This window comes from Xanthomonas sp. NCPPB 1128, assembly GCF_001043115.1.
Lineage (GTDB): Bacteria > Pseudomonadota > Gammaproteobacteria > Xanthomonadales > Xanthomonadaceae > Xanthomonas_A.
On sequence record NZ_LFME01000005.1, the window covers coordinates 57,672 to 112,216 of the forward strand.

Genomic DNA, 54,545 nt, shown 5'->3' on the forward strand with positions numbered 1-54,545 from the left:
CCCGGTGCCGTGGGTGAGCACGATCTCGTCGCCGATGTGGCGGCCGAGCGCGGCGGCGACGTCGGCGCCGATCACCGCATCGTAGAGGTCGTCGAACGCCCTGCCCTGCGCGAACGCCAGGGGATGCTTGGCGCCGTAGTGGTAGTGCTCAAAGAATCCGCTGCTGGTGCCGACCACCCGGTAGCCGCGGTAGGAATCGCCCAGGGACAGCGGCACCGCCCACTTCACTTCGGGCATCGCGCTCAGGTCCTGGTAGCTCTTCCACGACACGTTGTTGGTGGCATCGCCGATGTGGAACACCGAGTACAGCAACAGATTCACCGGGCCCGAGCGCGCGCCGACGATCAAGTCGGTGCCCGAGACGGTACTGGCGAAGCCTTCGTGCGCCTGGGTGCGGATCCGCTCCACGCCCAGCAGCAGGGTCACGCTCAGGGTGATCACCAAGACCGTCAATGCAACGCCCAGGCGCCGGCTGCGCAGGCTGGCCAGGGCCAGCTTGAACAAGGTCATCATGCACCTCCCACGCTGGCGCGGTTGAGCGTAGCCAGGTCGGTCTGGGCGTCGAACAGCGGTGCGATCGACGGATCGTGGCTGACCACGATCGAACTGGTGCCGCCCTGCCGGCATTCGGCGAACAGCAACTGCAGGAAGGCCTGGGCCGCGACCGGGTCGAGTGCGGAGGTGGGTTCGTCGGCGAGCAGCAACGGTGGCCGCGCAATCAACGCGCGTGCGGCGGCCACGCGTTGCTGCTGGCCGACGCTGAGGCGGCCGGCCGATCGCGACCACAGTGCCGCCACGTCCAGGCCCAGCGCGACCATCAGCCGCTCGATCTCGGTGTCCAGCGCCTGTGTGCCTCGTGCCAGCCGGCCGCGGCGCGCCGAGAACTGCAGGCCCAGGGCAATGTTGTCGCGGGTGCTCAGGAACGGCAGCAGGTTGAATTGCTGGAACACCACGCCGCAGTGGTCGGCACGGAAGCGATCGCGTGCGGCCTTGCGCAACGCAGCCAGATCCTGCCCGGCCACGCGCACGCAGCCGGCAGTGGGTTGCAGCACGCCGGCGATCAACGCCAGCAAGGTGCTCTTGCCCGATCCGCTGGCACCGCGCAACAACAGCTGTTGCCCACGCGGCAGCGCAAACGATGCGATGTCCAGCACCGGTGCGGCGGCGCCGGGATAGCCGAAGCGCACTTCGGTCAGTTCGACGACGTGGTGCTGGTTCATTGCGGCAGCTTCACCCGGGTCTGCCCGGGCACGACCTCGGTGCGGCCCTGGCCGGCCGCGTTGGCGACGTCCACCACCGTCGTGTGCAGCCCTGGGAATCGCTGCGGCAGCAGCACCTGCAGGTGGTCGAGCCGCGTCGGCTGCGCGCAGTTGAACGCGTAATGGGCGTGGAACTCGGCATGGCTATGGCCGGGTTCGTCCGGATCGGCCATCGCCACGTCGTAGCCCTCGGTGGTGACCTGCGCGCTGCGCAGCGAACAGGCCGCCGCGACCGGGAACTGCAGCCAGTCGACACCGCGCAGGATGGCGATCGCCGCCTCCAGGTGCTTGCGCTCGCCGGCATCGCGCGCCGGATGTTCGAAATCGAGGATGCCGATGCCGGGCGCACTGAGCCGCACGTCCACGGCGGTGCCATCGACGGCGATCTCCAGGTTGGCCTGGCCGTGCACGTGCGGGCCGTGGTGACGGATCGCAGCGATGGCTGGCGAACTGGCGGAGAGGAGCAACAGGATCAGGGGAATGCCAGGTCGCATATGCAGCGCATCGGTTGAGTTACACTATAACATTAGTGAACAATCGAGCGTGGGTGCAAGCCTGGCGCTGCCGTCAGTCAGCCCCGGTTCGCCTGCGGCCACGTTTGACGTGCATCGCTCAGCGGGCATAGGCCGGGCCGGGCGCCGAACTTCAAGGACCTTCATGTCTTCTTCCATCATTCCCGACAGCTACACCGCCTGGCGCCACTGCATCGAGGTCGACTGCGGCTTGCGTCTGGATCCCGCCTACATCGCGCAGCGCATTGCCGCGCTCAACGACCCCGCCGACCATCACACCCAGCAGTTCGTGCGCTGCTGGGGCGAGTCGCATCGCCAGCAGGTGCTGCAGTGGTTTGCGCAGGCGCAGGCCGCATTCGCAAACGGTCGCGCGTAAAGCTTCCGGCGCGGCAGGACGCGGCCGCGGTTGCCGTCGGACGGCGATGCATTCCTTCTGCAAACGCGGCACGGCCGGGGCGTGCTGGACGCCGCGCGGCGCGACATGGCGACGCCCTGATCCAATCAGGACCGTGAGTGGTCAAGCGATGAAGGTCGGCCGCGGCCTGCGTGCGCATTGGTGGCGCGCTCTGCCTTGAAGCGCTGACGCCCCTGGACGGGAACGCCAACTTAGCCGGAACCACCTCACTGACACGTGCGCTACAAGGCAGGCTGCCAAGCTACGACAGCTGCCGGTAGCATGCACGCGCATCGCCGCCCGGCATCCACCTCCCACGCTCCCGCAAGGACACCCAACGTGCCTCTCGCTTCCATCGCCAGCGCGCATCCCGCGCGCCGCTTCCTGTCCGCCGCCATGGCCTGCCTGCTGCTGTCGGCAGCCACCGGCGCCGAGGCCCGGCCGCAGCCCTCGCAGTTCCAGATCGTCGAGAGCGTGCCAGAGGCCAGCGTCTACGGCGAACCCGGCGTGCCGCGCACCCAGCAGACCTGGCTGGCGATGATCAACGGGGCCAGGCAGCGCATCGACATCGCCGCGTTCTACATCTCCGAGAAGCCCGGCACCGGCCTGACGCCGGTACTGGACGCACTGGCAGCCCGCGCCCGCGCCGGGGTGGCGGTCCACCTGCTGGTCGACCACACCTTCCTGGCCAAGAACCCGGACAGCGTCGCTTGGCTGGGCAAGGTGCCGGGTATCACCGTGCGGGTGCTGCCGGTCGATACGCTGACCGGCGGCGTGCTGCACGCCAAGTACATGATTGTCGACGACGCCAGCGTGTTCGTCGGCAGCCAGAACTGGGATTGGCGGGCGCTGGAGCAGATCCATGAGATCGGCGCGCGCATCGATGACGCGCGCTTCGCCAAGACCTTCGCCGCGAGCTTCGACTACAGCTGGCGCCTGGCCGACGAAGGCAATCTGGCCAAGGCGCAGGCGCGCGGCGTGCAGCCACCGGACTTCGTTCCGGTCACCGCCACCGATCCGGTGCTGCTGGATGCCGGCAGCGCCGCGCCGCTGGTCGCCTTCCCCGCCTTCAGCCCGCCGGCGCTGCAGCCGGCGTGGGTCAGCGACGAGGAGCCGGCGCTGGTCGAGATGATCCGCGCCAGCCAGCATGCGCTGCGCATCCAGGTGATGACGCTCTCGGCGATCCGCAGCTTCGGGCCCAAGGGCTGGTGGGCGCCGGTCGACAGCGCCATCCGCGACGCCGCCGCCCGCGGCGTGCAGGTGCACATCATCGTCGCCGACTGGGCGCTGCGCGAACCGATGCAGGCCTATCTGAAGAGCCTGGCCGCGCTGCCGAACATCGCGGTGAAGTTCAGTCGCCTGCCGCCGGCGCCGCAGGGCTTCATTCCGTATGCGCGGGTCGAGCACGCCAAGTACGCGGTGACCGACGACCGCAGCAGCGTGATCGGCACCGGCAACTGGGAATGGAGCTACTTCAATACCGCGGTGGACGCCTCGGTATTCGTCAAGGGCAAGGGGCCGGCCGAGACGCTGACGCGCATCTTCGACCGCGACTGGAACGGCCCTTACGTCACCACGCTGCAGCCTGGGCAGAACTACGAGGCGCCGCGGACTGAGTAGCCTTTGCTGTCGCGTTGGCCGCACGCACCTTCAGGGTTGGCAGTTCTTCGCCCACTGCGCGCTTCATCGCGTCTCGGCAGGAGCGCGCAGCCAAGACCGAAATGCACCTTGGGTGCGCGGGTGGCACCGCGGCATCTGCCGCGGCCGTCCCTACGAAGCCTTAACCAGCGCTCCCTATCCTAGCTCCGCGCTGGGGGGCGGCCGCGGCGCCGGGCATTGCCGCACGCGCCGCAACGCACGCCTCCCACCGCGTACGGACATCAAAACAAGGAGACGCCATGAAGACGCTGCACGCACTCGTGTTCGCAGGAAGCTTGTTGGGCCTTGCCTCGCCGGCTTTCGCCGCGGTCGCCAATCTCACCAACAGCGCCGACGGTGCCAACCGCGACGCCGGCATCGCCGCGGTCAAGAAGAAGTTGCAGGACGCCTGCACCGAACGCAAGGGCAAGCCGGACCCCAACTCGTTCGAGGTGGTGTTCGAAAAGACCAGCCAGAATCCGGACGTCCCAAAGCCGTACTACGTGGATGGAAAGATGAAGTGCGATATTCCGTAGCTGTGAGTTGGATGTGAGGTGACTCACGCCCACATGCGTTTGAATGCGAACGAGGCCCCGCTTGCGGGGTCTTGTTTTTTGCGCATGCGCCGAGCACACACGCGGCTTCACCTACCAATAAATCCCGACGGCAGCTCCACCGACGGTCTGCAACGCAAATAATTGCGATCGCGGTCCAGCGCCTGCTCCCAGCCGTTGCCCACTTTGCGGATCACGCGCCCTTCCGAGCAGGAAACGCCGGCGGCCCGCGCTTCGGCAGTGCCCAGTGCAGGAATGTCGAGTTGGATCTGGGACGGCCGCGGACGGCCGAAGTTATGGGCAAAGTTGTCCTGCATGGAGAAGTCCACCTGTTCGCAATAGGCATGCGTCCAGGGACGAGGATCGTTTGCCAGCAGCTTGCGGCAATCCAGGCGTGGAATCGGGGCGACGTTGCGCTGCGGATTCACACGCTCGACGCCCCGTCCGACCGCCGAGCGCGTTTGCGCGAATGCCGTGGTCGAGACGGCGATGAGGAGCAACCCTGCTGCTGCCCGTTGAATGACGTCCATGATCCCCCCTGTGCGGAGAGCTTAGCGATGCCTAGTCCATGTCGCTTAGACAAAATTGCGTGCAGCACCTATGGGCATCCAGCGCAGTTGCAGACAATAGCGCCAGGCCCCGGCAGAGTACCGCCGCGTTCGCTCAGGACGCCCGATCAGCCAACAGCAGCGGCGACACGGTCGCGCGTTGCACCATCACGCACTGGTCGGCGATGGCGGTCAGGCCGAGGCGGTGCGAGACCGCGACCAGGGCCGTCTGCGGCAGCCGCCGCCGCAACGTGCTCAGGACCTGCTGTTCGGCGACGGCGTCGAGGGCGCTGGTGGCTTCGTCGAGCAAGGCGACGCGCGGTTGCCGCAGCAGCACCTGGGCGAGCAGCAGCCGCTGCAGTTCGCCGCCGGACAGGCGCGCGCCGGCGCCGTGCGCGGCGGTGTCCAGGCCGGCGCCGCCCTGCAGGCGCGCGGCCAGGCCGACGTCGCGCAGGGCTTCCCACATCGCGGCCTCTCCCGCGCTCGGTGCTGCCCAGGCCAGGCAGTGCCGCACGCTGTGCTGCCAGGGCCGCACGCCCTGGGCGACATAGGCCAAGGGCTGCAGCGCCGCGCGGTAGCCGGCGAAGTCGAGCGCACGGCCGTCGCAGTGCGCGGCGAACTGCGGTGGCGCGACCATGCCGGCCAGCGCGTCCATCAGGCTGCTCTTGCCGACGCCGGATGGGCCGCTGATCAGGGTCAGCGTGCCTGGCGCGAGGACCAGACCGGTCAAGGCGACCGCGGCCAGCGGCGGTGCCAGGCCGATGCGTGCGATCTGGATCGGCGCCGTCGCTTCTGTCGCTGCACTGGGCTGCGCCGCCACGGTGCCAAGTGGTGTTGGCAGCGTGCCGAGCGCGACGTAGCGCTGCCACAATTCCAGCGCAGGCGCGGCCGAGCGCAGTTGCTGCACGCTCTGCCGGGTCGAGACCAGGTACGGCAGCAGCCGTCCCAGCAGCAGGCCGACGGTAATCAGCGCGCCGCGGTCGATGCCGTGCCACACCCCGGCCAGCAGCATGATCGCGGCGATGGCCGCCACCGCCGCCAGTTCCAGCAACAGGCGGCCGGAGGCGACCAGCGCCTGCTGGCGCGCGTAGCCATAGGCGAGCCGACCGGCGATCGCCTCGTAGGCTTCCTGCTCGCGCGCCTCGCGGGTGAACGAGCGCACGTGGCGCAGGCGCCGCGGGAAATCCTCGCTGAGCCAGAACAGCCGGGTCATGTCGGCGACGTACTGGCGGCTGACCCGGGCCTGTTCGTGGCCGGCGATGCGGAACGCGAGCAGGCCCAGCGCCAGCAGCGGCGGCAGTGCCAGCACCAGCATCGGCGAGACCAGGAACGCCGCGGCCAGGCTCACCGCCGCGGTGATCGCCGCCACCAGCAGCTGCAGCAGCGCGCTGAAGCCCTGCACCACGATCTCGACGTTGTAGGTGAGCAGGTTGGCGATTTCCGCCGAGCTGGCGTCGGCCAGGGCCGGCAGCGGCGCCTGCAGCAGCCGCGCATGCACCTGCCGGCGCAGGTCCAGCGCGTGGCGGCTGGCCAGGTCCGCGGCCAGTCGTGTGCCCCACCAACGCAGCAGGGCGAAGCCGCTGCTGGCGGCGACGAACAGCAGGGTCTGCGCGAGGAAACCGGTCGGCAACGGCAAGGCGTGGCCGGCCAGGGTCAGCACGTGGCCGGGTTGCACCAGCGGCACCAGCGCGACCGCGGCCAGCGCGCCGGCCAGTGCGCCGAGCAGCGACAGCAGCACGTACCCAGCAATGCGCAGGCGCTCGCCGCGGCCGAGCACGGCGACGAAGGCGCGCAGCAAGCGCGATGCCGGCTCCGGGCGTGCGCTCATCGGTGGGTGTCCATGCGGCGGATCATCGACGCGGTGCGCCGTCCCCACTCCCCTGCGTCGGCGATGCGCGTCGTCGGCATCGTCACGTCCAGCAAGGGATCAGGCCAACAGTGTCTGCACCGCATCGACCGAGGCCTCCGGATGCGTGCCGCGCTGCAGTTCGTACACGCCCAGCCGCTGCAACTGGCGCGCGAACAACGGCCAGTGCGGCTGGCCCGCGGCATAGGGCTGGTCTGCGGCCAGGCGTGCCGCCACGTCCGCGTCGGGCAGCGGCTGCAGCAGCCGCTGCGGATCGGCGGCCATGGTGGACGAGACGAACACGGCCGCGGCCAGCCGCAACGGCGCCTGTGCCAGGCGCCCCTCGCCCTGGCGGATGTCCACCTCGTGCTTCAGCGCGCCGCTGCGGCGGCGGATCATCGGCGCCGCGGCGATCCAGGCGCGGGTATGCGCATCAAGCAGGTGCAACAGTTCCGGCCGCAGATGCAGGAAGTTGCCGATGCCGGTGGCGAGCAGGTATTGCGGGGCGACGAACAGCGCGTCCTCGGCAAGGAACTCCAGCCCACGCAGCAGGCTGTGCAGCGCCAGGGTCGACTTGCCGGCGCCGCTGCCGCCAAGCAGCAGCACGCCGCGGCCATCGCGGCCGACGCAGGCGCCGTGCAGCGGCACCAGGCGCATGCCGTGCGCGGCAAGCACGAACACGGCGAACTCGATCAGCTCGTAACGCACGTGGTAGGCGTGCGCGAGCATGTCCTCGGACACCACGATCAATGCCCTGCGCTGCTCGGGCACCAGCACGACGTAGTTGTGCGCATCGATCACCCCGCTCAGCACACCCGCGCCGGAATGGGTCTGTACCGGCGGCGGCTCCATTGCCAGCGCGTAGGGCGCGTCGCCGCGGTCCACCAGGGTCAGCTCGATGCGGAATGCGGCGCTCTCCGGCAGGCGATGCGCCGGCACCGCCCCGAATGCCGCTTCCACCAACGCCAGCAGCGCCGGACTGTTGCTCTCGAAGTGGAAGCGGCCGCCGAGCAGTTGCTTGCTGAGCGTGTGCGGGCGCCGCAGCCGGGTGTGGAACGGATCGCAGGCACCGCCCGCGGTGGCGACAGGCGTGGCGTGGTCGCTTGTTTCCACCTCCAGAACACGCACGGTCGATCGCTGCATCGGAGAAGAGTCGCTTGGGTGAATGCAGCGTGGGTGCGCCTGCCACGGCCAAAGGTTGCGCGGGCGATGCCGGTGTTTCGCGCAACCAAACGCCGCAGCCACGGCACCTACCGCCACGGCCACCTGCGCGCGGCCATCGCTGCATGCGCCCCTCCCCCGCGGCGCCGAATGAGACCTTTCGCCGATGCTCAAGATCCAGGTCAGCCACTCCTACTTCCTGCGCTACGACCCCAAGCAATGGGAACGCGGCAAGCCGTACCCGCCGCTGGCCACGCTGCAGGTGGCTTCGCTGCTGCGCCAGCACGGACACCAGGTGACGCTGTTCGACGCGATGCTCGCCGAGGGCGTGGAGGACTACGACCATGCCGTCCGCACGCAGCGGCCGGACCTGGTGGTGTTCTACGAGGACAACTTCAACTTCCTCACCAAGATGTGCCTGAGCCGGATGCGCGAGGCCGCGTGCCGGATGATCGCCGAGGCGCGCGCCGGCGGCAGCCGGGTGATCGTCGCCGGCTCCGATGCATCGGACCATCCGGAGGCGTTTCTCGCTGCCGGCGCCGACGCGGTATTGATCGGCGAAGGCATCGCGGCCTTGCTGGAACTGGTGGCGCGCCTGCAGGCGGAACCGGACATCGACCCGGCGCGCTGGGTGGCCGGCATCGCCGAGGTGGCCAGCGCGGCGATGCCGCAGCTCAAGCGCGCACAGATCGGCGCGCGGCCGCCGGATCCGCGGCTGTCGGTAACGGCGGCCTGGGACCTGCTGGACATCGCGCGCTACCGCGCGTTCTGGCAGCAGCAACACGGCCATTTCAGCCTGAACATGGCTGCATCGCGCGGTTGCCCGTTCCGCTGCAACTGGTGCGCCAAGCCGATCTGGGGCAATCACTACAAGCGCCGCGAGGCGCAGGACGTGGCCGCGGAGATGACCCAGCTCAAGCGCAACTTCGCGCCCGACCATGTGTGGATGGCCGACGATATCTTCGGCTTCCACATCGACTGGGTGGAGGACTTCGCCGACGCGCTGGCCGCCGCCGACGGCACGGTGCCCTTCACCATCCAGACCCGCGCCGACCTGTGCAGCGAGCGCATGACCGCGGCCCTGGCGCGGGCCGGCTGCCGCGAAGCCTGGATCGGCGCGGAGAGCGGCAGCCAGCGCATCCTCGACAAGATGACCAAGGGCACCGACGTGGATGGCGTGATTGCCGCGCGCCAGCGGCTGGGCGCGCAGGGCATCCGCGTCGGCTTCTTCCTGCAGCTGGGTTACCTGGACGAGCAACTCGACGACATCCTCGCCACGCGCCGGCTGGTGGCGCAGGCGCGCCCGGACGACATCGGCGTCAGCGTGTCCTATCCCCTGCCCGGCACCGTGTTCTATCAACAGGTCAAGGACCAGCTCGGGCGCAAGACGCACTGGCAGGACAGCGACGACCTGGCGATGATGTTCCGCGGTGCCTACGACTCGGCGTTCTATCGCCAGGTGCGCGATCTGCTGCACCGGCAGGTGGACCTGCAATGCCGCGAGGATGCGTGCCCGGCGCTGGCGCACGCGCAGGACTGGGCAGCGCTGGAAGCCGACTGGGCGGCGCTGATCGCGCGCGAGGCGCAGCACCGGACCGAGGCGCCACCAGTGCCGGCAGCCGAGGCCGTCGCCGCCGGTAGCGGCCGCCGCATTCCCCTGGTGCAGCGCGCATGAGCGACCTGACGACGCCGCCGAATCCGGCCATGGCGGCCGACCTGCCGACAGCGGCACCCGCGGCGACGCCGGCGCATCTGCCGCTGCGGCGCATCGGCCGTGGCCTGCGCCTGGTCACCGAAACCCTGGCGCACGAGCTGGCACGCCCTGGTGCGGCGATGCCGGACTGGAGCGGTCTGCATTGGCAACTGGCCGCAGCGGCGGCTGTCGCGCACGGCGTAGCGCCATTGCTGAGCCAGCGCTCGCAGTGGCCGGACCGACCATGGCGCGCGTTCCTGGACGGGCAACGCGAGCACGTGGCGCATCGCTACCAGCGCATCGCCGCGCTGCTGCAGCGGATCGACGCCCTGGCGCAGACCGCCGGCCTGGCGATCGTGCCGCTGAAGGGCGCGGCGCTGCATGCGCTAGGCCTCTATCGGCCCGGCGACCGTCCGATGGCCGACATCGACCTGCTGGTACGCCCCAAGGACGCCGAGCGCGCCGCCACGCTGCTCGCCGCGCTGGGCTACGTGGCCGAGTTCGTGCAGTGGAAGCACCAGACATTCCGCCCGGCGCAGGCGCAGGCCGTGCCGGCACTGGGCGAGCACCGCGACGCCCCGATCAATATCGAACTGCACGTGCGCATCCAGGAGCGCCTGCCGCTGCGCACCGTCGACCTCGGCGTGCAGATCCTGCCGCACGACGGCAAGCCCGGCCTGAATCCCTACCCGAGCAACGGCGCGCTGATGCGCCACCTGCTGCTGCACGCGGCCGGCGGGCTGTGCAGCCGCAGCCTGCGGCTGATGCACCTGCACGACCTGGCCCTGCTCGCGCCGCGCATGCGCGCCAGCGACTGGCACGTGCTGACCGGCGCCGATGCCTGGTGGGCATGGCCGCCGCTGCGGCTGATGCTGCACTACTACCGCGCCGCGATTCCGTCGGCGGTACTGAAGCAACTGCGTGCGCAATGCCCGCCGCTGCTGCGGCTGCGCGCGCGCGGGCTGGACCTGACCGCGGCGTCGTGCTCGCAATTGTGGCTGCCGGCACTGCCGGGCATCGAGTGGGCACGCTCTGGTCGCGAGGTGCTGGACTATCTGCGCCAGCGCCTGCAGCCCTCGGCGGAAAGCCGGCAGGAACGCGCCGAGATGATCCGCACCCAGTTGTGGTTGCAGGGCCAGGACTGGGTGCGCCTGCCGCAGCGTCGCCGTGTGCTGCAGCGGCTGCTGCGGCCGGTGCCGCGGATGGACACGCTGTACGCGGTGCGGACCGCGCTGCAGGGCTATGCGCCATCTTCTGACTGACGCACACCCTGATAGAACCGTTGTAGGAGCGGCTTCAGCCGCGACAGCCATTGCCGGGAACGCGTGTCGCGGCTGAAGCCGCTCCTACGACAAGACACGATTCCGCCTTAAAGGCGAAGCGCCGAAACGCCGCGCCACACCTCAACCATTCTGCGCCGCGCGCCGCCCATCGGCGTTGCGCGGTGCGCAGAGCCGATGGTAGAGCGCGGTGAAGCTGCGCACGCTGTAGTCGGCGTCTTCCCGCACCGCGCGGCATTGCGCCGCCCAGGCCAGGCGCAGGCGCAGTTCGTCGTCGCTGAGCACCTGCCGGAGTGCATCGGCCAGCCCGGCCCAGTCGCCGACCGGCACCGCCAGCGCCGCCGAGGGCGCCCACTCCTGCAGATGCCCGACCGCGGTGCCCACGGTCGGCACCCCGGCCACCGCCGCTTCCAGCAGCACCAGCGGCCCGGCTTCGTGCAGCGACGACAGCACCAGCAGATCCGCCGCCTCCACCAGCGGCCGCAGTTCGCGCTGGGTCTTGAAGCCGAGGAAGCGCACCCGCTCGCCCAGGCCCAGCGTGGCGACCAGGCGCTGCATCGCGCCGTCGAGGGTGTCCACGCCGACCAGGTCGATACGGAAGTCGACGTCGGTGCGGGCCAGCGCGGCGAGTGCGCGCAACAGGGTCGTCTGGTCCTTGACCGGGTTGAGGCTGGCCACGTGCAGCAGCCGCGCCGGTCCGTCGCCGCGCGCACGCGGCGGGCGCGGCGGCCAGGCGCGCAGGTCGACGCCCAGCGGCACGCGTTCGGCGGCGATGCCCAATGCCTGCAGGCTGTCGAGGATCGGCGCGCTGGCGGCGGTCACCGCGCTCGCCAGACGCAACACCAATGCCTCGCGCAGCCGCCCCTGCCATTTGCGCCGGCCGCCGTAACCGATCGCGTGCAGTGCGACCAGCTCGCCGCCGGCGATGTGCACCAGGCTCGGCCGCCGCAGCCAGCGCGCCGCCGCCACCGCGATCAGGCTGCAGTGGCCGGAGAACAGCGACTGCACCAGGTCGAACGGCGTGCGGCGGTGCTCGGCGCGGATCGCCGCGATGGCGCGCCAGCGCGTGCGCGCCGCGCCGATGTTGTGGATGCGCGCGCCAAGCAGGTCCCATTGCGCCGGCTGCGGTTCCTGGTGCAGCACGAACACGTGCAGGTCGTGCACGCGCGCCAGGCGTTCGATCAGGCTCAGGAAGGCCGGAATCACCCGGTACTCGCCGCTGCGGTCGACGCCGCCCGGCACCACCAGGGCCAGCTTCATGCCGTGCTCCGCGACGTGGCGCCAAGCAGTTGCGCATAGGCACGCGCCCAACGCCGCCCGACCGCTGCGAACGACAGTTGCGCATCGAAATGCGCACGTACCAACGCCCGCGACGGTCCGTCGCGCGATGTCTGCAGCAGCGCGGCCGCCAGGCGTTCGGCGTCGCCGCAAGGCCATAGCGCGCCGACCCGGCCGCCATCGCTGAGCGCACGGAACGCCGGGATGTCGGTCAACACCGGCACCGCACCGCAGGCATAGGCCTCCAGCGCGGCGTAGCCGCAGCTCTCGCCCAGGCTGCCCGACACGAACAGGTCGGCCGCGCGCATCAGGGTCTGGATCTGCGCGTGCTCCACCCGGCCCAGCAAGTGCACGCGGCCGGCCAGGCGCGGATCGGCCTGGATGCGCTGCTGCACCATCGGCAGCAGCGGCGCATCGCTGAACGCGCAGAACAGCTGCATGCCGGGCAACTGCACGCTGACGCGGGCCACGCCGTCGAGCACGGTGAGCGGATCCTTGCCCTCGCTCAGATGGCCGACCCACAGCACGCAGGGCGCGCCATGCAATCCGCTGTCGCGCCGCGCCTGGTCGCGCTCGCCGGGAGTGAAGCGGCAACTGGATTCGGGGATGGCGAACAGGCGCGTGGAGCCGGCGAACAGCCCGGCACCGACGAAGCCGCGCGCCAGGTCCAGCGAGGTGAAGGCGATGCCGGCGGCGGCCGCGTACCAGCGCCGCCACTGCGGCCGCCGCCACCAGCGCGGCGGACGGTTGGCGTGGTCCTGCAGCAGGATCGGCCGCGACGGCCGCCAGCGTGCCAGCGTCGCCGCCTCGCGCGCGAACTGCAGGCCGTGCACGTGAACCACGTCGGCCTCGAGCTCGGCCAGCAACGCGGCGATGCGGCGCAGATGGCGCCGGCGCCCCGCATCGGTACGCCGCACGAAATGGTAGTTCACGCCGTTGCGCTGCAGCTGCGCATCGACCGCGGCGGCCTGGATCACCGAGACCCGGGTGCCGGCGCTGGCCACCGCCTCGGCGATGTCGGCCAGCGATGGCCACAGCACGAAGGCCTGCTCCGACGTCACGCCGTCCGGCAGCGGCACGAAGTTGACTTGCACGGCATGCACGGCGCGGGCAGCGTTGCCGGCCATGCTAGATCCCGGACACTTGCGGCCGGTGCAGGCGCACCAGCCGGTTGGCGAGGTTCAGTTCCCATGGCCGGTCGTAGCGCCGGTAGCGGTAGCGCCACGCGGCCAGTGCGCTGAGGCCGCGCTTGGCCCAGCCCGGCGAGCGCTGGTCCTGGGCGGTGGGATAGCGGCAGCCGAGCACGGTGACGAAATCGCGGATGCGCTGGCGCAGCGCATCGTTGAGCCAGGGCGCATCGGCGTGGCAGGCATAGTCCACCCACTGCGGCTGCGCCCACTCCTCCGGCGTGCGCGGGAACTGCACCGGCACGCCGTGGCGGTCGAGCAAAGGTATGCTGGGGCGGCGGCCACGATCCTTCTCGTGGCGGCTGCTCTCCGGCAGCGGCGTGTACACGTAGACGATGATCTCCGACTGTGGGTTGATCCGCTTCAGTTCGCGGATGAACTCGAAGGTCTGCTCGGTCTCGCGCTCGCTGTCCTGCGGCGGCGCAACCATGAACGACAGTTCCGGGATCACCCCGTTGCGCCGGCAAAGCTCGGCCACTTCCAGGGTCTGGTCCGGCCGCGTGCCCTTGCGGATCTCCTTGAGCATCGCCCCGCTCGGCGACTCCGCGCCGATGTAGGCCATGCGCAGGCGGCTCTTGCGCACCAGCTTCCAGGTGCTCTCGGAGAGGTTGAGCAACGCGTCAGCGCGCGCGTAGCACCACCACGGCAGTTCCAGCTTCGCCATCACCTCCAGCAGCGGGATCATGTCGGCTTCGCGGTCGAAGAAGTTGTGGTCGAAGAACTGGATCGAGTCGGCGCCCAGACCGTATTTCAGATAGCCCAGCTCGCGCTCCAGGCGTGCCGCCGTGGGCAAGGCGGTGGCGCCGCCGAACATCGCCGCCACCCCGCAGAAGGTGCAGCGGAAACGGCAGCCCAGCGCAGCCTGGTGCGAGGCGGTGCGATTGCCGAGGAAGGTGCGGCCGAGGTAGCGGCGCGGCTCGCCGAGCTTTTCGTACGGCAGCGACGGCAGCGCGTCGCCGCGCTGGAAGGCGCGGTTGCGGTTGTGCACCACGGTGCCGTCGTTCTTCCAGGACAGTCCATCGACCTGCGCCAGCGTCGGCCCCTCGCCGCGCAAGGCGGCCAGCAGTTCCGGCAAGGTGTCCTCGCCCTGCGCGCGGATCGCGTAGTCCACGTACGGCGCGGCCAACGCGGTGTCCGGGTACAGCGTGGGAAAATAGCCGCCCCAGACGATCGGCAGCGCCGGGAAGCGCGCGCGGATGGCCTGCGACAGCGCGATCGACGGCGCCAGTTGCGGCCCGCCCATCACGCTGATGCCGACCGCATCGTAGTGCTGTTCCTGCAGCGCCTGCAGGCTGCGGTCGATGAAGTCGCGGTCGACGTTGCCGTCGATGATGCGGCTGTCGCCGTGGCGGTCCAGCGCCGCCGCCAGGTTCAGCAGCGACAGCGGAAAGCGGGCGCTGGACGGCTTGGTGATGGTGGGATTGACCAGCAGCGTATTGGGTGTGGAGGACATACGGGGCGAACGCAGGACGGGAGTCACGGCAAACGCCGCAGCCGCAGCACCAGGGCCACCGGCACCTGCAACGCAGCGGGATCGAAATGGGCGCCGGCGGGAATGTCCGCCGGGTCGAGCATCGGTTCGCTGACCGCGTCGATGGCCAACCCGAGCGCGGCGCAGGCGGCGTGCCAGTGGCTGTACAGGTGCTGGGTGTGGCGCACCGCGTAGCGCTGGCCGCCGGCCTTGAAGTCGCGGCGCCAGCCCAGCGCCGGGCCGATCGGGTGCACGTCGCTGCACAGTACCCAGCCGCCGGGCCGGGTGACGCGGCGCAGCTCGGCCAGGGCCGGCGGCAACTGCGGCAGATGCCCCAGCGCCAGCGCGCAGAGGCTCAGGTCGACGCTGGCATCGGCAAGCGGCAAAGCCTCCAGGCTGCCTTCGCGCAGCGTGTAGCGGCCGGCATCGACGTCGCCAAGTTCCTGCGCGGCGCGTGCCAGCATCTGCGGCGACAGGTCCACGCCGGTGACGTACTCGGCGCCACGCTGCAGCGCATGCAGCAGGTAGCGTCCGCTGCCGCAGCCGGCATCAAGCACGTGCTGGCCGCGCAACGAGGGTGGCAGCAAGGCCAGCATGGCGCGCTGCTCGGCCTGCATCACCGGGTTGTGTGCCTGCGCCGGGTAGCTGCCCGCCCACAGCGCGTAGGCGGCGAGCGGATCGAGGGTCGGGACGGCGCTCATGCGTGGCATTCCTGCGACAGGTGCGTCAGGCGTGAACGCGGCGGTGCAACCTGGCATTCCAGGCCGGGCTCCAACGCAAGCAGCGCGGGGTCGGCCAGCTCTGCGGCCAGCAGCTTCGGCACGCCGTCCAGCGTCACCGGCACCGTATCCACGCCGGCGGCGGCGAACCACGGCGCGAAATCGGGATCGGCGATCCGCGGCCGCCCGTCGCGCACCACTGCGCGCAGTGCGCTGCGCGGCAGCCCGACCAGGCTCTGCGCCGGCGCGCCGCCACGGTCGGCGACGATCAGCAGATCGGCGTGTGCGCCCGGCGCCAGATGCCCGCGATCCGGCAAGCGCAGGATGTCGGCTGCGGCAGTCGTGACCAGGGCCAGCGCCTGGGTCGCATCCAGCCCATGGGCGGCGGCCAGGCGCAGGTCCTCGAGCAGGTCGCGGCCGCCGCTGACCCGCGCATCGCTGCCCAGCGCCAGGCGTCCAGCCGCGCTCAGGCGCTGCGGGTCGAGGGTGCGTCCGAGCAGGGTCAGGTTGCTGCTCGGGCACCACACCACCGCCGCGCCGCAGGCGAGCACGCGCGCGACGTCGTCCGCGCCCAGGCCCACCCCGTGGATCAGCACGGTGTTGTCGGCCAGACAGCCGCGCCGGTCCAGCTCGGCGAGTTCGCCGGCGGCCACCGCGTCGGTGCCTTCGGCCAGATGGATCATCCACGGCCAGCCGGCGACGGACGCCGCGGCGAAGCTCTGCGCCAGCGGCGGCCCGTAGTCGGGACCATGCAAGGTGTAGCTCCAGCCGAAGTCGCGCAGCAGCGCCACCGGGAAGTCGGCCGCGTCCAGCGCCGCATGCCAGGGGTCGTGATGGGCCACGCAGGTCACCCCGGCCAGCAGGTTCTTCAACCCGCCATGGCGCAGCCGCAGCGCCTTGGGCAGGGCCAGTGCGGCGGCTACCGCCGGGGTGCGGAAATGCGCGGCGAAGGCGTCGATCCAGGCGTAGCTGTTGGCGAACGGCGCGGCTTGCGGCAGCGGCGGCACCGCATTGACGTGCAGATGCTCGTGGGCGTTGATCAAGCCTGGCAGCACCAATTCCCCATGCAGATCGATGCGCAGCGCGGCCGGCGTGGCCGCCGCGCCGATGCGGCCGGCGCGCAGCGCCAGTGGGGCGTGCACCGCGCCGACGGCATGCGCGACGCGCGCACCCTCCAGGCAGATGTCGATGGGGGCGGCAGATGCGGCCATGCTCAGCGTTTGCGCATCACGATCAGGAAGTGATCGCCCATGTCGCGCAGCAGCGGCCAGCCGCCGACGCGGTCGTCGAGGCGACCCAGCGCCTCGCGCAGGCGCGGGTGGCGCTGGTAGTGGTCGACCAGGTACGGCGGCGGCAGGCACAGGCTGAGCGCGCGGTACGACTCCAACTCGAAATGCGGCGCGAACGCGCGGTAGAACTCGCGTGGGAAGTAGTACCAGGTCCAGATCGTATGCCCGTTCATGCCCACCGCGGTGGCGCCACGCGCGGCGCGGACGGCGGCACGGCGCAGCCGCCCGCGCAACAGGTAGTGACCCAGCTCCCACGGGCACAGGCGACCGATCACCGAGAACACCAGGCGACCATCGCGGCGCAGCAGCCGCGCCCAGTGGCCGGCGACCTCGTCCAGATCCGGCGCGCAGTTGAGCGGGCCGAAGTTGGAGTACATGCCGTCGAACTCGCCGTCGAGCAGATCCAGTTGCTGGATGCCAACATGCGCCACGCTGAGCCGGCCGTGCAGGCTCGGATCCTGCGCGCGGCCGCGGGTGCGCTCGACCATCTGCGGCGACCAGTCGGTGGCCAGCACGCGGTAGCCGCGCTGGGCGAAGGCGTGCGGGTCCAGGCCGGTGCCGCAGCCCAGGTCGACCAGGCGCGAACCGACCGGCAACTGGGTGGCGACCGTGTCCCACAAGGTGGTGCGCATGCGCTGGATCAGCGCGTTGTTGCCGCGCGGGCCATCGTAGTCGGCGGCCACGCTGTCGAAGGCGCGCTGCGTGTCCAGCAATCGCACCGGATCCAGAGTGGTCGTGTGCGCCGCGGCGCCCGTCTTGCCATTCGCTGTCACCTGCACCTCTCCACTGCCCTGCCCTTGTCGGAATCCGCGCATCGAGCGCGCGGGACTGCAGGTAGGTGCGGCTGCGGGGGCGTTTGGTTGAATCGGCGAGACGCCGTTATGCGGCGGCGTGCGCTCGTGCCGGCCGCGCCTGCCGCCGGCGCAGCGCATTGCGCGCCACCGCGGCCAGCACGCCGCCGCCGAGGCCGGCCAGCAGCGCCGCCGCAAGCACCAGCACCGGGTTGGGGAACGCCGCGCGCGGCGGCACATAGGTCTCCCAGGGCGCCGAGGTGTCGTACGTGTAGCGCGCCCCGAGCCGGCCGAGCAGATCCTCGCGCTCGGCCTTGAGGCTGCGGATCGTGTTGTTCTTCTCCGACAGCAGCAGGTTGCCGAGCAACTGCTGCTCCGTACTGCCATGGCCCTCGCGCTGCTGTTGCAGCAGGCGCTCGCGCTCGGCTTGGGTGGCCGCCAGTTCGGCAGCCAGGTCCTCCAGCCGGGCGTGCGCCTGTTGCAGCGGGCCGGCCTGGATGCGCTGGTGCAGCGCCTGCAGCTGCGCGATGGTGGCCGTGGCCAGCTGCCGTGCCTGTTGCGGCGACTGCGCGCGCAGGGTCAGCTGGATCAGGTTGGCGTACGGGTCCGGATCCAGCTTGAGACTGTCGCGGTACAGCGCGGCCTGGCGGCTGTCCAGGGCCACGCCGGCACTGCGCAGCGCCTGTTCCTGGAACTGCCGGGTCTTGATCCGGTCGATCACCCGCTGGAACGGTTCCAGCTTGGGATCGCGCCCGGCCGGGGTCGGGCCGAATTCGCCGACCTGCACCCAGGCGGTGGCCTGCCACTGGCGGGTCGCGCCGTGCAGGAACAGCGCCGCCAACGCCAACGCCAGCAGCAGCGCCAGCAGGCACCAGCGCCATTCGCGCCGCAGGATCCGCCACAGGTCGATCAGGTAGATTTCGTCTTGGTGCATGGCGGTGTCGGTCATGGCAGCGGGGATCTCGGGGAAACGGAAGGCAGGGCCGCAACTGGTGCGGCATCGCGGCGGTTCGGCAGCAAGGCGCTGCAGGCGTGCAGCACCAGGCACAGCGCGACGAAGCCGGCATTGGTCCAGGTGAACGCCTGCGGCGCGAACGGCGACATCACACAGGCATAGGCGATGCGCAGGAACACCAGCAGGTTGAACAGCGCCACGCCGCGGCCGAGCAGGCGCACGCTCCACAGCAGCGCCGCGTACAGCGCCAGCATCGCCGCCAGCGCGGCGCCGGGGCCGCCGGCCAGCAGGAACGGCAGGAACTCGGTGCCGACATTGATGTTCGGTGCATCCAGCGGGATGCCGGTGCCGGCGGTGGCGATGGAACCGCTCAGCGGCACCAGTTGATTGACCAGGAAACTGGCGTTTTCGTAGCCCTTGCTGAGCAGCGCGCCGAAGTTGTACGGACCAGCGCCGATGTACAGCAGCAGCCATTTGATGCCCTGCGGCGCAGCCCGGTACAGGTCGCCGAACGGCAGCGCCACCGACTCCAGCGAACCGGAGCGCAGCGTGCCCAGCAGCGAGAACGCGGCGGCGCCGGCGCACAGCAGCGCCAGTACCCGCTTCCACGGCAGCGGCCGTGCCGGGTCGCGGCGCAGCAAGACCAACAGGCCGACACTGAACACCGCCGCGAATAGGCGGTTGCGGTCGATCACCAGTACCGGGAAGGCGAAGCCTGCGAGCAGCAACGCATTGCGCACGCTGCGCTCGCGCACGCACAGCAGGCCGATCGGCGGCAGGATCCAGCACATGTTCGACACATGCCGCACGTGCGATTGCAGCGGGCTCAGGTCAGCGTAGGCAGAGGGGTTGTGCAGTAACGGGATCGGGAACAGCAGCAGGTCGAGCAGGCAGAACAGCCCCACCGCGGCGGCCAGACCCAGCGCGACGAAGGCCTCGCGGGTGCCGGCGTACTCGCGCGCACGGAATGCCGCCAGCGGCGGCAGGCGGATGCCGAGCAGCGCATCCAGCCCCAGCGTCGCCAGCGCCACGACGGCCAGCAGTGCGATGCCGGCGAGATAGCCCGGCGGCAGGTCGAAGGTGAGCAGGGTCAGCGCGCAGCTCAGTAGCAGCGGCAGGCCCAAATACGCCGACGGCAGGCGCAGCAGGCGGCTCATGTGCGCTCGGCCAGCGCCGGCTGGCCGACCTGGCGCAGTCGCGCCAACAGCGATAGCCACGCATGCGCCAGCAGATGCCCGCCCAGCGCCAGCGGGCTGCGCCGCAGGAACGCGATCTTGGCGGCGATGTAGTGCGCCTGCGCGTGCAGCAGGGTGCGGCAGGCCGGATCGAACAAGCGCGCGCGGCGCAGCGCCACCTGCCGCGACTCGGCCAGGTTGGCCAGGCGGCTGGGCAGATGCCGGGTACGGCTGGCGTTGTGGTCATGCACTCGGTAGGCGCAGACCGTCACGTCCAGGAAACCCAGCGCGTCGCGGGCGACCAGGCGCAGGAAGAAGTCCCAGTCCTCGATGCGCAGACCTTCGTCCCATTCCGCGCCCGGCTGCAGCGCGCTGCGCCGGACCAGCGCCACCGCCCCGCTCACCGCCCAATGGCGGATCACCGCGCGGCGGATGCCGGCCTCGCTCAGGTACAGGCGTTTGTCCACGCCGTGCAGGTCGCGCATGCTGCTCTGGTGCACGGTGCGGCCCTGGGTGTCGACCACGATGGCGTCGCCGATCACCGCGGCCTTGTGCGGATGCGCGCCCAGGTAGGCGACCTGCACGCCCAATCCGCCGGGCAGCAGATAGTCGTCGCTGGCGCCCAGGCGCAGGAACTCGCCGCGCGCCATCGCCACCAGGTGATTGAGTGTGGCAGCGATGCCGAGGTTCTCGCGCGGCCAGAAGCGCACATGCAGCCGCTCGCCGTGCTGCGCGATCCAGGCGGCGATGCACGCGGCGGTGCCGTCGCTGGAGCCGTCGTCGACGATCACCAGTTCCTTGTTCGGGTACGGATCCTCCAGCACGCTGTCCAGGCAGCGCTGCACGAAGCGCGCGTGGTTGTAGGCCGGGATCAGGATCGACACCAATGGCAGCGTCGGCGGTGTGCGTGGTGCGTCCATCAGCCAAGTCCTCGCAGGTAGCGGCGCACCACCAGCACGTTGAACGCCAGGTACAGGGCGTAGTTGCAGGCGAACGCGTAGGCCGCGCCGATCAGCCCCGTGCGCGCGGTGAACAGCACCACCAGGCCCAGGTAGCTGGCGGCGAACAGGCATTCGGAGAACACGAACAGCCGCGTCATCGCCTTGGCCAGCATCAGGTAGGACAGCACGAAGGAGGCGATCTTGAGCACGTCGCCGAACAGCTGCGGCGCGTACAGCGGCAACGCGGCGGCGAAATCGGCCGAGAACAGCAGCTGGGTGATCCAGTCGCGGCACAGGTACACCGCCGCCGCGGCCAGGAGTACCGCCGGCAGCACGTAGCGGTAGGCACCGCGCAGTTCCTGCCACAGCGCCTGGCGCGTGTGCAGCGCCGCCAGCTTCGGCAGGTAGTAGACGTTGATGGCGGTGGTGAAGAACAGCAGGTAGGCATCGGAGACGCGGCTCACCGCCTGCCAGTAGCCGACCTGCTGCCAGCCGAGCTGGACGGCCAGATGGTCGCGCACGCCGATGTTGACCAGCAGCGGCAGTAGCGCCGAGGCCAGGGTCATCGCCGAGAACGCGGCCAGCCGCCGCACCATCGCCGGGTCGAAACGGATGCGCAGCATCTCGCGGCGGAAATACGGACTGCGCCGCAGCGCCGGTACCCCGGCGCACAGCCAGGCCACCTGCCCCAGCACCAGCCCCAGCAGCGCGCCATACAAGCCAAGCCCATGCGCCAGGACGGCCACCATCAGCACGCTCAGTACCGCGCCGGCGACCTGGATGAAGGCCAGCCGGCGCACGTCCATGAAGCCGTTGACCACCGCCAGGATGTAGTTGGCCAGCGCAATGCCGAGCTGCGCCACCGCCAGCACGCAGATCAGCGGCTGGTACTGCGCGTCGCCGAGCAGGCGCTCGGCGATCAGCCGGCTGCACAGCAGCGCGGCCACGCCCATCGCGACCGCGGCGACGCAGGCGTAGCCGAGAGCACTGCCGAGCAGCCGGGTCAGCGACTGCGCATCGTCGCGATACTCGGCCACGTACTTGACCACGCCGGCACCGATGCCGCCGCCGGCCACCACCGCCAGCAACGACATCAGGCTGGTGAACTGGCCGAGCCGGGCAACCCCGGCCGGGCCGGCGTACACCGCCACCAGCTTCAGCACCAGCAACGCGGACAGCAGCTTGGCCGCGGTGGCCACGCCGCTGTACATGCCGCTGCGCAGCACGTTCATGCCGCCGCGTCACCGAAACGCTGGCAGGCGTCGATGACCTGCGCCACCGCCGCAGCGTCCAGGGTCGGGCCGATCGGCAGGCTGAGCACTTCGGCGCCGAGCCGCTCGCACAGCGGCAGCTGCAGCGTGGCCAGTTCCGGATAGGCCGGCTGGCGGTGCGGCAGCGTCGGGTAATGCACCAGGCAGTGCACGCCCTGGGCCTGCAGATGCTGCTGAAGAGCATCGCGCTGCGCACAGCGCACCACGAACAGGTGCCAGGCATGCGCGGCCGGGTCGGCCACCTGCGGCAAGGCGATCCGCGGATGCGCGATGCCATCGAGGTAGCGCTGGGCGATCGCGCGGCGCGCCGCGATGTCGGCGTCCAGGTGGCGCAGCTTGACCCGCAACAGCGCCGCCTGCAGTTCGTCCAGGCGCGAGTTCACGCCCTGCAGCAGGTGCCGATACTTGATGTCCGAACCGTAGTTGCGCAGCGACCGCAATTGCGCCGCCAGCGCATCGTCGTCGGTGGTCACCGCGCCGCCATCGCCGAGCGCGCCCAGGTTCTTGCCAGGAAAGAAGCTGAAGCCGGCGGCATCGCCGAAGCTGCCGGCATGGCGGCCGTCGCGGCGGGCGCCATGCGCCTGCGCCGCGTCCTCGATCAACAGCAGGCCATGCTGCTCGGCGATGCCACGCAGCGCGGCCATGTCGGCGAGCTGCCCATACAGGTGCACCGCCAGGATCGCCTTGGTGCGCGGACCGATCGTGCGTTCCACCTGCGCCGGGTCCAGATTGAAGCTGGCCGCCTCCGGCTCCAGAGGCACCGGCCGCAGCCGGTTCTCGCTGATCGCCAGGAAGCTGGCGATGAAGGTATTGCCCGGAACCAATACCTCGTCGCCTTCGCGCAACCGGCCCAGTGCGCGGTAGCCGCGCAGGATCAGCGTCAGCGCGTCCATGCCATTGCCGACACCGATGGCGTGGGCGGTGCCGCAGTAGGCGGCGAACTCGCGCTCGAACGCCTCCAGTTCCTCGCCGAGCACGTACCAGCCGGAATCGATCACCCGCGCAGCAGCGGCCTTGAGCTCGTCGGCATGGCGCGCGTTGCTGGCGCGCAGGTCGAGGAACGGCACGCTGGCCGGCGGCAGACTCATTGCAACTCCCAATGGTAGAAATCGTGGACCACGGCGCGTGCGCCGAAGCGCTCCTTCTGCTCGACCAGGCCGGCATTGAGCACCTGGCCCTGCTGCTCGGTGGAAATGCCCAGGCTGAGGAACGCGTGTTGCGCGTAGACCTGCTCGATCAGCTCGGCCAGCAGCAGGCTCAGCGCATCGGCGCGGCGGCCCGGCTCCGAGCAGGCCAGGTATTGGGTATGGACGACGTGGCCGAAGTCATAGACCAGCGTGCCGGCCAGCAGGTCGGCGCCATCGCGCACTTCGTAGGGCACGATCTGCGCCGGGAAGCGCGCGCACAGCAGGCGCAGCTCGTCCAGGCTGTGGGTCGGGCGTGCGTCATGGCGTTGCAGCACCTCGCCGAGCAGCGCATGCAGTGGCGCCGGATCCTCCACCCGTTGCACGCGCAGCCCGGCGCGGCGCGCCTTGGCCACCGAACGCTTGCGCGCAGCCGCGAAGCGTGGCGGTTCGCGTAGCGGCACCGCTGAGGACAGGTCGCGGCGCTGCAGGCGCGCACCCAACCGATGCAGCGCGTACAGGTCCTCATCCGCCGGGCTGCGGTGGAACAGATGCGGCACCGCCTTGTACAGCAGCGTGCGTACGCCGGCGCCGCGGTAGTGCGCCGCGATGCGTTCGAACGCCTCCAGCGTCGCCGTCGCGCGCAGCGCGTGGGTCGACACCAAGCCGGCATAGCTGAGCCCGGCATGGCTGGTCACCGCGTCGCCATCGCGGTTGGCCGGAAACACCGCCACGGGGGTGCCAGCGTCCTCGATCAGCAACGAGGCATCGACGAAGCGCGCCGCGTGGTAGTCCATGTAGTCGCGCCGGTGCAGCAGATTGCCGTTGCGCGAGGCCTGCACTACGGCATCCCACGCCGGCGCATCGGCCGCGGTGTAGGCCCTAACCGACAGCATCGCCGTCCTCCCACACCATGCCGGCGGGCACGTCCGCCTCGGCCACGCCGAAACCATCGCGGCCCATGGCGTTGCCGTTGTAGAACAGCAGCAGGCGCTCGCCGTGGCGAATCAGCGCCGGGTAGCACAGCGTGCGTGCGTCCCAGCCCTCGGCCGACAGCGGCAGGCCCAGCGCCGCGTCGCAGCGCTGCCACTGGCGGCCGTCGTCGCTGACCGCCATGCCGGGCAGATAGGCGCCGGCACGGCTGCCGTGAGTGAAGAGCATCAGATAGAGGCCATCGTGGCGGTACACCCGCGGGCGGCCGATGCGGTACTCGTCGCCTTGCGGCTGCAGGCAGGCCGTGTCCTGCCGCGGGATCGCCTGCAGGTCGTCGGTCTCCACGCAGCGGATGTGGTAGCGCGGGTACGGCGTGCCGCCGATCCATTCCCAGTCGTCGCCCACCGCGTACCACAGCTGCCAGCGGCCATCGCGATAGCGCGCCGAATGCACCGCGGCGATGGTGCTGCGGCCCGGCGCGCGGTCCAGCAGCGGCGTGTCCTGGCGGCGCTGGAACGAATCGCCGCCGTCGGTGGACACCGCCAGGCCGGTGAAGGCCAGGAACTTGGCCCGCGCCACCTGCTGGAAGCCGACATAGAACATGTACAGGCCGTCCGGCCCCTGCACCACGTCGCCGAGGATCATGCCGTTGTCGTCGAAACAGCCGGCGCGGCCGATGTCCAGCACGGGTTCGGCGCTGACGCCCAGCACCCGGGTTGGATCCTCGGCGCGCACGTCGACATAGCCGATGCGGCTGACCCCGGCCTCGTCGCGGAAGCCGGCGTAGATGCGCAGCCGCTCGGCATCCAGCCGCCACGGCGTTGGCGTCAGCGCCGAGTGCTGCATCCAGCCACCGACGCCGTGGCGCGCGGTGTCGAACACCAATCCGCGTTTGTGCCAGGCGAACATGCGCCTCACAGTTCCACGTCGAAGCTGGACTTGCCGGCCACCACCCGTGCAGGTGCACCGACATAGATGCGTCCGGGCTCGGTGTCGCGGGTCAGCAGCGCGCCGGCGCCGATCACGTTGTCGGCGGCCACCTTGACCCGGTCGCTGAGCGTGGCGTTGACCCCGACGAAGCTGGACGCGCCGATCTCGCAATAGCCGGAAATCACCGCGTGCGAGGCCACGAACACATGGTCGTGGATCACGGTGCGGTGGCCCACATGGTTGCCGCTCCACAGGATGCAGTTGGCGCCGATGCGGGTGAACGGCTGCAGCACGTTGTGCTCGAACACGAAGCAGTGCTCGCCCAGTTCCACGTTGCGCCAGACGAAGGCGTGCGAGCTGACGTAGCTGGCCATGCGGTAGCCCCGGCGCTTGGCATCCACATAGAAACGCGTGCGCAGCCGGTTGAGGCCGCTGGCGGGAATCGCCACGAACACCTCCACCTGCGACGGCGGATACCGTTGCTCGAGGTCCTCGTAGGCCACCACCGGCAGGCCGGTTAGGGTCGGCGCGGACAGGTAGTCGCGCTCCACGCTGAAGGCCAGCACCTCGTAGTCGCTGTCGTGGGTGAAGTACTCGCAGGCGATCTGCGCCAGTTCGCCGGCGCCGACGATGACCAGGGGACGCGCCATGGTCTAGGCCTCCTGCCGGCGTAGGCCCGCCGCTTCGCGCAGGAACTCGTCGTAGTCGAAGATGTAGTCGGTGGGGTCGTAGGCCTGGTCGGCGAGCACCATCAGCACGCAGTCCGCGCTGAAGTCGTAGAGATCGCGCCAGACCATGCTGCCGAGCAGCAGGCCCTGGCGCGGATCGTCCAGTACCACCTGCATCGGGCCGCTGCCGTCGTCGAGCAGGAACGACACCGATCCGTGCAGCGCCACCGCCAACTGGTTGAGATGGCGGTGCGCATGCTGGCCGCGGTGCACGCCGTTGCGGGTGGCGAACAGGTAATAGACGCGGCGGATGTCGAAAGGCACGTCGCGCTGTTGCTCCAGCGCCACGAGCTGGCCGCGCGCGTCGCCGTGCGTCCGCAACTGGATTCGTTCGATTGCCATCAGAGTGCCCGACCGGGCTCCACATCGGAGTGTCCAGGCTGAGTGCCGCGGGTCTGCGGAAAGGTTGCGCACACCGACCCGCACCGCGACGCAACCTTTCGCCACAGCGCCGGCACCCATCGACGACCACCGCTGCAACGATGCCCCGACTGCATCGTGCCGCGGCCCCGCATCGTCGCCTCCCAGGACACCGCGTACCGCCATGACCTCGCCCACGCCGGCCGCCCCGAAACCGCCTGTCTCCCCACCCGACGCGTCGACGCCATTGCCGCGGCCGATGGTGTGGCTGCACTGGCTCACCGTGCTGTGCCTGGTGCTGGCGGCGGGGCTGATCCTGCTGCGCGAAGAAGTGGAAGGCCGCATGTGGCGGCAGTGGTTGCTGGAAGGGCATCGCCACTTCGGCCTGTTCGTGCTCGGCCTGTTCTGCGTGCGCGTGGCGTTGCGCATGCGTCTGGGCAAGCGTCACGACGCGGAGGCCGGTTCGGCGCTGATGCGCTTCATGGCCGGCGCCACCCACGTGGTGATGTACGCGCTGCTGCTGACCTTGCCGGTGCTGGGTTGGACGCTGAGTCAATCGATGGGCAAGCCGGTGCATCTGTTCGGCGCAACCCTGCCCGAGCTGGTCGCGCCCGATCCCGATCTCGCCGACACCCTGGGCGCCTGGCATGTGGATGCGGCCTGGCTGCTGCTCGGCCTGATCCTGCTGCACATCGGCGCGGCCCTGTGGCACCACCTCGTCCGCCGCGACGCCGTGCTGCATCGCATGGTGCCGTTCCTGCGCCGCCGCTGAGTCGCGTCTCCCGTTCCCGCGTTTCCGTCCGTCGCCGCCCCCACCCGCCTGCCAAAGGACTTTCCGCATGCACCAGTCCCCATCGTCCCCCTCCACCTTCTCCCGCAGCGACAGGACGCGCGGCGCCGAGCAGGCGCTGCTGTGGTCGGCGCTGGGTTCGCTGCTGCTGGTGCTGAGCCCGCGCGCGGCTGCGGTGCCGGCGTTCGCGCGGCAGACCGGCTCGTCCTGCGCCGACTGCCACATCGGCGCCTACGGCCCGGCGCTGACCCCGTACGGCATGCGTTTCAAGCTCGGCGGCTACACCGACAGCGACGGCAACGGCACCAAGATCCCGGCCTCCGCACAGCTCACCGCCAACCGCAGCGTGCCGGCGCGCGGCGAGAGCCGCACCCGTTTCAGTGAGGCCGACCTGTACCTGGCCGGGCGCATCACCGACAACGTCGGCGGCTACGTCAAGGTCGCCACCACCAACAACGGCAAGAACGACTACACCACGCGCCTGGACAACGTGGACCTGCGCGCGGTGGTCAAGAGCTTCCAGCTCGGCGGCAAGGACACCCTGCTCGGCGTCAGCGTCAACAACAACCCCGGCAGCCAGGACCCGATCGGCATGCTGCCCAACGCCTCCGGCCTGGGTCCGGCCTCGGCCTATTCCAGTTCGACCACGCTGCTCAATCAGTCGTCGCTGTCCAACCGGGTGATCGGCACCAGCGTGTACGGCCTGTACGATCGCAACTGGTACGGCGAACTCGGCACCTACACCGCCCTGCCGGTGTCGACCCAGGACGACCTGGGCTACGCCGTCGGCGGCGATCCCGGCAAGCTCAGCGACACCGGCTACCTGCGCCTGAGCTACATGAAGGACCTCAAGCGGCAGTTCTTCTCCGCCGGCGTGGTCGCACTCACCACGCGCAGGCAGCTGCCGCGCAGCACCGGCCCGCGCGACGACTTCACCGATCTCGGCTACGACCTCAACTACCAGTTCCTGGGCACCCGCGAGCACATCCTCAAGCTCGGCTACCTCAACATCTACGAGCGCCGCCGCTACGGCAGCGCGCTGATCGACCCGACCAACCCGGCCCTGGCCGGCCCGCGCCGGGCCAGCGTGCGTGACCAGTCGATCAGCCTCAACTACACCTACAAGCAGAGCTACAGCCTGCTGCTGGCGCACTTCATCAACACCGGTTCGGACGATCCGTTCCGCTACCGCCCGTACGGTGCGCCGGACACCACCAGCAACCTGATCAGCGCCTCGTGGGCGCCGTTCGGCAAGGACGACAGCTACTCGTCGATCTCCAACCTGCGCCTGTCCGCGACCTGGTTCCGTTTCAGCAAGTTCAACGGCAGCACCGGCAACGTGTTCGGGGCCACCCCGGTCACCCGTCCGCGCGACCTCAACCAGTTCGCGCTGAGCCTGAGCCTCGCTTTCTGATTCCCCCGCACGGAGCTTCCCCCATGAAACGCACCAACCCCTTGTCCCTGTGTACCCTGCTGGCCGGCCTGCTGCCGCTGGCTGCCGCGGTAGCGCCGTCCGCGCATGCCGCCGGCGGCGCGCCAGGTGCCGGCGTGTTCGCCAGCGAATGCGCCGAATGCCATAGCGCCGCGCCGGCCAAGAACAAGAAGGGCCCGACCCTGTTCGGCGTGGCCGGGCGCCGCGCCGGCAGCGTGCCGGACTACGCCTATTCCGACGCGATGAAGCAGAGCCAGTGGACCTGGAGCGACGACAAGCTGCGCAGCTACCTGTCGCAACCGGCGTCCAAGGCCCTGCCGGGCGGCAAGATGAAGTACGACGGCCTGGACGATGCCAAGCAGTTGCAGGACCTGATCGCCTACCTGCACAGCCTGCATTGAACTCGCTGCCCGATCGGGTCATATTCGGCGCCCCACGGGCCGGCCACCGCGCCGCGCCCGTGTCCGATCCCTGACCTGCGAGCCTCGAGCCACCGTGCGTTTTCTCCCTGCCGTCCGCGGCACCTCGTCGTGGCTTCCCGCCGCACCCCGGCAGCGCGGGGCGGCCAGGGCATGCTGAACATGCGCGTGGGCCGGCTCGCCGCGACAGCCCGGCCGTCAGCGCGTCCAGGCGCCGGTGCGGCGCTGGCCGTGGGCCTGGCGCTCGCCGCCCTGCACGCACCGGCGGCGAGGGCCGGCGATGTCGGCGGCGCCGCCGGAATCAGCTCGCAGCTGGTCGACCGCGGTATCGCGCTGACCCGCGACACTCCGACCCTACAGGGTGCGCTGTTCTGGCTGCCGGCGCCGGGCTGGTCGCTGAGCGGCTCGGCCAGTGTGGCGCTGGACGCGCCGGGCAAGGTGCTGATGAGCAGCGTCGGCCTGTCGCGCAGCTGGACCGTGTCCGACAGCTGGCAGCTGCAGGCCGAGGCGCTGCTGTACCGCTACCCCGGCGCGCGCGCCAACCGCCTGTTCAACCGGGATGAAGTCAGCCTGGGCTGGAGCTACCGCGACCGCCTGAGCCTGTCGGTGGCCGCGTTCCGCCTGCCCGACAGCCGCCTGCGTCAGCGCTGGTATGGCGCGCTCGACGTCACTGCGCACCAGCCGCTGGCCGGTCCGCTGTCGCTGTCGGCCGGCGTCGGCATCAGCGAAGCCCCGCAGGCCCTGTATGGACTGCCGTACGCCACACACCACTATCGCTACGGCCACTCCGGGCTGATCTGGAACGCCGGGCGCTGGAGCGTGGAGGTGGACCGGGTGTTCAGCAACGCCCGCAGCGGCTATGCCGACCGCGGCCTGTGGCCCTGGGTGGCCAGCGTCTCCCGCAGCTTCTGAGTCGAGCGCAACCTTTCCGTGCCGCCCCGGCACATACCGGTGCCCGTTGCCACACCTGCCCCCATGAACGACACCGACCTGCTCGGCGATGCCACCGACCGCATGCTGCTCCGGCGCATGGCGGCCAGCGACCGCGAGGCGCTGACCCGCCTGTACCGCGCCTACCACGGCCGCCTGTGCCGATTCCTGTCGCGGCTGACCCGGCGCCCGGACATCATTGAGGAGGCGATCAACGACTGCTTCTGGATCGTCTGGCAGAAGGCCGGCGACTTCCGCGGCGACTCGCAGGTCTCGACCTGGATCATGGGCATCGCCTACCGCTGCGGGCTCAAGGCGATCCGCCACCACAGCGACGACGCCATCGACGACGGCGTGGCCGCCGAGGACCACGCCGCGGCAGCCGACCCGGACGAGGACCGCGAGCTGCGCGACTGGCTGGGCAAGGGCCTGGAACGGCTGTCGGCCGATCAGCGCCTGGTGGTGGAACTGGTCTACGGCCTCGGCCACAAGCTGGAAGAAGTGGCCGCGATCATGCAGTGCCCGGTGGGCACCATCAAGGCCCGGCTGTTCCATGCCCGGGTCAAGCTTCGCAACGTGCTGCCGGGATTGGCCGGCGGCGCGTCCACGCTGACGGAGAGCGCGTGATGAAAACGGGCTTCAACGAGCCGGGCAACGAGTGCGCGCATGCCTGGGAACTGATGCCGTGGGTGCTGCAGGACAGCGCCACGGAAGAAGACAACGAGTGGCTGGTGGCGCACCTGGCCAAGTGCCAGCACTGCAGTGCCGAGTTCGCCCAGCAGAGCCGCCTGCGCCTGGCCATGACCCTGCCCAGCGATGTGCCGGTGGACGCCGAGGCCGGGCTGCAGCGCCTGCTGCAGCGACTGGACGCGCCGGTGCCGCAGGCGCAGCCGCAGCGCAGCCGCACCAGCTGGACCACGCGGGCCCTGGTCGCTGCCGCGCTGCTGCAGGCGGTGGGCCTGGGCGTGCTAGGCATGCGCCTGTCCGCCGAGCACGAGCGCAGCACCGCCTATCGCACCCTCAGCGACGCCGCGCAACCGCTGGCCGCCGATGCGATCCGGGTGGTGCCGGATGCGCGCATGACCCTGGCCGACTGGGACGCGCTGTTGCGCAAGCTGCAGTTGCGGGTGATCGGCGGCCCCAACGCCGCCGGCGCCTACACCGTGGTGCCGACCCAGGCCGGGTCGGCGGCACAGCCGCAGCGCAGCGTGCAGCAGTTGCGCGCCACCGCCGGCATCCGCCTGGCGGAGCCGATCGCCGCGCCATGAAGCTGCATCTCGCCAGCCTGCTCGTCGCCTGCCTGGGCCTGGGTGCCTGCGCCCACGCCGCGCCGGCGGCCGTCGCCGATCCTGTGGCCGCGGCCAAGGCGCCCAGCCTGGATCCGTCGCCGGCGCTGGACAGCGAGCGCCAGATCGTCCTCGCCGTGGCCAACCCGATGGCCGCGCCGAGCCGCCACGCCGGCTCCAACCTGCTCGGCTACGCCTCCGCCCGCTACTACGGCGCCGGGACCCAGGCCGTCGCCACCCTGCAGGCGCTGAACAAGCGCTACGGCCTGCGCCAGGTCGCCGGCTGGCCGATCAAGGCACTGGGGCTGTACTGCGTGGTGCTGGAACCGGCGCCGGGTAGCGACCGCGCCGCGCTGCTGGCGCAACTGGCCAAGGACGACCGCGTGGCGCTGTCGCAGCCGCTGCAGGACTTCGGCACGTATTCGGCCGACAGCCAGGCCACGGCCGCGCCGGCACAACCGCTGCGCTACAACGATCCCTACGTGGACATGCAGCGCGGCTTCGCCGCCACCAACGCGGCCACCGCGCAGGCGCTAAGCCAGGGCCAGGGCGTGGACGTGGCGATCGTCGACACCGGCGTGGATACCGCGCATCCGGACCTGCGCGGGCGCCTGCGCAACACCCGCGACCTGGTCGCCGCCGATCCGGGCGCGTTCAACCGCGACCACCACGGCACCGAGGTCGCCGGCATCATCGCCGCCGGCAGCAACAACCATCTGGGCATCGTCGGCATCGCGCCGAAGGCGATGCTCGACGTGTACAAGGCCTGCTGGTATCCGCAGCGCCCCGGCGCCGGTGCCGGCTGCAATTCCTTCACCCTGGCCAAGGCGCTGGCGGCGATCGGCGACACCCGCACCCGCATCATCAATCTCAGCCTCGGCGGCCCGGCCGATCCGCTGCTGCGCAAGCTGCTGGAACAATTGCTGCGCGATGGCCGCATCGTGGTCGCGGCGATGCCGCCCAACGGCCGCATGGACGGGTTTCCCGATGGCATTCCCGGGGTGATCGTGGTGCGCAGCAGCGCCGCCACGCCGGCGCCGGCAGGCGTGCTCAGCGCGCCGGGCGAGGACATCCTCACCACCCAGCCCAACGGCGGCTACGACTTCACCTCCGGTTCGTCGATGGCCACCGCCCACGTCAGCGGCGTGGTCGCGCTGCTGCTGGCGCTGGCGCCGCAACTGGATGCGCGCCGCGTGCACGACCTGCTGTTGCGCACCAGCCGCACGCGCGACGGCCTGCTGCAGGTCGATGCCGCCGCCGCCGTACAGGCGCTGCCGCGCAGCGCTCCCCTCGCCCGCTGAAGGCCCCCAATGCGTTCCTGGATCCCGCTCTGGTTGCACCGGCTCGGTGCGCCGCCGACCTTCTACCGCGTGGCCGGCGCGGTGCGCCCGTGGAGCCTGGCCGCGGCCGTGCTGCTCGGCGCCATGGCGTGTTACGGCGGGCTGGTGCTGGCGCCGCCGGATTACCAGCAGCACGACGCCTACCGCATCATCTTCGTGCACGTTCCGTGCGCATGGATGAGCCTGTTCGTCTATGCGGCGATGGGCATGGCCGGCCTGGTCGCGCTGGTGTGGAGGATCAAGCTGGCGGAAATCGCCTGCATGGCCTCGGCACCGATCGGCGCGGCCTTCACTTTCGTCACCCTGTGTACCGGCTCGCTGTGGGGCCGGCCGATGTGGGGCACCTGGTGGACATGGGACGCACGACTGACCTCGGAACTGGTGCTGCTGTTCCTGTACCTGGGCGTGATCGGTCTGCACCGCGCCATCGACGATCCGCGCCAGGGCGCACGCGCCGCCGCGCTGCTGGCGCTGGTCGGGCTGATCAACCTGCCGATCGTGCATTACTCGGTGGTCTGGTGGAACACCCTGCACCAGGGCTCCACCGTGCGCGTGCTGGGCCCGTCGAAGATGCCGCTGTCGATGCTCTGGCCGCTGCTGACCGGGGTGGTCGCCAGCAAGTGCTACTACGTCGCCAGCCTGTGCGGGCGCATGCGCACCGACCTGCTGGCGCTGGAGCGCGGCAAGGCCTGGGTGCGTGCGATCGCGATGCAGGCCGCACCCATGCGGGCGTCGCCCACGGACGCGGTGCCGCTGCCCGCGGAACACGCGGCATGAGCGGGTTCTGGGCGATGGGCGGCTACGCCGTCTACGTGTGGAGCGCGTACGCGCTGGCGTTGGTGGTGCTGATCCTAGACAGCGCGCTGCCGCGCCGCCGCCAGCGCCGCCTGCTCGCCGGGATCCGTGCGCAAGTGGCGCGCGAACAGGTCCGCCGCGCCCGCGGCACTGCCGCCGCCGGAGTTCGCGATGCATCCCACCCGTAAGCGCCGCCTGCTGCTGGTGCTGCTGTTGCTCGGCGCCGCGGCGCTGGCCACCGGCCTGTTCGTGCTGGCCCTGCAGCACAACATCAGCTATCTGTTCACGCCGAGCCAGGTGCAGGCCGGCGCGGCCAGGGACTACCGGGTGTTCCGGCTCGGCGGCATGGTCAAGGCCGGTTCGATCGTGCGCGGCGCCGACTCGCTGCAGGTGCGGTTCACCGTGATCGACAAGGCCGGCGCCACCGCCGTCACCTACATCGGCATCCTGCCCGACCTGTTCCGCGACAACCAGGCGGTGATCGCCACCGGCTCGATGCAGGGCGCGCGCTTCGTCGCCACCGAAGTGCTGGCCAAGCACGACGAGACCTACATGCCGCAGGAATTGAAGGACGCGATGGCGCAGGCGCATGCCGATCGCGCCCACGTCGGCAACACCTCGGCGGGCGCTGCGGCGACGGCACGACCATGAGTGCGATCGCGCCCTGCCGCGCCGGAATAGCCGCGCGATGAGCGCCGAACTCGGCCAATGCGCGCTGATCCTGGCCTTGCTGCTGGCGCTGGTGCAGGCGGTGATGCCGCTGCTGGGCGCCTGGCGCGGCGAGCGCGCCTGGATGGCGGTGGCGCGGCCGGCCGCCTACGCCCAGGCCGGTTTCGCCTGGCTGGCCTTCGGCCTGCTCGCCTACGTGTTGCTGCAGCTGGATTTCTCGGTGCGCTACGTCGCCGCCAACGCCAACCTGGCGCAACCCTGGTACTACCGGCTGGCCGCAGTGTGGGGCGCGCACGAAGGCTCGCTGCTGCTGTGGATCGCCATCCTCAACCTGTGGACGGTGGCGCTGGCGCGCAGCGGCCGGCACCTGCCGGAAGCCTTCGCCGCGCGAGTGCTCGGCGTGCTCGGGCTGATCTCCACCGGCTTCCTGGCCTTCGTCCTGTTCACCTCCAATCCGTTCGCGCGGCTGTCGCCGATGCCGCGCGACGGCAGCGAACTGAACCCGGTGCTGCAGGACCCGGGCATGGTGTTCCACCCGCCGGTGCTGTACACCGGCTATGTCGGTTTCTCGGTGGCCTTCGCCTTCGCCATCGCCGCCCTGCTCGGCGGCGAACAGCAGCAGGCCTGGGTGCGCTGGGCACGGCCGTGGACCAACGTGGCCTGGGGCTTCCTCAGTGCCGGCATCGTCGCCGGTAGCTGGTGGGCCTATGCCGAGCTGGGCTGGGGCGGCTGGTGGTTCTGGGACCCGGTGGAGAACGCCAGCTTCATGCCGTGGCTGGTGGGCGCGGCACTGATCCACACCCAGGCGGTCACCGAGAAGCGCGGCGCGCTCGGCGCCTGGACCCTGCTGCTGTCGATCCTGGCGTTCTCGCTGTCGTTGCTGGGGACCTTCCTGGTGCGCTCCGGCGTGCTGACCTCCGTGCATGCCTTCGCCGCCGACCCGCGCCGCGGCCTGTACATCCTCGGCTTCCTGGTGCTGGTGGTCGGCGGCTCGCTGCTGTTGTACGCGCTGCGTGCGCCGCGCCTTGCCGCGGGCAAGCCGTTCGCCGCGCTGTCGCGGGAGACCGCGATCCTGGTCGGCAACCTGATGCTCAGCGTGGCCGCGGCGATGGTGCTGCTGGGCACGCTGTTTCCGCTGCTCGGCGATGCGCTGCGGCTGGGCAAGATCTCGGTCGGGCCGCCCTACTTCGGCCTGCTGTTCCCGCTGCTGATGCTGCCGGTGGTGCTGCTGCTGCCGTTCGGCCCCTACCTGCGCTGGGGCCGCACCGAGCCGGGCACACTGCGCGCGGTGGCCGCGCGCGCCGGGCTGGCCGCGCTGGCCTGCGCGCTGCTGGCGTGGTTGCTGAGCGCGGGCACGCTGCGCGCGGTGGCCGGCGTCGCCGCTGCGGCCTGGGTCGGCGTCGGTACTGCGCTGTATGCGCTCACCCGCTGGCGCAGCACCCCACGCGGCCGGCGCTTCCCTGCCGAACTGGCCGGCATGCTGCTCGCGCATGCCGGGGTCGCGGTGTTCGTGGCCGGCGTGCTGCTGTCGGAAAGCCTGTCGGTGGAGCGCGACGTGCGCCTGGATCCCGGCCAGAGCGCGCAGGTCGGCGCGCACGCGTTCCGCTTCGATGGCGTGCGCCTGGTCGACGGCCCCAACTGGAAGGCCGAGCAAGGCACGGTGACCGTGCTGCGCGACGGCACCGTGGTGGCGGTGCTGCATCCGCAGAAGCGCCTGTACAGCAGCGAACGGATCCAGACCGAGGCGGCGATCGACGCCGGCATGCTGCGCGACCTGTATGTCGCACTGGGCGAACCGGTCGACGACCAGCACATCGAATATGGCTGGACCCTGCGCCTGTACGACAAGCCCTTCATCCGCTGGATCTGGGCCGGCGGCCTGCTGATGATGCTCGGCGGCTTCGTCAGCGCCGGTGCGCGCCGCTTGCGCGCGCAGCCGGCTGCGGACAACGCGGCCACGCCGGCCGCCCTCGCCGGAGCCGCGCCATGAGCCGGCTGCTGCCGCTGGGCGCGTTCGTGCTGCTGGCCGTGCTGTTCGGCTTCGGCCTGTGGTGGAGCCGCAGCCACGATCCGCGCGAGGTGCCCTCGCCATTGCTGGGCAAGCCGGTGCCAGCGTTTGCGTTGCCGCGCCTGGACCGGCCGGACCTGCGCAGCGGCAGCCAGGCGTTGCGCGGCCGCCCGTATCTGCTCAACGTGTTCGGCAGCTGGTGCATGGCCTGTAGCGAGGAGCATCCGCTGCTGATGGCGCAGGGTCGGCAACTGGGCGTGACACTGGTCGGCTATGCCTATCGCGACGACCCGCACGACACCGCCGCCTGGCTGGCACAGCGCGGCAATCCCTATGCGCTGGTGCTGGTGGACGCCGATGGCCAGCGTGCGATCGACCTGGGCGTGTACGGCGCCCCGGAAACCTTCCTGATCGATGCCGATGGCGTGGTCCGCTACAAGCACGTCGGCGTGCTGACGCCGCAGGTGCTGGCCGACGAGCTGCGTCCGGCGATCGCGGCGCTCGACGAGGCGCGGCGATGAGCGCGATCGCCGCACGCACGCGCCGGCGCACGCCGTGGTGGCGGTTGCTGGTGCTGCTGTGGCTACTGGGCTGTGCATTGCCGGCCTGCGCCCAGGCGGTCGACCCGCTGCCGTTCAAGGACCGCGCACAGGAACAACGCTTTCAGCAGCTGACCGCGCAGCTGCGCTGCCTGGTCTGCCAGAACGAGAACCTGGCCGATTCCGATGCGACCCTGGCGCGCGACCTGCGCCACCAGGTGTTCGCGCAATTGCAGGCCGGACGCAGCGATGCGCAGATCAAGCAGTACATGGTCGATCGCTATTCGGCCTTCGTGCTGTACGACCCGCCGCTGGCGCCGCGCACCTGGCTGTTGTGGTTCGGGCCGGCGCTGTTGCTGCTGGGCGGCGCCGCGATGGTGCTGGCGACGCTGCGGCAACGCCGCCGCGCCATCGGCGCCGCAACGGCGGAAACGGACGCGGAGGACGCCTGGTGACGCCCGGCTTCCTGCTCGCCGCCGCGGCGATGCTGGGCATCGCCCTGTTCGCAGTACTGCGTCCGCTGCTCGTCCAGCGTCCCGGCGCACGTGCGCAGCGCGGTGTCGCGCTGCTGCTGGCGCTGAGCCTGCCACTGCTCGGCGCCAGCCTGTACTGGCGCATCGGCACGCCCGCGGCCCTGGCCGGCGTCCCGCTGCAACCGCTGCCGCCGGCCGCGCCGGACCAACCCGCGCAGTTGTTGCAAGGCTGGCTGCAGCAGGCCTGGGACGCGCAACAGGCGCGGCGCCCGCACGACGCGCAGCAGGCCTATGCGCAAGCCATGCGGATCGCTCCGGACAATGTCGAGGCCCTGCTCGGCTGGGCCGAGACCGACATGGCCCAACGCGCCGATCTCGCCGTCGGCAGCGCCGCACGCGCCATGCTCGACCGGGTGCTGGCGCAGCAACCGGACAATCAGCGCGCCCTATGGATGCGCGGCATCGCCGCCTTCCAGCAGCAGCGCTACGCCGCTGCGGCCGACGACTGGCGTCACCTGTTGACCCTGCTGCCAGCGTCGTCGCCACTGCGCGCGGCGGTGACGCAGAAGATCGCTGCCGCCGAAGCGATGACGGCAAAAGCAAACGCAGCGACCGCCACACCACACTGACGCGAACCTCCCGATCGCCACCGCGCTCGGCGCCCAATCAGAGCACGTACGCGATCTTTTCCTTCAGCATGTCCGCATTGAACGGCTTGACGATGTAGCCGCTGACGCCTGCTTCGCGGATGTCGATCAGCTTTTCGCTGCGCCCCTCCGTGACCACCATCAGGAACGGTGTGCTTTTCAGCTTCGCGTCGCGGCGCACCGTCCGCAACAACTCCAGGCCAGTCATCGGTTCCATGTTCGCATCGGAAATGACCAGGCCGATCTTCTCCGCCCGCATCGCGGCCAGTGCCGCCTCGCCATCGGCCGCCTCGATCACGTCGTTGTAACCGAGCTGGCCCAACAGCATGCGAATCAAACGCCGCATCGTGCGGTAGTCGTCCACCACCAGAATCTTCATCGCGTGTCCCTGTGCAGTCGAAGAAAACCACGCGGCTGCGCGCAGCCGCGTGGTTCGCTCGATGGTGCGGCACTCTGGCGATCGGCGCCACTGCCGATGGACACGTCCGGCCCTTCCCCGGCAAATACCGCGCCGCATCGTCAAACGCGCCAGCACGGGTTACGGGCAGGTCATGACGACGGTATTGCTCCACAAGGTACCGGTTACGTCGCTGCTGGAACTGCGGCCGTCGTTGGCGGAAATCGCCACCGGGCCGGAATAGACGCAGATCGGCCCGGTGTTGATATCGAAGCTGCCCGCCGCGTTGGAGCTGCCCTGGCCGAAGACGTTCTTGAGATTGTTGTCGACATAGCGAAAGTACACCGCGTGGTTCGGCAGGAAGCAGTTGCCGTGCACGATGAAGCCCTTGTTCGCCGCCACCGCAGAAATGGTCGGCGCGCACGCCGGCGGCGCCGTCGAGCAGGACAACACGCCATCGTTGTTCACGGCCGACAGGCACTGCGTCTGCAGGAACAAGGCGTTGGTCCGGTAGCCGCCGCTCTTCTTGCGGCACATCGCGTACAGCACGCCCTTGTCGCGGAACACGTCGTCGCAGGTCTTGTTGGCCGACGCGGGCAGGCTCGATGTGTAGATGCCGCGGTTGCACTTCAGCCGGCCGTGGTCGTTGCTCAGATCGCCCGAACACAGATCGGTGTGCTGGATGATGGTATGCCGCCAGCCGTTGCCGCCGCCGAACAGCGTGATGGTCCCGGTCTTGCAGTCGGCGCTGAGCATCGTGCCGCTCATGCTCGGGTTCTTGCACGATTTCTGCCACGAACCGCCGGGCACCGGCGCGGCGTGGCCATGGAACGACAGCAACAGCAGCGACAGGCACAACAGCGTGGCGGCAATGCCGTGCTGGGCTCGGGACAGGCGGCGAACCGCGCGACTCAGAAAACCTTCCATGATGCGACTTCCTTGTGGTCCGGATGCGATAGGATGGGTGCGCAAACGAGACGCCGTGGAGCGCGCTTGCTTGCGCGTCGGCATCGAGCCCAGTGGCGTGAACCGGCCAAGCCGCACTCGATTCGTGAACTTCATCACGATTTTGTCGGCATTGCCCTAGCCAAACCCCGCGTTAGCTTGTCGGGAATCCCCTACCCGTTCGCGTGGCATGCGGCATGCCAGAGAACAACTTCGACAAAGAAAAAACGGACCTTCCAGGCCCGTTCTTCTGGTCGTACATCTCTTGCCGCGGCGATCGACTCTCCGCTATTCAAGCACCGTCGGAGCCGCAGGCTTTCTTCGCGTACTTGTAATCAACCAGCACCCAGCCGCCTCCCTTGGAGCTGGAAACGGACGTGTAGCTCCACGACTGGGAGACGCCGCCAGTGCAGTTCGACACGGAGTATGTGTCTCCTGGCTGCCCGGGCGGTAGCGGCGTCGGCGGGGCATCCCCCGGCGCCTGCGGACGCACGCGACCGTCTGTGGTACGGGTGTACGTGACAGTCACGTCTCGCAGCTTGTCGACCTCCCCGATCAGATGCCCGTTGACAGACTCGGCATGCTGTTGGAGCCAGGTCACCACCGCCTGTTTTTCAGCAGATCTGTCCGCATAGGTCGCAGTGGTCGTGATGGTGACTTGCGACGAGGGAGCTGCGCTGGCAAAGAGTGGAGCGGCGAGAAGCTGAGCCGCGCATACGACGTTCAGCAGGTTTCTTGCGAGGTTCATGACCCGATCTTCCCTGGCAGACGGATGCGCATCACCGGACGCTATCCCCATGCACGACCGGCCACAAGACCTGGTGCCAGTTGTCTACCAGATGACCCCCTTCGGCCGAGTACCGCCGGCCGCCTCGGAAGCCGGCCAGTCGAGACGGGAAGCGGATGCAGCGTCCGCCAAGGGGATGGCGACGGTCGGCCTCGGCAAAGCATGCCTTGCGACCAGCCCCGCGTTGCCGCTTGATGAGCTTCCTGGCCCTCCAAACCGATCTCTGGGACTTCGCAGACCAGATGTCCGCCTACGGCCATAGCCGCAACTCGCATTGCGCCCGACAGATAGGAATGCGTATCATTAACTGACCTGCAGTTCCTCGCTGCTGCCGCTCGCTCCGCCTAGCCCGTCGCCAAGCCGGTGCCCTTTTCGACAGGCCTCCATGCACTCAGTTCCGCCAGCGCCGCAGCGCGCCACTGTTCCCGCAGCTACCGTCCGCCTCACCCTGCCTCCCTGGCTGGGCGTGCTGGCGCGCACCTTGGCCGCGATCGTCGGCGGTTATGCGCTGGCCGCGGCCACCTCTGTGCTGCTGCCATTGCTGTGGCCGTCGGTGCGTGCGCAGGCGGTGTTGAGCGGGATGCTGCTGGGTATCCTGGTTTGCGCTTGCACGGCCCTGTGGGCGTTCGCCGCGCGCAGCGCCGGGCGCGCCTGGCTTGGCATCGTGGCGCTGCTGGCGCCGATGGCGCTGGCGATCGCCTGGCTGCAGCAGCACGCGCCATGAAGCAGGGATTCCGCCAATCGATGGCCTGGCTGCACACCTGGAGCGGACTGCTGGTGTCCTGGGTGCTGCTGCTGATCTTCATGGCTGGCACCGCCAGCTATTTTCGCAACGAGATCAGCCGCTGGATGCGTCCGGAACTGCCGCGCGCAGAACTGGCCACCGACGTGGTCGCCGCACGTGCGGTGGCGCTGCTGCAGCGCGAGGCGCCGCAGTCGCCGCAATGGTTCGTGTCGCTGGCCAGCCCGCGCGCGCCGTTCACCGACCTGTTCTGGCGCAATCCGCCGCCGGCCGACGGCGCCCGCCAGAGCCGCAAGGAGATGTTCGGCAGTGCCCTGCTCGACCCGGTCAGCGGCGCGGCCAGCCAGACCCGCGACACCCGCGGCGGCGATTTCTTCTACCGGCTGCACTTCGACCTGCACTACATGCCGGCGCTGTGGGCGCGCTACATCGTCGGCTTCTGCGCGATGTTCATGCTGGTGGCGATCATCAGCGGGGTGATCACCCACAAGAAGATCTTCAAGGACTTCTTCACCTTCCGCCCGGCCAAGGGCCAGCGCTCGTGGCTGGACTTCCACAACGCCAGTGCGGTGCTCGCCCTGCCCTACCACGCGATGATCACCTACACCGGGCTGGTCACGTTGATGCTGATGTACCTGCCCTGGGGCATCCAGACCGCCTACCCGGACGCCGAGCAGGCGTTCTATGCCGAGGCCTTCCAGGAGCCGCAGAACCTGCGCGAGGCCAGTGGCACGCCCGGGCACATGCTGCCGATCGCGCAACTGCTGGACGTGGCCCGCGGCGAATGGGGCGCGCAGGCGCCGATCGCCGGCTTCACCGTGTACAACGCCGGCGACGCCGCCGCAGCGATCCAGATTCGCCAGGGCGATGGCCAGCGGCTGGGCTACACCACGCCCTCGCTGCTGCTGGACGCGGCTACCGGCCAAGTACTCGCCCGCAGCGGCGAACTCGGCGCCGCCGCGGAAACCCGCAGCACCCTGTACGGCCTGCACCTGGCGCACTTCGCCGGTCCCTGGCTGCGCTGGCTGTTCTTCGGCTGCGGCCTGCTCGGCTGCCTGATGGTGGCCAGCGGCGCGATCCTGTGGGCGGTCAAGGAGCGGCCCAAGCACGCCAAGGCCGGGCGCATCGGCCTGGGCCTGCGCCTGGTCGACGCGCTCAACATCGGCACCGTGGCTGGGCTGCCGATCGCCTTCGCCGCCTACTTCTGGGGCAACCGGCTGCTGCCGCTGCAGTTGGAATCGCGCCCGGAGCGCGAAGCGGCGGTGTTCTTCCTCGCCTGGGCCGCGGCCCTGATCGCCGCACAGGTGTGGCCGAAACGCGCGATGTGGGCCTGGCAACTGTATGCGGGCGCGGCGCTGTTCGGCTTGCTGCCGCTGCTCAACGCCATCACCACAGACGCGCACCTGGGCGTAAGCCTGCTGGCCGGCGACTGGGCGCTGGCCGGATTCGATCTGGTCTGCCTGTTCCTCGGGCTGGCCCTGGCGCTGGCCGCGCGGCGCATGCAGCGCTGGCAACCGCCGCTGTCGGCGGCCGAACGCCGTGCCCGCGAACGCGGCGGATCCGGCAAGCCGGTCCTTGCCACGGAGGGCGCATGACCGTCCTCGGCCTGTGCCTGGCCTTCTCCGGCTTCGTCGCGCTGTGCCTGGGCATGGAGAAGCACCAACTCGACCTGTATGGCGCGCACCGCGCGTCCGTGCCGCGGATGCGACAACTGCAGGCCGCGGGCTGGCTGCTGCTGGGCGCAGCGTTCGCCTGCTGTGTCGCCGCGCGCGGCTGGGGCATCGGTCCGGTGCTGTGGGTGGGTTCGCTCAGCGCCAGCGCGGCACCGCTGACCCTGGGCCTGCTGCCGTACCGGCCGCGGCTGATCGTGCCGCTGGCGCTGCTGGCGCCGCCGCTCGGCGTGGGCGCTGTGTTGTTGGGATAAGCGCGCGCCCGGCCGTTCAGCGGTCGGCGGTCACCACCGGTGCCCGCAGCTCGGCCGCGGTGCGCGCGCCGGCGAACACCAGCACCAACCCCGCCGCCAGGGTGATCGCCAGATACAGCGGCACCATGCCGATGCGGCCGTTGCGCACGAACACCATGCTTTCCATCATCAGCGAGGAGAACGTGGTCAGCCCGCCGATCAGGCCGACGATCAGCAGCGCCCGCCAGTACGGCGCGCTGGCGCCGCGGCCTTCGATCCACACCAGCAGGAAACCGCCGACGAAGGCGCCGGCCAGGTTCACCGCCAACGTGCCCCACGGGAAGCCGGCGCCGTAGCGCTGCAGCAACGCGCTGCCGACCGCGAAACGCAGGCCTGAGCCGACCGCGCCGCCGGCCATCGCCAGCAGCAGTTGCTGCCACCACAGGGTCAGGTTCATGCGCGCCTCCGCAAGACGAACGCAGGAGCGGCGGCAGAAAAACGAGAAGAAACGGGCATCGGATTCTCCACAAGGACGATGCCGGGGCGCGAACCTGCCACCCCGGCGGGGGTTGGGCAGGCATCATCAGCGCGCAGTGCTGCGGGCGGTTCGAGGAGGAATGCCATCTCCTGTGCGCCGATTATGAAGGCGATCGCCCGGCCTTGTCAGCCCGCGCCTGCTCGCGCGCGGCGCGCAGGCGGTCCAGCTTGTCCTTGAGCTTGATCTCCAGGCCGCGCTCCACCGGCCGGTAGTAGACTCGCTCGCCCATCGCATCGGGGAAGCCGGTCTGGTCCAGCGCGATGCCGCCCTCGGCGTCGTGGTCGTACTGGTAGTCGGCGCCGTAGCCCAGGGTCTTCATCAGCTTGGTCGGCGCGTTGCGCAGGTGCAGCGGCACCTCCTGGGTGCCGGTCTCGCGCACCTCGGCCTTGGCCTGGTTGAACGCGGCATAGCCGGCGTTGGACTTGGCGGTGCTGGCCAGGTACAGCACCAGTTGCGCGAAGGCCAGTTCGCCTTCGGGGCTGCCCAGGCGCTCGTAGATGTCCCAGGCTTCCAGCGCCATCGACTGCGCGCGCGGGTCGGCCAGGCCGATGTCCTCGATCGCCATGCGGGTCAGCCGCCGCGCCAAATAGGACGGGTCGCAGCCGCCGTCGAGCATGCGTGTGAGCCAGTACAGTGCCGCGTCCGGGTTGGAGCTGCGCACCGACTTGTGCAGCGCCGAGATCTGGTCATAGAACTGCTCGCCGCCCTTGTCGAAGCGGCGGGTGCGGTCGGCCAGGACCTGCTGCAGGGTCTGCGCGGTGATTTCGCCGCCCTCATCCTGGGCCAGTTCGGCGGCGATCTCCAGCAGGGTCAGCGCACGCCGCACGTCGCCATCGGCAGCGCCGGCGATCTCCAGCAGCGCCGCATCGGAGACCTGCAGCGATTCGGCGCCGAGGCCGCGTTCGGCATCGTGCAGCGCCCGCTGCAGCGCCTCGGCGATGTCCTGCGGCGATACCGCCTCCAGCACGTGCACGCGGCAGCGCGACAGCAGCGCCGAATTCAGTTCGAACGAGGGATTCTCGGTGGTGGCGCCGACGAACAGGATGGTGCCGCGCTCGATGTGCGGCAGGAACGCATCCTGCTGCGCCTTGTTGAAGCGGTGCACCTCGTCGACGAACAGCACGGTGCGGCGCCCGTCGGCGAAGCGTTGCGCGGCCTCGGCCAGCACCAGCCGCACCTCCGGCAGGCCGGACAGCACCGCCGAGATCGCCTTGAACTCGGCCTCGGCGTACTGCGCCAGCAGCAGCGCCAGGGTGGTCTTGCCGCAGCCGGGCGGCCCCCACAGGATCATCGAATGCACCCGGCCGGACGCGACCGCGCGGCGCAGCGCACTGCTCGGCGCCAGCAGGCGCTTCTGCCCGACCATCTCGTCGAGCGTGCGCGGGCGCATGCGCTCGGCCAGCGGGCGCATGGCCTCGCGGTCGACGCTCAGCAGGTCAGGCGTATCGGAAGCGAAGGGTCTGCGTTTGGCCATGCGCCCATTCTATCGCCGCGGCCCGTCTACGCCGTGCCGCAAGCCTGCGCGGCATCGACGCCAGCGCTAGAATCGCGGCGCCTCCCTGCCCGGCCGACCCCCGCCATGAGCCACCACGACACCCTGGACGCGTTCACCCATCAGCACGACTTCCTCGGCACGCGCCACGAGCGCAATGCGCGCCGCACCTGGGCGGTGGTGGCGCTGACCGCCGCGATGATGGTCGTGGAGATCGTCGCCGGCTGGTGGACCGGCTCGATGGCGCTGCTGGCCGACGGCCTGCACATGGCCACCCACGCCGGCGCGCTGTCGCTGGCCGGCTTCGCCTACTGGTTCGCGCGCCGGCACCGGCACAACCCCCGCTTCACCTTCGGCACCGGCAAGGTCGGCGACCTGGCCGGTTTCTCCAGCGCGCTGATCCTGGCACTGATCGCCCTGGGCATCGGCGTGGAGTCGGCGCTGCGCCTGGCGCAGCCGGTGCACATCGCCTACGACGAGGCGCTGTGGATCGCGGCGCTCGGCCTGCTGGTGAACCTGCTCAGCGCCTGGATGCTGGGCGCCGACCACCATCATGATCATGGGCATGGGCACAGCCATCATCACGGGCACGGCCATGCGCATGCCGCTCACCGGCATGACGACCATGCGCACGCGCACCACGCTGGGCATGACCACGATCACGCGCATGGTCACGACCATCACCACCCTCACGATCACCACGATCACCGCGGGCCTACGCACGCCCACGCCGCACCCGCGCAGGCGGCCGGCCACGATCGGCACGCACACGCCGACCACAACCTGCGCTCGGCCTACATGCACGTGCTGGCCGACGCGCTGACCTCGGTGATGGCGATCGTCGCCCTGCTGCTGGCCAAGTATCTGGGCTGGGCGTGGACCGATGCGCTGATGGGCATCGTCGGCGCCATCGTCATCGCGCGCTGGTCGCTGGCGCTGCTGCGCGACACCGGCGCGGTGCTGCTCGACGCCTCGGCGCCGGCGGCGCTGCAGGCGCAGATCCGCGAGCGCCTGCAGCAGGACGACGAACGCATTGCCGACCTGCATGTGTGGCGGGTCGGCCCCGGCCAGCATGCGGCGATCGTGTCGCTCGTGACCCACCGGCCGCGGCCGGCGGCGTGCTACCACGCGCGCCTGTCAGGGGTGGCCACGCTGGGCCACGTCAGCATCGAAGTGCAGACCTGCGCCGAGTGACCGGCAAGGCCGCCACGCGCCGGTCGGCGGCGCGCGGCGGCAGGTGATTCACTGATCGCCGACCACGTCCACGTCCTTGTCTGGGACGTAGCGGAAGGTGCCGCTGGCGAAGGCCGGATTGCGCTTCCAGCCGCTGAAGCTGATGTCGGTGCGCTGGCCGACCGGGTCGACCACTTCCATGCGCGCCAGGCCGTTGCGGTCGAAGCCCAGCTTGGCCATCTGGAAGCTGGCCTCGGTGTCCACCTTCGGGGTCATGGTCAGCCACTGCAGCCCGTCGCGGGCCACCGCCTCTTCGCTGACGTCGTACTGGCGATCGAGCCGGCCCGGGTCGATCAGTGCGGTCAGCGGGCTGTTCTGTTCCTCGCTGCCCTGCGCGCGCACCGTGGCCTGCTTCAGGTCCGGGTCGTAGACCCAGACCTTGCTGCCGTCGGCGACGATCAGCTGGGTATAGGGCTTGCGGTACTCCCAGCGGAACAGGCGCGGCGCCGACAGCGCGACGCGGCCGCTGGCGCTTTCCTTCAGCGTGCCCTTGCCGTCGTAGACCTTCTGCGCGAACTGGCCGTCCAGGCCCTTCAGCCCGCGGGTGAAGGCGGTGAGGTCCTCGCGGGCGCCGGCGAAGGCGGAGCCGGCCAGCAGCGCGGTGGCGAGGACGGTGTAGCGGAGTGTGCGAAGCATGCGGATGGATTTCCGGATGGAGTGTGGGGAGTGTGACGCGCCGCGCCTGAATAGGCGATCAGAGCGCGTGGGCCGGCCGACCCACGGCTAAGACCCGGTCTGCATCCGGCCGAGGTCGCCGTACAGGATCTGCCCGCGGAAGCCGCGCCGCACCTGCTGGTACAACTCGCGGAAGGCGGCGTAGTCCTGCGGCTGGCACAGCGCCGCCGGGCCGTGGATCGCGCGCCGGTGCAGCGTGTGCGTGGCGGTCACGGTCTGTCCGTCGCGCACCCAGGTCGCGGCGTACTCGCCGGCGGCGTTGCGGAAATGGGTGTCGGCCGGGATCGCGATGATCGGCACGCTGTCCGGGAAGGTCAGCCGGTAGGTCTCGCTGCGCGCGTTGTCGTTGCAATAGAACGGGGTCAGGTTGCGCTCGGCCGAGGCCGTGCTGTAGACCCCGCGCACCGAGTCGGCGCCGGGCATCAGCGGCAGGCTCATGCCGCCGACCACGCCGAAGTCGACATAGTCGTGGGCGCGGAAGCGGTAGGCGTAGCCGAACGGCCGGCTCAGGTCCTGCGGCGTGCCCTGCAGCAGCAGCTCGCCGCTCCCGTCGAAGCCGGAGGCGGCGACGATCGACTCCTCGATGCGGGTGCGGTTCTGCGCGTTGAGCTGCACGAACATCGTGCGCAGGCCGACCTCGCCGACGTCGCCGCTGTCCAGCCGGGTGATGCCGCTCAGGCTGCCGTCGGCGGCGAAGCGGTAGTCGGTCTCGACCAGGTAGCGGTTGCGCTTGGCGTCGTCCGGCGGCGTGCGCGCCACGGTGCCGTCGGCCGTGTGCAGCACCGGCGCGCCCAGATCGCCGGCCGGCAACTGGCCGAAGCGCGCGTACGGGCTGGTCGAGTCCACGTACAGCTTGAACTCGGGCAGATAGGTGATGGCGTGGTTGAAGCGGCCCAGCACCGGGACCTCCGGCAGGGTCGGCCCGCCCTGCGCGCCGATCAGCACCGGCGTGCTGGCGATGCCCCTGGCCGCCAGCAGCGCTTCCAGCACCACGGTGTGGTCCTTGCAGTCGCCGTAGTGGTTGTCGAGGATGCTGTCGGCGCTGTTCGGCTGCAGCCCGCCGTTGCCCAGGTACACCGCCACGTAGCGGATGTTGCGCGCCACCCATGCGTACAGCGCGGCGGCCTGCGCGCGGCGATCGCCGATGCCGGCGGTGATCTGCTCGGCGCGGGCGCGCACCTTCGGCGTGACCTGCGCGGCGGCGGCGCTGCTGTGCTGGTAGGCCTGGGCCATCTGCGCCCAGCGGCGGAAGCTGCTGGCCATGATGGTCGGGCTGAACTCCCAGGTCGCCGCGGCCCAGTTCTGGCTCTTCATCGGCTCGCGGCGGCTGTAATGCCATTCCCAGCGCGCCTGCTCGCCGTCGATCCGCGGCGTGTCGCTGCCCTGCACGCCGCGCGTGTACAGGTGCATCTGCAGGCGCCGCGGCGCCACCAGGGTCACCGTGGCGTCGTCGTACTGGGAGAACACGCTGAAGGTCTCCCACAGGCTGAAGTAGCCGGTGAAGTACGGGACGTTCTGGGTGCGGCGCACCCGGTACACCAGGCGCGCGCCGGGCATCAGGTTGGGGAACACCACCACCTTGACCTTGCGGTCGGCGTACATCGCCGCCGCCGCGCTCGAATAGCTCTCCTGGGTGTAGATCTTGTCGGCCGGCACGTCGTGGCGCAGCCCGTCCGGGGTCAGCGTGTAGGCGGCCAGCACCTCCAGCGTTTCCAGCTTCTCGCTGTAGCCCAGCCGCACCTGGCTGAACTGGTCGACGCCGGCCTTGGTCTTGAGCAGCAACTCATACTCGTCGGTCTCCACGCTGGTGGCGTCCTCGCGCACCTCGTAGTCGGCGCGGTAGCGCACGTAGCTGTAGTTGTTGCTGACCACCGGTGCGGCTGCCGGGGCCGGTTGGTCGGTGTCACGGCGCGCGGCCGGGGCCGGTTGCGCGGCGGCGACGCCGGCCAGCGCCAGCAACGCCGCGCCGAACAGCCAGCGTGCGGCGCGCACAGGCGCCAGTGCAGGCAGACGCTGGCCATGGCCGGCGCAGGGCGCGGTGCGCGTCACTTCGGCGGCGGCGGCGCCAACACGCTGCGGTCGCCGTTGTGTTCGGGCGGGCTGACCACGCCGGCGGCTTCCATCGCCTCGATCAGCCGCGCGGCGCGGTTGTAGCCGATCTTCAGCCGCCGCTGCACGCCGGAGATCGAAGCGCGGCGGGTCTCGGTAACGATGCGCAGGGCCTCGTCGTACAGCGGGTCGGACTCGTCGCCGCCCCCGCCGCCGGCTTCGGGCAGGCCAGTGGCGCCGATCACGGTGCCGTCGCCCATGGTCTGCACCTCGTCGAGCACGCCCTCGATGTAGTCAGCCGGACCGCTGGCCTTGAGGTGCTCGACCACCCGGTGCACTTCCTCGTCGCTGACGAAGGCGCCGTGCACGCGGTCCGGCATCGCCGTGCCCGGCGGCAGGTACAGCATGTCGCCGTGGCCCAACAGGGTCTCGGCGCCGGACTGGTCGAGGATGGTGCGCGAGTCGATCTTGGAGCTGACCTGGAAGGCGATGCGGGTCGGGATGTTGGCCTTGATCAGGCCGGTGATCACGTCCACCGAGGGGCGCTGGGTGGCCAGGATCAGGTGGATGCCGGCGGCACGGGCCTTCTGCGCCAGGCGCGCGATCAGCTCCTCGACCTTCTTGCCGACGATCATCATCATGTCGGCGAATTCGTCGATGAAGATGACGATGAACGGCAGCGTGTCCAGCGGCCGCGGCGCCTCGGCCAAATCCGGATTGGGCTTGAACAGCGGGTCCATCAGCGGCTGCCCGGCGTCCTGCGCGTCCTTGACCTTCTTGTTGAAGCCGGCCAGGTTGCGCACGCCGACCGCACTCATCAGCTTGTAGCGGCGCTCCATCTCCGCCACGCACCAGCGCAGGCCGTTGGCGGCCTCCTTCATGTCGGTGACCACCGGCGCCAGCAGATGCGGGATGCCCTGGTAGACGCTCAGCTCGAGCATCTTCGGGTCGATCATCAGCATCCGCAGGTCCTTGGCCGAGGCCTTGTACAGCAGGCTCAGCACCATCGCGTTGACCGCCACCGACTTGCCCGAGCCGGTGGTGCCGGCGACCAGCAGGTGCGGCATGCGCGCCAGGTCGGCCACGGTCGGGCGTCCGGCGATGTCCTTGCCCAGGGCCAGGGTCAGCGGGCTGGCCGACTTGTCGTATTCCTTGGAGCGCAGCAGCTCGCTGAGATAGATCATCTCGCGGCTGACGTTGGGAATCTCCAGGCCGATCACCGACTTGCCCGGGATCACGTCGACCACGCGCACCGACTTCACCGACAGGCCGCGGGCGATGTCCTTGTCCAGCGAGCTGATCTGGCTGACCTTGATGCCCGGCGCCGGCTCGATCTCGAAGCGGGTGATGACCGGGCCCGGATAGGCGCCGACCACCTGCGCCTCGATGCGGAAGTCCTTGAGCTTGAACTCGATCTGCCGCGACAGGGTTTCCAGGGTCTCCTCGGAATAGCCCTTGGCCTGCGGCTTGGGATCGTCCAGCAGCGCCAGCGGCGGCACCCCGGATGGGTCGCTGCCGGTCCCGTGGAACAGCGGGATCTGCTGCTCGCGCTTGGCGCGCTCGCTCTTCTCCACCACCGGCGCCGGCGGCGGCTCGATCTTGACCGGCTCGCGCTTGGCGCGCTGCACCGCGTCGACCTTGCGCACTTCCTCGCGTTCCTCGCGCATGGCGCGGGTCTGCTGCCACTCGTTGGCCTGCTGGGTGCCGCGGCGGGCCAGTGCCGGCAGGGTCATCACCGCCTTGCCGATGCGCTCCATCACCGCGAACCAGGACAGCCCGGTGGCCAGGGTCACCGACACCAGCAGCAGCACCAGCACGAACAGGTTGGCGCCGAGCGCGCCGAAGCCGGCACCGAGCGAATTGCCGACCAGCTTGCCGAGGATGCCGCCGGCGCCGGCCACGTCGCCGGCGAACAGGCGCAGGTGCAGCAACCCGGTGGCCGCGATCAGGAAGCCGACGATGCCGACCAGGCGCAGCGCCGGGCCCAGGTCGGCCTCGCCATCGCCGTCCTGATCCATGCCGAACAGCGCGATCCAGGAGATCGCGCCGATCACCACCGGCAGCAGGAAGGCCACATAGCCGAACAATTGCAGCAGCACGTCGGCGATCCAGGCGCCGAACTTGCCGCCCATGTTGTGCACCGGCGCGACCACGCTGCCGGTATGCGACCAGCCGGGATCGGTCGCCGAGTAGGTGGCCAGGCTGGCCAGCAGGTACAGCAGCAGCGGCGCGATCGCGATCAGTGCCAGATCGCGCCACAGCTTCTGCCGGCGTGGGTTGGGCGCGGCGCCCTGCTTGCGTGCCGCCGCATTGGCGCCCTGGGATTTGCCGCGTTCCGGAACCTGCTTCGCCACGCTATGACCAGACCTTAGAAATGCATCGTTAGTGATTGATAATAAACGACCCGCCCTTGCATTTCAGCAGTCGGCACCTGAATCGTCCGGCCTTGCGCCGACCTGCCTCTGCGGCATCCGGTGAAGGCGCACAACAGTGCGCGAGGGACGCCGGCGGTGGCGACGGGCCGCAGCGTTTCCGCCACGCGGCTTGATTCGTTCCAGGCCGGCCGCCACTCTATGCGCCTTCGCCGGAACCCGCGCAATGCCGCGTTTCCGCCGCCATTTCACCCTGTTCGCGAGTATACATGAGCCCCTCTGCCGCCAATTCCGCCAAGCATTCCCGCCTGCTGATCCTGGGTTCCGGCCCGGCCGGCTGGACCGCCGCGGTCTACGCCGCGCGCGCCAACCTCAAGCCGGTGGTGATCACCGGCCTGCAGCAGGGCGGCCAGCTGATGACCACCACCGAGGTCGACAACTGGCCCGGCGACCCCCACGGCCTGATGGGCCCGGACCTGATGGCGCGCATGCAGGCGCATGCCGAGCGCTTCGAGACCGAGGTGATCTTCGACCACATCCACACCGCCGACCTGTCGCAGCGGCCGTTCCGGCTCAGCGGCGACAGCGGTGACTACACCTGCGACGCGCTGATCATCGCCACCGGCGCCACCGCCAAGTACCTGGGCATCCCCTCGGAAGAAGCGTTCAAGGGCCGCGGCGTGTCCGCCTGCGCCACCTGCGACGGCTTCTTCTACAAGGACCAGGACGTGGTGGTGGTCGGTGGCGGCAACACCGCCGTGGAAGAGGCGCTGTACCTGTCCAACATCGCCCGCAAGGTCTATCTGGTGCACCGCCGCGACACCCTGCGCGCGGAGAAGATCATGCAGGACAAGCTGTTCGCCAAGGTCGCCGCCGGCAAGATCGAGACCGTCTGGCATCACCAGGTCGACGAGGTGCTGGGCAACGAGGCCGGCGTCACCAGCGTGCGGGTCAAGTCGGTGCAGGACGGCAGCACCCGCGACCTGGAAGCGCACGGCTTCTTCGTCGCCATCGGCCATCACCCCAACACCCAGCTGTTCGACGGCCAGTTGGCGATGCACAACGGCTACCTGGAGATCCGCTCCGGCCTCGGCGGCGCCGCCACCGAGACCTCGGTGCCGGGCGTGTTCGCCGCCGGCGACGTCGCCGACCAGCACTACCGCCAGGCGATCACCTCGGCCGGCTTCGGCTGCATGGCCGCGCTGGATGCCGAGCGCTATCTGGACAAGGGTGCCTGAGTCCACGCAAGCCCTGAGCTGCCGGCGTCCGGCCGGCAGCGGCCGTGTGCGCGTGGCGCATGGCACGAGCGGCTACTGCGCCGCCCTCTGCCGCAAGTCGTCCAGGCGATGAGCCGGATCCGCTGGCTACGTCAGCTCGACACGGTCGCCGCCGCCGACTGGGACGCCCTGCACGACGGCCGCAATCCGTTCGTCGCCCACGCCTTCCTGGCCGGCCTGGAGCAGCACGGCTGCCTGCGCCCGGACTGGGGCTGGAGTCCGCTGCATCTCACCGTATGGGACGGCGAGGCGCTGGTCGCCGCGGCGCCCGGATACGTCAAAAGCAACTCGCACGGCGAATTCGTGTTCGACCATGCCTGGGCGCATGCCTATGCGCGCTACGGCCAGGACTACTTCCCCAAGTGGCTGTGCGCGGTGCCCTACTCGCCGGTGACCGGGCCGCGCCTGCTGGCGCGCGATCAGGCGGCGCAACAGGCACTGCTCGCGGCCATGCAGGCGCTGACCGAGCGCACCGGCCTGTCCTCGGCCCACGTCAATTTCCACCGCGCCGACGAGGACGCCGCGTTCGGCGCCGACTGGCTGGAACGCAACGACGTGCAGTACCAGTGGCACAACGATGCCGGCTGGACCGGATTCGACGATTACCTGGGCGCGATGGACCACAAGCACCGCAAGAACATCCGTCAGGAGCGGACCAAGGTGCAGCGCGCCGGCATCGATTTCCGCGTGCTGCACGGCGACGAGGCCAGCGCCGCCGACCTGCAGGCGATGTACGGGTTCTACCTGCGCACGTTCGACGACTACGGTAATTCGCCGGCGCTGACGTTGGAGTTCTTCTCACATCTTGCGCGAACGATGCCGCGCAACCTGCTGATCTTTCTCGCCATGCACCAGGGAGCCCCAGTGGCCGGCGCGTTCTGCCTGCGCGGCGGCGATACCTTGTACGGCCGCTACTGGGGTGGCGAGCCCCTGCCCGGCCTGCACTTCGAGACCTGCTACTACCAGGGCATCGACTACTGCCTGCGCGAGGGCCTGACCCGCTTCGAGCCGGGCGCGCAGGGCCAGCACAAGATCGCCCGCGGCTTCCTGCCGCGGCTAGTGCGCAGCCGCCACTGGATCGCCGACCCCGGCTTCCGCGTGCCGCTGGCCGCGTGGTGCGCGCAGGAACGCGCCGAGGTGCGCCAGCACGCGGCGGCGCTGCAGCGCCACTCGCCGTTCCGCCACGACGCCTGAGGCATCGGCTACGCTGCCGGCAATGCGTCGTCTCCCTGCACTGCTCGCGGCCGATCCCGCCGCGCCGTTCCCGCCGCCGTCCAGCGCCCTGCGCGAGCCGGATGGGCTGCTCGCGGTCGGTGGCGACCTGTCGCCGACGCGCCTGCTCGCGGCCTATGCGCAGGGCATCTTCCCCTGGTACTCCGACGGCGAACCGATCCTGTGGTGGAGCCCGGACCCGCGCACCGTGTTCCGCAGCGATGGCGTGCGCCTGTCCTCGCGCTTCCGCCGCAGCCTGCGCCACTCCCCGTGGACGGTGCGCGCCGACACCGCCTTCGCCCAGGTCATCGACGCCTGCGCACAGATCCCGCGTCCTGGCCAGGACGGCACCTGGATCACCGCGCCGATGCGCGACGCCTATCTGACCCTGCACCGGGCCGGCCACGCGCATTCGGTGGAAGTGTTCGACGGCAGCACCCTGGTCGGCGGCATCTACGGGGTGGCGCGCGGGCGCATGTTCTTCGGCGAAAGCATGTTCAGCGCCCGCAGCGGCGGCTCCAAGGTGGCGCTGGCGGCGCTGGCGCGGCGCCTGCACGGCTGGGGCTGGCCGCTGATCGACGCGCAGGTGGAGAACGACCACCTGCTCAGCCTGGGCGCCGAGCGCTGGCCGCGTGCGCGCTTCCTTGACACCATCGCGCCGCTGGTGGCGGTGCCGGCCGAGCCCGCGCCGTGGACGCTGCGGTTCGGCACCCTGGCGGCCGCGGAACTGGCCCAGGCCTGAGCGGGATTAACGCAAACTTTGCATGGCGCGGCCCAGGCGAGTAAAATCCTCGCTCTTCAGGCCTTTGGCCGTTCCGAATCGCACAGGATTACATGTCGAAAGACGACTCCATCGAATTCGAAGGCACCGTCAGCGAGACGTTGCCCAATACCACGTTCCGGGTCAAGCTGGAAAACGGGCACGAAATCATCGCCCACATCTCCGGCCGCATGCGCAAGAACTACATCCGCATCCTGACCGGCGACCGGGTGAAGGTCGAAATGACCCCGTACGACCTGACCAAGGGTCGCATCACCTACCGTATGAAGTAATCCGCCACGGGCGGACATGAAGAAGGCGGCCACTGGCCGCCTTTCGCGTCTGCAACGGTGGAACGACGGTGACCTCGCCAGGCGGCTGCAGCCTCTGCAGCCGCCTTTCGTCGTGCCTGTCGGCCTCAGTCCACCGTCGCCGGCAGCAGGCGCTCCGGCTCGGCCTGGGTATCGACCACCAGCTCGCCGTCGCGCACGTCGATGGTGACGCGGCCGCCGTTGACCAGCTTGCCGAACAGCAGCTCGTCGGCCAGCGGGCGCTTGACCTTGTCCTGGATCACCCGCGCCATCGGCCGCGCGCCCATCAGCGGGTCGAAGCCGTGCTGGGCCAGCCAGTCGCGCGCGGTCGGGGTCGCCGACAGCGACACGTGCTTTTCCTGCAGCAGCATCTCCAGTTCGATCACGAACTTGTCGACCACGCGCAGGATGTGGCTGAAGGCCAGCGGCTGGAACTGCACCACCGCGTCCAGACGGTTGCGGAACTCCGGGGTGAAGCTGCGGCGGA

At 70.1% G+C, this 54,545-nt stretch carries 57 protein-coding genes and 1 riboswitch (2 of these 58 cut by a window edge); of the genes, 27 read left to right on the top strand and 30 right to left on the bottom strand.

The window, feature by feature from the left end:
* The 3 genes in view from ACP93_RS05385 to ACP93_RS05395 are tightly spaced (at most 5 nt apart) and all read right to left on the bottom strand, a layout consistent with a single transcriptional unit that may run on beyond the window.
* Nucleotides 1-504, bottom strand: the start of a protein-coding gene (locus ACP93_RS05385) for an FtsX-like permease family protein (protein ID WP_204243645.1). It extends 750 nt beyond the left edge of the window; only the first 504 of its 1,254 coding nucleotides appear in the window; its start codon is at nt 502-504; its stop codon lies off the left edge, out of view.
* Between the two features lie 5 nt (nt 505-509).
* Nucleotides 510-1,220: an ABC transporter ATP-binding protein gene (locus tag ACP93_RS05390; protein WP_048489746.1), complete on the bottom strand. Its 711-nt coding sequence runs from the start codon at nt 1,218-1,220 to the stop codon at nt 510-512.
* Nucleotides 1,217-1,726: a ZrgA family zinc uptake protein gene (locus ACP93_RS05395; RefSeq protein WP_053069695.1), complete on the bottom strand. Its 510-nt coding sequence runs from the start codon at nt 1,724-1,726 to the stop codon at nt 1,217-1,219. The genes ACP93_RS05390 and ACP93_RS05395 overlap by 4 nt, the downstream gene beginning before the upstream one ends.
* Before the next feature lie 190 nt (nt 1,727-1,916).
* Between ACP93_RS05395 and ACP93_RS05400 the strand changes: the two genes are divergently transcribed.
* From ACP93_RS05400 to ACP93_RS05410, 3 genes are all read left to right on the top strand, one after another.
* Nucleotides 1,917-2,147, top strand: a complete 231-nt coding sequence (locus ACP93_RS05400; RefSeq protein ID WP_048489748.1) for a hypothetical protein — start codon at nt 1,917-1,919, stop codon at nt 2,145-2,147.
* A gap of 357 nt (nt 2,148-2,504) precedes the next feature.
* Nucleotides 2,505-3,785 (top strand): phospholipase D-like domain-containing protein, encoded by a 1,281-nt coding sequence (locus ACP93_RS05405; protein ID WP_228135963.1) that lies wholly within the window; start codon nt 2,505-2,507, stop codon nt 3,783-3,785.
* A gap of 278 nt (nt 3,786-4,063) precedes the next feature.
* Complete coding sequence (locus ACP93_RS05410) at nt 4,064-4,339, top strand: hypothetical protein (protein ID WP_048489750.1); 276 nt, start codon at nt 4,064-4,066, stop codon at nt 4,337-4,339.
* Nucleotides 4,340-4,446: 107 nt separating this feature from the next.
* Here ACP93_RS05410 and ACP93_RS05415 read toward each other — a convergent pair whose 3' ends face one another.
* The 3 genes from ACP93_RS05415 to ACP93_RS05425 form a co-directional block, all read right to left on the bottom strand.
* On the bottom strand, nt 4,447-4,887 hold the full coding sequence (locus ACP93_RS05415) for a hypothetical protein (RefSeq protein ID WP_131721589.1): 441 nt from the start codon (nt 4,885-4,887) through the stop codon (nt 4,447-4,449).
* Nucleotides 4,888-5,020: 133 nt separating this feature from the next.
* Nucleotides 5,021-6,733, bottom strand: coding sequence for an ATP-binding cassette domain-containing protein (locus ACP93_RS05420; RefSeq protein ID WP_048489752.1), 1,713 nt, complete (start codon nt 6,731-6,733; stop codon nt 5,021-5,023).
* A 99-nt stretch (nt 6,734-6,832) separates the two neighbouring features.
* Nucleotides 6,833-7,894: a phosphoenolpyruvate carboxykinase (ATP) gene (locus ACP93_RS05425; RefSeq protein WP_048489753.1), complete on the bottom strand. Its 1,062-nt coding sequence runs from the start codon at nt 7,892-7,894 to the stop codon at nt 6,833-6,835.
* Between the two features lie 184 nt (nt 7,895-8,078).
* Here ACP93_RS05425 and ACP93_RS05430 point away from each other — a divergent pair, with 184 nt between their 5' ends.
* Together ACP93_RS05430 and ACP93_RS05435 are read left to right on the top strand one after the other, a co-directional pair.
* Nucleotides 8,079-9,587: a B12-binding domain-containing radical SAM protein gene (locus tag ACP93_RS05430; protein ID WP_048489754.1), complete on the top strand. Its 1,509-nt coding sequence runs from the start codon at nt 8,079-8,081 to the stop codon at nt 9,585-9,587.
* 29 nt (nt 9,588-9,616) lie between these two features.
* Entirely contained in the window at nt 9,617-10,867 is a 1,251-nt protein-coding gene (locus ACP93_RS05435) for a nucleotidyltransferase family protein (RefSeq protein ID WP_228135967.1), read from the top strand.
* A 141-nt stretch (nt 10,868-11,008) separates the two neighbouring features.
* Here ACP93_RS05435 and ACP93_RS05440 read toward each other — a convergent pair whose 3' ends face one another.
* The 15 genes from ACP93_RS05440 to ACP93_RS05510 form a co-directional block, all read right to left on the bottom strand.
* On the bottom strand, nt 11,009-12,145 hold the full coding sequence (locus ACP93_RS05440; RefSeq protein ID WP_048489755.1) for a glycosyltransferase family 4 protein: 1,137 nt from the start codon (nt 12,143-12,145) through the stop codon (nt 11,009-11,011).
* Nucleotides 12,142-13,290: a glycosyltransferase family 4 protein gene (locus ACP93_RS05445; protein WP_204243643.1), complete on the bottom strand. Its 1,149-nt coding sequence runs from the start codon at nt 13,288-13,290 to the stop codon at nt 12,142-12,144. Before ACP93_RS05445 ends, ACP93_RS05440 begins: the two co-directional genes overlap by 4 nt.
* 1 nt (nt 13,291) lies before the next feature.
* Entirely contained in the window at nt 13,292-14,803 is a 1,512-nt protein-coding gene (locus ACP93_RS05450) for a B12-binding domain-containing radical SAM protein (RefSeq protein ID WP_048489756.1), read from the bottom strand.
* Between the two features lie 23 nt (nt 14,804-14,826).
* The gene (locus ACP93_RS05455) at nt 14,827-15,522 is read right to left on the bottom strand and encodes a class I SAM-dependent methyltransferase (RefSeq protein WP_048489757.1); all 696 of its coding nucleotides are present in this window, start codon (nt 15,520-15,522) and stop codon (nt 14,827-14,829) included.
* On the bottom strand, nt 15,519-16,751 hold the full coding sequence (locus tag ACP93_RS05460) for an amidohydrolase family protein (RefSeq protein ID WP_048489758.1): 1,233 nt from the start codon (nt 16,749-16,751) through the stop codon (nt 15,519-15,521). Before ACP93_RS05460 ends, ACP93_RS05455 begins: the two co-directional genes overlap by 4 nt.
* A gap of 2 nt (nt 16,752-16,753) precedes the next feature.
* Entirely contained in the window at nt 16,754-17,602 is an 849-nt protein-coding gene (locus ACP93_RS05465) for a class I SAM-dependent methyltransferase (RefSeq protein ID WP_048489855.1), read from the bottom strand.
* Between the two features lie 106 nt (nt 17,603-17,708).
* Nucleotides 17,709-18,554: a Wzz/FepE/Etk N-terminal domain-containing protein gene (locus tag ACP93_RS05470; protein WP_048489856.1), complete on the bottom strand. Its 846-nt coding sequence runs from the start codon at nt 18,552-18,554 to the stop codon at nt 17,709-17,711.
* A gap of 11 nt (nt 18,555-18,565) precedes the next feature.
* Entirely contained in the window at nt 18,566-19,732 is a 1,167-nt protein-coding gene (locus ACP93_RS05475; protein ID WP_048489759.1) for a hypothetical protein, read from the bottom strand.
* Nucleotides 19,729-20,670: a glycosyltransferase family 2 protein gene (locus ACP93_RS05480; protein WP_048489760.1), complete on the bottom strand. Its 942-nt coding sequence runs from the start codon at nt 20,668-20,670 to the stop codon at nt 19,729-19,731. Before ACP93_RS05480 ends, ACP93_RS05475 begins: the two co-directional genes overlap by 4 nt.
* Entirely contained in the window at nt 20,670-21,923 is a 1,254-nt protein-coding gene (locus ACP93_RS05485; protein ID WP_048489761.1) for an O-antigen translocase, read from the bottom strand. Before ACP93_RS05485 ends, ACP93_RS05480 begins: the two co-directional genes overlap by 1 nt.
* Nucleotides 21,920-23,050, bottom strand: a complete 1,131-nt coding sequence (locus ACP93_RS05490; protein WP_048489762.1) for a DegT/DnrJ/EryC1/StrS family aminotransferase — start codon at nt 23,048-23,050, stop codon at nt 21,920-21,922. Before ACP93_RS05490 ends, ACP93_RS05485 begins: the two co-directional genes overlap by 4 nt.
* Nucleotides 23,047-23,982 (bottom strand): GNAT family N-acetyltransferase, encoded by a 936-nt coding sequence (locus ACP93_RS05495; RefSeq protein ID WP_048489763.1) that lies wholly within the window; start codon nt 23,980-23,982, stop codon nt 23,047-23,049. The genes ACP93_RS05490 and ACP93_RS05495 overlap by 4 nt, the downstream gene beginning before the upstream one ends.
* Nucleotides 23,969-24,928 carry a glycoside hydrolase family protein gene (locus ACP93_RS05500; protein ID WP_048489764.1) on the bottom strand — a complete coding sequence of 320 codons (960 nt, stop codon included), beginning with the start codon at nt 24,926-24,928 and terminating at the stop codon, nt 23,969-23,971. Before ACP93_RS05500 ends, ACP93_RS05495 begins: the two co-directional genes overlap by 14 nt.
* 5 nt (nt 24,929-24,933) lie before the next feature.
* Nucleotides 24,934-25,599, bottom strand: a complete 666-nt coding sequence (locus ACP93_RS05505; protein ID WP_048489765.1) for an acetyltransferase — start codon at nt 25,597-25,599, stop codon at nt 24,934-24,936.
* 3 nt (nt 25,600-25,602) lie between these two features.
* The gene (locus ACP93_RS05510) at nt 25,603-26,019 is read right to left on the bottom strand and encodes a sugar 3,4-ketoisomerase (RefSeq protein WP_048489766.1); all 417 of its coding nucleotides are present in this window, start codon (nt 26,017-26,019) and stop codon (nt 25,603-25,605) included.
* 277 nt (nt 26,020-26,296) lie between these two features.
* On the opposite strand from ACP93_RS05510, the gene ACP93_RS05515 reads away from it, so the two are divergent.
* The 14 genes from ACP93_RS05515 to ACP93_RS05580 all read left to right on the top strand — a co-directional run bounded on the left by ACP93_RS05515 (nt 26,297) and on the right by ACP93_RS05580 (nt 37,347).
* Nucleotides 26,297-26,809: a cytochrome b gene (locus ACP93_RS05515; protein WP_048489767.1), complete on the top strand. Its 513-nt coding sequence runs from the start codon at nt 26,297-26,299 to the stop codon at nt 26,807-26,809.
* A 67-nt stretch (nt 26,810-26,876) separates the two neighbouring features.
* Nucleotides 26,877-28,241 carry a hypothetical protein gene (locus tag ACP93_RS05520; RefSeq protein WP_048489768.1) on the top strand — a complete coding sequence of 455 codons (1,365 nt, stop codon included), beginning with the start codon at nt 26,877-26,879 and terminating at the stop codon, nt 28,239-28,241.
* 23 nt (nt 28,242-28,264) lie between these two features.
* Entirely contained in the window at nt 28,265-28,660 is a 396-nt protein-coding gene (locus ACP93_RS05525) for a c-type cytochrome (protein WP_048489769.1), read from the top strand.
* 129 nt (nt 28,661-28,789) lie between these two features.
* Nucleotides 28,790-29,590 (top strand): hypothetical protein, encoded by an 801-nt coding sequence (locus ACP93_RS05530; RefSeq protein ID WP_228135965.1) that lies wholly within the window; start codon nt 28,790-28,792, stop codon nt 29,588-29,590.
* Between the two features lie 63 nt (nt 29,591-29,653).
* Nucleotides 29,654-30,235: an RNA polymerase sigma factor gene (locus ACP93_RS05535; protein WP_048489770.1), complete on the top strand. Its 582-nt coding sequence runs from the start codon at nt 29,654-29,656 to the stop codon at nt 30,233-30,235.
* Entirely contained in the window at nt 30,235-30,876 is a 642-nt protein-coding gene (locus ACP93_RS05540) for a hypothetical protein (protein WP_048489771.1), read from the top strand. Before ACP93_RS05535 ends, ACP93_RS05540 begins: the two co-directional genes overlap by 1 nt.
* Nucleotides 30,873-32,195: a S8 family serine peptidase gene (locus ACP93_RS05545; protein WP_048489772.1), complete on the top strand. Its 1,323-nt coding sequence runs from the start codon at nt 30,873-30,875 to the stop codon at nt 32,193-32,195. Before ACP93_RS05540 ends, ACP93_RS05545 begins: the two co-directional genes overlap by 4 nt.
* Nucleotides 32,196-32,204: 9 nt before the next feature.
* Nucleotides 32,205-33,011 (top strand): heme ABC transporter permease, encoded by an 807-nt coding sequence (locus tag ACP93_RS05550; RefSeq protein WP_048489773.1) that lies wholly within the window; start codon nt 32,205-32,207, stop codon nt 33,009-33,011.
* Nucleotides 33,008-33,217 (top strand): heme exporter protein CcmD, encoded by a 210-nt coding sequence (gene ccmD / locus ACP93_RS05555; protein WP_048489774.1) that lies wholly within the window; start codon nt 33,008-33,010, stop codon nt 33,215-33,217. The genes ACP93_RS05550 and ccmD overlap by 4 nt, the downstream gene beginning before the upstream one ends.
* Nucleotides 33,201-33,680 (top strand): cytochrome c maturation protein CcmE, encoded by a 480-nt coding sequence (ccmE, locus tag ACP93_RS05560; protein WP_048489775.1) that lies wholly within the window; start codon nt 33,201-33,203, stop codon nt 33,678-33,680. Before ccmD ends, ccmE begins: the two co-directional genes overlap by 17 nt.
* 37 nt (nt 33,681-33,717) lie before the next feature.
* Nucleotides 33,718-35,688 (top strand): heme lyase CcmF/NrfE family subunit, encoded by a 1,971-nt coding sequence (locus tag ACP93_RS05565; RefSeq protein ID WP_048489776.1) that lies wholly within the window; start codon nt 33,718-33,720, stop codon nt 35,686-35,688.
* Nucleotides 35,685-36,227 carry a DsbE family thiol:disulfide interchange protein gene (locus ACP93_RS05570; RefSeq protein WP_048489777.1) on the top strand — a complete coding sequence of 181 codons (543 nt, stop codon included), beginning with the start codon at nt 35,685-35,687 and terminating at the stop codon, nt 36,225-36,227. The genes ACP93_RS05565 and ACP93_RS05570 overlap by 4 nt, the downstream gene beginning before the upstream one ends.
* Nucleotides 36,224-36,700 (top strand): cytochrome c-type biogenesis protein, encoded by a 477-nt coding sequence (locus ACP93_RS05575; RefSeq protein WP_048489778.1) that lies wholly within the window; start codon nt 36,224-36,226, stop codon nt 36,698-36,700. The genes ACP93_RS05570 and ACP93_RS05575 overlap by 4 nt, the downstream gene beginning before the upstream one ends.
* Nucleotides 36,697-37,347: a tetratricopeptide repeat protein gene (locus tag ACP93_RS05580; protein WP_048489779.1), complete on the top strand. Its 651-nt coding sequence runs from the start codon at nt 36,697-36,699 to the stop codon at nt 37,345-37,347. Before ACP93_RS05575 ends, ACP93_RS05580 begins: the two co-directional genes overlap by 4 nt.
* Nucleotides 37,348-37,384: 37 nt before the next feature.
* Here ACP93_RS05580 and ACP93_RS05585 read toward each other — a convergent pair whose 3' ends face one another.
* The 3 genes from ACP93_RS05585 to ACP93_RS21690 form a co-directional block, all read right to left on the bottom strand.
* On the bottom strand, nt 37,385-37,744 hold the full coding sequence (locus ACP93_RS05585) for a response regulator (RefSeq protein WP_048489780.1): 360 nt from the start codon (nt 37,742-37,744) through the stop codon (nt 37,385-37,387).
* A 159-nt stretch (nt 37,745-37,903) separates the two neighbouring features.
* On the bottom strand, nt 37,904-38,827 hold the full coding sequence (locus tag ACP93_RS05590) for a hypothetical protein (protein WP_162208495.1): 924 nt from the start codon (nt 38,825-38,827) through the stop codon (nt 37,904-37,906).
* A gap of 172 nt (nt 38,828-38,999) precedes the next feature.
* Entirely contained in the window at nt 39,000-39,455 is a 456-nt protein-coding gene (locus ACP93_RS21690; RefSeq protein ID WP_131721591.1) for a hypothetical protein, read from the bottom strand.
* A gap of 424 nt (nt 39,456-39,879) precedes the next feature.
* On the opposite strand from ACP93_RS21690, the gene ACP93_RS05595 reads away from it, so the two are divergent.
* Genes ACP93_RS05595 through ACP93_RS05605 form a run of 3 tightly spaced genes read left to right on the top strand, consistent with a single transcriptional unit; the run spans nt 39,880 to nt 42,160 of the window.
* Entirely contained in the window at nt 39,880-40,218 is a 339-nt protein-coding gene (locus tag ACP93_RS05595) for a DUF3649 domain-containing protein (RefSeq protein WP_048489782.1), read from the top strand.
* Nucleotides 40,215-41,831 (top strand): PepSY-associated TM helix domain-containing protein, encoded by a 1,617-nt coding sequence (locus ACP93_RS05600; RefSeq protein WP_048489783.1) that lies wholly within the window; start codon nt 40,215-40,217, stop codon nt 41,829-41,831. The genes ACP93_RS05595 and ACP93_RS05600 overlap by 4 nt, the downstream gene beginning before the upstream one ends.
* Nucleotides 41,828-42,160, top strand: coding sequence for a DUF3325 domain-containing protein (locus tag ACP93_RS05605; RefSeq protein WP_048489784.1), 333 nt, complete (start codon nt 41,828-41,830; stop codon nt 42,158-42,160). The genes ACP93_RS05600 and ACP93_RS05605 overlap by 4 nt, the downstream gene beginning before the upstream one ends.
* Nucleotides 42,161-42,176: 16 nt before the next feature.
* Here ACP93_RS05605 and crcB read toward each other — a convergent pair whose 3' ends face one another.
* Nucleotides 42,177-42,596, bottom strand: a complete 420-nt coding sequence (gene crcB / locus ACP93_RS05610; RefSeq protein ID WP_048489785.1) for a fluoride efflux transporter CrcB — start codon at nt 42,594-42,596, stop codon at nt 42,177-42,179.
* A gap of 110 nt (nt 42,597-42,706) precedes the next feature.
* A riboswitch (Fluoride riboswitch) is annotated at nt 42,707-42,776 on the bottom strand.
* Nucleotide 42,777: 1 nt separating this feature from the next.
* Nucleotides 42,778-44,151, bottom strand: coding sequence for a replication-associated recombination protein A (locus ACP93_RS05615; protein WP_048489786.1), 1,374 nt, complete (start codon nt 44,149-44,151; stop codon nt 42,778-42,780).
* A gap of 105 nt (nt 44,152-44,256) precedes the next feature.
* Here ACP93_RS05615 and dmeF point away from each other — a divergent pair, with 105 nt between their 5' ends.
* Nucleotides 44,257-45,363, top strand: a complete 1,107-nt coding sequence (gene dmeF / locus ACP93_RS05620; RefSeq protein WP_048489787.1) for a CDF family Co(II)/Ni(II) efflux transporter DmeF — start codon at nt 44,257-44,259, stop codon at nt 45,361-45,363.
* A gap of 48 nt (nt 45,364-45,411) precedes the next feature.
* Here dmeF and lolA read toward each other — a convergent pair whose 3' ends face one another.
* The 3 genes from lolA to ACP93_RS05635 all read right to left on the bottom strand — a co-directional run bounded on the left by lolA (nt 45,412) and on the right by ACP93_RS05635 (nt 50,480).
* Nucleotides 45,412-46,038, bottom strand: coding sequence for an outer membrane lipoprotein periplasmic chaperone LolA (gene lolA, locus ACP93_RS05625; protein ID WP_048489788.1), 627 nt, complete (start codon nt 46,036-46,038; stop codon nt 45,412-45,414).
* Between the two features lie 87 nt (nt 46,039-46,125).
* Nucleotides 46,126-48,069 carry a DUF3857 domain-containing transglutaminase family protein gene (locus tag ACP93_RS05630; RefSeq protein ID WP_204243646.1) on the bottom strand — a complete coding sequence of 648 codons (1,944 nt, stop codon included), beginning with the start codon at nt 48,067-48,069 and terminating at the stop codon, nt 46,126-46,128.
* Between the two features lie 53 nt (nt 48,070-48,122).
* Nucleotides 48,123-50,480: a DNA translocase FtsK gene (locus ACP93_RS05635; protein WP_017909556.1), complete on the bottom strand. Its 2,358-nt coding sequence runs from the start codon at nt 50,478-50,480 to the stop codon at nt 48,123-48,125.
* 287 nt (nt 50,481-50,767) lie between these two features.
* Between ACP93_RS05635 and trxB the strand changes: the two genes are divergently transcribed.
* From trxB to infA, 4 genes are all read left to right on the top strand, one after another.
* Nucleotides 50,768-51,736, top strand: coding sequence for a thioredoxin-disulfide reductase (gene trxB, locus ACP93_RS05640; RefSeq protein ID WP_048489789.1), 969 nt, complete (start codon nt 50,768-50,770; stop codon nt 51,734-51,736).
* A 108-nt stretch (nt 51,737-51,844) separates the two neighbouring features.
* Nucleotides 51,845-52,969, top strand: coding sequence for a GNAT family N-acetyltransferase (locus ACP93_RS05645; protein ID WP_048489790.1), 1,125 nt, complete (start codon nt 51,845-51,847; stop codon nt 52,967-52,969).
* Between the two features lie 22 nt (nt 52,970-52,991).
* Nucleotides 52,992-53,729 (top strand): leucyl/phenylalanyl-tRNA--protein transferase, encoded by a 738-nt coding sequence (aat, locus tag ACP93_RS05650; RefSeq protein ID WP_048489791.1) that lies wholly within the window; start codon nt 52,992-52,994, stop codon nt 53,727-53,729.
* A 92-nt stretch (nt 53,730-53,821) separates the two neighbouring features.
* Complete coding sequence (infA, locus tag ACP93_RS05655; RefSeq protein ID WP_004425677.1) at nt 53,822-54,040, top strand: translation initiation factor IF-1; 219 nt, start codon at nt 53,822-53,824, stop codon at nt 54,038-54,040.
* A gap of 125 nt (nt 54,041-54,165) precedes the next feature.
* On the opposite strand, the gene clpA is transcribed toward infA, so the two are convergent.
* Nucleotides 54,166-54,545, bottom strand: the end of a protein-coding gene (gene clpA, locus ACP93_RS05660) for an ATP-dependent Clp protease ATP-binding subunit ClpA (protein WP_048489792.1). It continues 1,903 nt past the right edge of the window; only the last 380 of its 2,283 coding nucleotides appear in the window; its start codon lies beyond the right edge, outside the window; the stop codon is at nt 54,166-54,168.

What these genes read in the sequence shown, in the direction of transcription:
- ACP93_RS05390 (WP_048489746.1), bottom strand. Translation starts at nt 1,220, where the DNA reads ATGAACCAGCACCACGTCGTCGAACTGACCGAAGTGCGCTTCGGCTAT.
- ACP93_RS05400 (WP_048489748.1), top strand. Translation starts at nt 1,917, where the DNA reads ATGTCTTCTTCCATCATTCCCGACAGCTACACCGCCTGGCGCCACTGC.
- ACP93_RS05410 (WP_048489750.1), top strand. Translation starts at nt 4,064, where the DNA reads ATGAAGACGCTGCACGCACTCGTGTTCGCAGGAAGCTTGTTGGGCCTT.
- ACP93_RS05415 (WP_131721589.1), bottom strand. Translation starts at nt 4,887, where the DNA reads ATGGACGTCATTCAACGGGCAGCAGCAGGGTTGCTCCTCATCGCCGTC.
- ACP93_RS05420 (WP_048489752.1), bottom strand. Translation starts at nt 6,733, where the DNA reads ATGAGCGCACGCCCGGAGCCGGCATCGCGCTTGCTGCGCGCCTTCGTC.
- ACP93_RS05425 (WP_048489753.1), bottom strand. Translation starts at nt 7,894, where the DNA reads ATGCAGCGATCGACCGTGCGTGTTCTGGAGGTGGAAACAAGCGACCAC.
- ACP93_RS05430 (WP_048489754.1), top strand. Translation starts at nt 8,079, where the DNA reads ATGCTCAAGATCCAGGTCAGCCACTCCTACTTCCTGCGCTACGACCCC.
- ACP93_RS05435 (WP_228135967.1), top strand. Translation starts at nt 9,617, where the DNA reads ATGGCGGCCGACCTGCCGACAGCGGCACCCGCGGCGACGCCGGCGCAT.
- ACP93_RS05440 (WP_048489755.1), bottom strand. Translation starts at nt 12,145, where the DNA reads ATGAAGCTGGCCCTGGTGGTGCCGGGCGGCGTCGACCGCAGCGGCGAG.
- ACP93_RS05445 (WP_204243643.1), bottom strand. Translation starts at nt 13,290, where the DNA reads ATGGCCGGCAACGCTGCCCGCGCCGTGCATGCCGTGCAAGTCAACTTC.
- ACP93_RS05450 (WP_048489756.1), bottom strand. Translation starts at nt 14,803, where the DNA reads ATGTCCTCCACACCCAATACGCTGCTGGTCAATCCCACCATCACCAAG.
- ACP93_RS05455 (WP_048489757.1), bottom strand. Translation starts at nt 15,522, where the DNA reads ATGAGCGCCGTCCCGACCCTCGATCCGCTCGCCGCCTACGCGCTGTGG.
- ACP93_RS05460 (WP_048489758.1), bottom strand. Translation starts at nt 16,751, where the DNA reads ATGGCCGCATCTGCCGCCCCCATCGACATCTGCCTGGAGGGTGCGCGC.
- ACP93_RS05470 (WP_048489856.1), bottom strand. Translation starts at nt 18,554, where the DNA reads ATGCACCAAGACGAAATCTACCTGATCGACCTGTGGCGGATCCTGCGG.
- ACP93_RS05475 (WP_048489759.1), bottom strand. Translation starts at nt 19,732, where the DNA reads ATGAGCCGCCTGCTGCGCCTGCCGTCGGCGTATTTGGGCCTGCCGCTG.
- ACP93_RS05480 (WP_048489760.1), bottom strand. Translation starts at nt 20,670, where the DNA reads ATGGACGCACCACGCACACCGCCGACGCTGCCATTGGTGTCGATCCTG.
- ACP93_RS05485 (WP_048489761.1), bottom strand. Translation starts at nt 21,923, where the DNA reads ATGAACGTGCTGCGCAGCGGCATGTACAGCGGCGTGGCCACCGCGGCC.
- ACP93_RS05490 (WP_048489762.1), bottom strand. Translation starts at nt 23,050, where the DNA reads ATGAGTCTGCCGCCGGCCAGCGTGCCGTTCCTCGACCTGCGCGCCAGC.
- ACP93_RS05495 (WP_048489763.1), bottom strand. Translation starts at nt 23,982, where the DNA reads ATGCTGTCGGTTAGGGCCTACACCGCGGCCGATGCGCCGGCGTGGGAT.
- ACP93_RS05500 (WP_048489764.1), bottom strand. Translation starts at nt 24,928, where the DNA reads ATGTTCGCCTGGCACAAACGCGGATTGGTGTTCGACACCGCGCGCCAC.
- ACP93_RS05505 (WP_048489765.1), bottom strand. Translation starts at nt 25,599, where the DNA reads ATGGCGCGTCCCCTGGTCATCGTCGGCGCCGGCGAACTGGCGCAGATC.
- ACP93_RS05510 (WP_048489766.1), bottom strand. Translation starts at nt 26,019, where the DNA reads ATGGCAATCGAACGAATCCAGTTGCGGACGCACGGCGACGCGCGCGGC.
- ACP93_RS05515 (WP_048489767.1), top strand. Translation starts at nt 26,297, where the DNA reads ATGGTGTGGCTGCACTGGCTCACCGTGCTGTGCCTGGTGCTGGCGGCG.
- ACP93_RS05520 (WP_048489768.1), top strand. Translation starts at nt 26,877, where the DNA reads ATGCACCAGTCCCCATCGTCCCCCTCCACCTTCTCCCGCAGCGACAGG.
- ACP93_RS05525 (WP_048489769.1), top strand. Translation starts at nt 28,265, where the DNA reads ATGAAACGCACCAACCCCTTGTCCCTGTGTACCCTGCTGGCCGGCCTG.
- ACP93_RS05535 (WP_048489770.1), top strand. Translation starts at nt 29,654, where the DNA reads ATGAACGACACCGACCTGCTCGGCGATGCCACCGACCGCATGCTGCTC.
- ACP93_RS05540 (WP_048489771.1), top strand. Translation starts at nt 30,235, where the DNA reads ATGAAAACGGGCTTCAACGAGCCGGGCAACGAGTGCGCGCATGCCTGG.
- ACP93_RS05545 (WP_048489772.1), top strand. Translation starts at nt 30,873, where the DNA reads ATGAAGCTGCATCTCGCCAGCCTGCTCGTCGCCTGCCTGGGCCTGGGT.
- ACP93_RS05550 (WP_048489773.1), top strand. Translation starts at nt 32,205, where the DNA reads ATGCGTTCCTGGATCCCGCTCTGGTTGCACCGGCTCGGTGCGCCGCCG.
- ccmD (WP_048489774.1), top strand. Translation starts at nt 33,008, where the DNA reads ATGAGCGGGTTCTGGGCGATGGGCGGCTACGCCGTCTACGTGTGGAGC.
- ccmE (WP_048489775.1), top strand. Translation starts at nt 33,201, where the DNA reads ATGCATCCCACCCGTAAGCGCCGCCTGCTGCTGGTGCTGCTGTTGCTC.
- ACP93_RS05565 (WP_048489776.1), top strand. Translation starts at nt 33,718, where the DNA reads ATGAGCGCCGAACTCGGCCAATGCGCGCTGATCCTGGCCTTGCTGCTG.
- ACP93_RS05570 (WP_048489777.1), top strand. Translation starts at nt 35,685, where the DNA reads ATGAGCCGGCTGCTGCCGCTGGGCGCGTTCGTGCTGCTGGCCGTGCTG.
- ACP93_RS05575 (WP_048489778.1), top strand. Translation starts at nt 36,224, where the DNA reads ATGAGCGCGATCGCCGCACGCACGCGCCGGCGCACGCCGTGGTGGCGG.
- ACP93_RS05585 (WP_048489780.1), bottom strand. Translation starts at nt 37,744, where the DNA reads ATGAAGATTCTGGTGGTGGACGACTACCGCACGATGCGGCGTTTGATT.
- ACP93_RS21690 (WP_131721591.1), bottom strand. Translation starts at nt 39,455, where the DNA reads ATGAACCTCGCAAGAAACCTGCTGAACGTCGTATGCGCGGCTCAGCTT.
- ACP93_RS05595 (WP_048489782.1), top strand. Translation starts at nt 39,880, where the DNA reads ATGCACTCAGTTCCGCCAGCGCCGCAGCGCGCCACTGTTCCCGCAGCT.
- ACP93_RS05600 (WP_048489783.1), top strand. Translation starts at nt 40,215, where the DNA reads ATGAAGCAGGGATTCCGCCAATCGATGGCCTGGCTGCACACCTGGAGC.
- ACP93_RS05605 (WP_048489784.1), top strand. Translation starts at nt 41,828, where the DNA reads ATGACCGTCCTCGGCCTGTGCCTGGCCTTCTCCGGCTTCGTCGCGCTG.
- crcB (WP_048489785.1), bottom strand. Translation starts at nt 42,596, where the DNA reads ATGAACCTGACCCTGTGGTGGCAGCAACTGCTGCTGGCGATGGCCGGC.
- ACP93_RS05615 (WP_048489786.1), bottom strand. Translation starts at nt 44,151, where the DNA reads ATGGCCAAACGCAGACCCTTCGCTTCCGATACGCCTGACCTGCTGAGC.
- dmeF (WP_048489787.1), top strand. Translation starts at nt 44,257, where the DNA reads ATGAGCCACCACGACACCCTGGACGCGTTCACCCATCAGCACGACTTC.
- lolA (WP_048489788.1), bottom strand. Translation starts at nt 46,038, where the DNA reads ATGCTTCGCACACTCCGCTACACCGTCCTCGCCACCGCGCTGCTGGCC.
- trxB (WP_048489789.1), top strand. Translation starts at nt 50,768, where the DNA reads ATGAGCCCCTCTGCCGCCAATTCCGCCAAGCATTCCCGCCTGCTGATC.
- ACP93_RS05645 (WP_048489790.1), top strand. Translation starts at nt 51,845, where the DNA reads ATGAGCCGGATCCGCTGGCTACGTCAGCTCGACACGGTCGCCGCCGCC.
- aat (WP_048489791.1), top strand. Translation starts at nt 52,992, where the DNA reads ATGCGTCGTCTCCCTGCACTGCTCGCGGCCGATCCCGCCGCGCCGTTC.
- infA (WP_004425677.1), top strand. Translation starts at nt 53,822, where the DNA reads ATGTCGAAAGACGACTCCATCGAATTCGAAGGCACCGTCAGCGAGACG.